Raw genomic sequence first — 42612 nt, 5'->3', positions numbered from 1 at the left:
TAGTGCGTTGTGTGATCCTTGAGTAGGGCGGGGCACGTGAAACCCTGTCTGAACATGGGGGGACCATCCTCCAAGCCTAAATACTCCTTGGCGACCGATAGTGCACAAGTACCGTGAGGGAAAGGTGAAAAGCACCCCGACGAGGGGAGTGAAAGAGACCTGAAACCGAGCGCCTACAAGCAGTCGGAGCTCCCATTGTGGAGTGACGGCGTACCTTTTGTATAATGGGTCCGCGAGTTTCTGTTGGCAGCAAGCTTAAGCCGTGAGGTGTAGGCGAAGCGAAAGCGAGTCCGAATAGGGCGTTTAGTTGCCGGTAGAAGACCCGAAACCGAGTGATCTAGCCATGGCCAGGCTGAAGGTGGGGTAACACCCACTGGAGGGCCGAACCCACGCCTGTTGAAAAAGTCGGGGATGAGCTGTGGCTAGGGGTGAAAGGCCAATCAAACTCGGAAATAGCTGGTTCTCCGCGAAATCTATTGAGGTAGATCGTCGTGCGTTTACCACCGGAGGTAGAGCACCGGATGGGCTAGGGGGACCCAAAGTCCTACCAAACCCAACCGAACTCCGAATGCCGGTGAGTATAGCGCGGCAGACAGACAGTGGGTGCTAAGGTCCATTGTCGAGAGGGAAACAGCCCAGACCACCAGCTAAGGTCCCCAAATAGTGGCTAAGTGGGAAAGCATGTGAGACGGCCAAAACAACCAGGAGGTTGGCTTAGAAGCAGCCATCCTTTAAAGAAAGCGTAATAGCTCACTGGTCTAATAGCTGTTTTGCGGCGAAAATGTAACGGGGCTCAAGCCACTTACCGAAGCTGTGGGTGTGCAGAAATGCATGCGGTAGCGGAGCGTTCCCTAAGCCGTTGAAGGTGTATCGTGAGGTATGCTGGAGGTATGGGAAGTGCGAATGCGGACATGAGTAGCGACAAGGAGAGTGAGAAACTCTCCCGCCGGAAGTCCAAGGGTTCCTGCGCAAGGCTAATCCGCGCAGGGTGAGCCGGCCCCTAAGGCGAGGGCGACAGCCGTAGTCGATGGGAATCAGGTGAATATTCCTGAGCCTGCCAGATGTGACGACCGTGAAGGTTCGTATCTCCTTATTGGATTGGAGGTGCTGCTGGATTGGTCCGGGAAATAGCACTGGCATTTGACCGTACCCTAAACCGACACAGGTGGACTGGTAGAGCATACCAAGGCGCTTGAGAGAACCATGCTGAAGGAACTAGGCAAATTGCTCGCGTAACTTCGGGATAAGCGAGACCCATGCTTGCGCAAGCAGGTGTGGGTGGCACAGAGCAGGGGGTAGCGACTGTTTAGTAAAAACACAGGGCTCTGCGAAATCGAGAGATGACGTATAGGGTCTGACGCCTGCCCGGTGCCGGAAGGTTAAGGGGAGATGTGCAAGCATCGAACCGAAGCCCCGGTAAACGGCGGCCGTAACTATAACGGTCCTAAGGTAGCGAAATTCCTTGTCGGGTAAGTTCCGACCTGCACGAATGGCGTAACGACTTCCCCACTGTCTCCAGCATGGGCTCAGCGAAATTGAATTCCCCGTGAAGATGCGGGGTACCCGTGGTCAGACGGAAAGACCCTATGAACCTTTACTGCAACTTCGCAGTGGCGCCAGGAAAGGGCTGTGTAGGATAGGTGGGAGGCTTTGAAGCCGGGGCGCTAGCTTTGGTGGAGCCATCCTTGAAATACCACCCTGCGCTTTTCTGGCGTCTAACCGAGCCCAGTTATCCTGGGTCGGGACCCTGCGTGGTGGGCAGTTTGACTGGGGCGGTCGCCTCCTAAATCGTAACGGAGGCGCGCGATGGTGGGCTCAGACCGGTCGGACATCGGTTGTTGAGTGCAATGGCACAAGCCCGCCTGACTGTGAGCGCGACAGCGCGAACAGAGACGAAAGTCGGCCATAGTGATCCGGTGGTCCCGCATGGAAGGGCCATCGCTCAACGGATAAAAGGTACTCTAGGGATAACAGGCTGATCTCCCCCAAGAGTCCACATCGACGGGGAGGTTTGGCACCTCGATGTCGGCTCATCGCATCCCGGGGCTGGAGCAGGTCCCAAGGGTTCGGCTGTTCGCCGATTAAAGCGGTACGTGAGCTGGGTTTAGAACGTCGTGAGACAGTTCGGTCCCTATCTGCCATGGGTGTAGGAGGCTTGCGAGGATCTGTCCCTAGTACGAGAGGACCGGGATGGACGTACCTCTGGTGAACCGGTTGTCACGCCAGTGGCATGGCCGGGTAGCTAAGTACGGACGGGATAACCGCTGAAGGCATCTAAGCGGGAAACCCCCCTCTAGACTATGCTTCCCCAAGGGCCGTGGAAGACCACCACGTTGATAGGCCGCATGTGTACGTGCAGTAATGCACTCAGCTAAGCGGTCCTAATCGCCCGACAGACTCACACTTCTTTCGTCATCGCAGTGGTCGCAAGACCACGCCGCACGCAGCACCAAACCGACACTCTCCAATCTCACCAGATGTTTGCAAGGTTCCGGCTCGGTGACCTGGTGGTTATCGCGAGGCTGCTACACCCGATCCCATCCCGAACTCGGCCGTGAAACGCCTTTGCGCCTATGATACTGTGCCTCAAGGCACGGGAAAGTCGGTCGCCGCCAGGTCACCACGCCGGATCTTTGCAGATACCTCTCCCATACCATCACAAATCACCCTGGCGCGGGGTGGAGCAGCCCGGTAGCTCGTCAGGCTCATAACCTGAAGGTCACAGGTTCAAATCCTGTCCCCGCATCACCCTTGATTTGCACCCAGAACGCCCCGGCAACACAGCCGGGGCGTTCTGCGTTTGTGGCCCCCTCCGCCAAGGCCAGGATTGCACCCAACTCACCGCGAACCTCAATGCGCAGCACGCCAGCCTCAGGGACGAGGCGGATCTGGTCGACCAACCCGCGGATCAGTTCGCGTGCCTCGGCCGCGTCGTCCTGCGCCAGAAGCCGGGTCAATTGGACGCCTCCACAAACCTCTCGCTTTCGATCTGACGGGCTGATTCACTTTCCTGGTTACGGCTCGGATGGGGCGGATGGTGGATCAGCCAGGGTTCTTCGATATGTCGGACCGGCTGCGAGATCTGTCTGCCAAGGGTGATGACCTGGAAAGGCTCGCGGCGCTGGTGGACTTCGCGCAATTTCGGCCGGAGTTGGAGCGTTCGGTGCCGCGCTCGGATGGCAGCAGGGGTGGCCGCCCCGCCTTCGATCATGTGCTGATGTTCAAGGTTCTGCTGCTGGCCGCCATGCATGGCCTGTCCGACGAACGCTGCGAGTACCTGATCAAGGACCGGCTGTCGTTCATGCGTTGTCTCGGCCTCGGGCTCTCCGAGCCGGTGCCGGACGTGAACACGTTCTGGACCTTTCGCGAGGCGCTGAAACGAGCGGGGGGGGGATGCCTTGTTCCGCCGGTTTGACGCCACGCTGAAGGCGGCGGGGTATCTCGCCATGGGCGGGCAGATCGTCGATGCGACGATCTGCCCGCCCAAGCAGCGCAACACCGAGGCCGAGATAGCCACGATCAGGGCCGGAGGCATCCCCGAAGGCTGGACAGAAAAGCCTGCCAAACTGCGCCAGAAGGATCGCGACGCGCGTTGGACGGTCAAGTTCAGCAAAGCCAAACCGCGTGAGGACGGGGCGCCGCAGGCCGATCTCGCGGTGCCGGCCTTGGGCTACAAGAAAGCGACCCAGATCGCTCGAAACGCACACCAAATGCACTGAGCTGACCTCTCCCTTTCCAAGGGAGTGCTCTACCTTATCCGGTTAAGGAACTTCTTCAGCAGCCTGCTAAAGCAAAGCCCCTTCGCGCTAGGCTCAGGATCCATCAATTTGCTTGCATCGGGTCGGGCGATTGTGATTCTGGGGGTGGCGGAGGCGCCGCCATGGCTGATGTCTTCCTGCTGTCCCCGACCCAGATGCGGCGTGTCAAACCCTTCTTCCCGCTCTCGCATGGCGTGCCGCGCGTGGACGACCGAAAGGTCATCAGCGGCATCGTCTTCGTGATCCGCAACGGCCTGCGCTGGCGCGACGCGCCGCCCGCTTAAGGCCCGCACAAGACCTTCTACAATCGCTTCATTCGATGGAGCCGCCTGGGCGTCTTCGACCGCATCTTCGCAGTGCTTGCCGGCCAGGGCGCTGCATCACGCCATGCCTTCGCAAGATCGGGAGGATGACAAGCCGGCCTAGCTAAATCCCCAGCACGACCAGCACCGCGACCGCGACGACCCCCATCGCTGCCTCGATCAGATAGCGCCGCGCCGGGACGAGCGGGGCCGGAGCCGTCGCCTCCCAGATGGTGACTTCAGCCGGGAAGGCGGGAACGGGGAAGGTAGCGATGTGGCGGAAGCGGTCCTGCGCGGCCAGCGCGTCGAACTGCCCCTGCTGTCGGTCCCCTGCCAGGCCGATGGACGGGTTTTCCACGCGCGGGCTGGCCGCCACGGCAATGATTCGCATGGCGGGCGTCGTCGCCAGCCAGGTCGCTGTCGTCGCCTGCACCGCCGCGCGCGAGGGATCGAGGAAGGTGAAGGGCTGTCCCACAGGGACGAGGCAGCGGCAGGCCTCCCGCACCGTCCAATCGAAAAAATCATTTTTGCCCAGGGAGGAGACAAAGCCGACCGCGACACCGGGGGTGACATGGGGCGCATAGGCTTCGGACAGCAGCAGGTCGCTCGGGCCTGCGGCACGACGGATTGCCACCTGCAAGGCCATCGGCGACGCGGGCGCGGCCAACAGCGCTGCCAGCAGCCCCACGGCAGCCAGCCCCGCCGCCCAGTGCCAGCGCTGCCACAGGACCGCCGCCCCGGCCCCTGCGAGGGCCCAGAGCGCGAACAGCCAGGTCGCCTGGAAGCGCCATTGCTGCTGCGGATGCAGCACCACCGCCGCCGCGCAGAGCACGAGGAACACCACCACCGCCCGCGCGCCGGGCTGCGGCCAACCGCGTGCCAGCCCCAGCCCCGCCAGCACCACCGCCACCAGCCCCGCCCAGCCGGCGACATGAAAGCCCCCGGCAAAACCTTCGGCCTGGAACAGCAGGTTGCGCCAGGGGTCGTAGCCCGCGGTAGTGGCGTAGTTGCCGCCCAGGAACCAGAGTAGGTGATGCGGCACGAAGGGTACCAGCAGCCAGATCGCCACAGGCATCGCATGCCAGCGCAGCAGCGCCAGCCCGGCCGGGCCGAGCGCGGGCGTCAGCCGCGCCCTATTGGCGCGCCACCAGAAAGCCAGTCGCAGAAGCAGCAGCCCATAGGCCAGGCTGAGCAGGTTTCCGGGGGGATGGAGGGAGAAGCGGCGCCCCATGGCCTCGATCTTGGTCGGGCCGCGCAGCGCTATGACGGCAACGGCCAGCAGCAGTGCCACGGACGCCAGCAGCAGCGGGTCGCGCAGCAGCCGGGAAAGCCGAAGGCCGCACAGGGCCTCCTTTGCCAGTGCCCGCCAGCGGCCATGCCAATCGGGTGCGGCGGCCAGCAGCAACGCCAGGGTCAGCAGGGTCCAGTAATTGTACTTCTCCAAGAACAGCAGCGTGAGCAGCAGCCCCAGCAGCCGCCACCGGCGGACCCTGTCCGGTGCCTCGCAGCAGCGCATCCAGGCCAGCAGCGCGGCGGCACTTAGCGCGGCACCCAGCCCCTCCAGCATCACATCCGACCCAAGCAGCCGGAAAGCGGGGCTCAGCATCGCGAAACCGGCGGCGACGCCAGCCGCCACCAGCCCCGTGGCTGGATCGCCGCCGGCCAACCGCCGCGCGATCAGCCCGCAAAGCACCACTGTTGAGCACCAGCCGCCAAGACTTGGCAGGATGGCCAGGCGATGGCCTTCGCCGCTGACCAGCAGCACGAGAGACAGCACCACCCCATGCAACGGCGGCCAGACCGTGGCGCTGGCCAGCCGCTCCAGCCATCCCAGGCCATCCCCCGCCCGCATCCGCAGCGCGAGGTCGAAGCCGAAGGCAAGGTGGGAATTCCGGTCGTGCTGCACGTCGCGCCACAGGGCCGCGGGATCGGCCAGGTAATCCCGCAGCATCATCCCGGCGACGAGAAGGGCGATGGACAGCAACAACGGCGCGACGATCGCAGGCAACCCGATCCGCCGCACGCCATTCTTCCCTTGCCCCGTTCCGCTACTCCTGTGACACGGGGCGGCGAGGATTGAAAAGCTGTATCCTGACCACATCCCCACAGCCCGATCTGTCGAGCCGCCTGGGAAGCCGCGGCGGCTGGTTCTCGACATCTCCTCCTTGGTGCGATGGAGCGGCCCGCCGGTCGGCATTGCTCGGGTCGAGGCGGCGCTGGCCACCGCTGTCCTGGCGCGGCCAGACGCGGTTCTGGCCGTCTTCGATCGGGAGGCGGCGGGCTTCCGCCTTCTGAACCCCACCTGGCAGCACGCCCTGATCGGCTGGTCCGCCCATATGGAGGAGCAGGATGATGACCCCGCCCGCCGTGGTTGGAGGGCCTGGGTGCCATCGCGCAAACCCGTGGTCGCGCGGCTGGAACGCTGGCGCCTGACCTGGCCCGCCCCCTTCGCCGCCCTGGCCGATGCAGCGCAACGCGCGCTGCTGGGGATGCGCAGCCATTCCACGCCTGTCTTCGATGGCGCCGGTCAGCGCGTCGCGCGACTGGCGCCCGATCTGGCGCTGGCCGATGTGCTGCCGCTTGGTGCCGGGGACGTGCTCTTCTCCGCGGGTTCGGGCTGGTCGCATGGCGATGCCGCGGCACTGGCACGGATGAAGGCGCGGGACGGCTTTGGCTACGCGATGCTCTGTTATGACCTGATCCCGATCACCCATCCGCGCTACTGGTTCCCCGAGGCGGTGCGACGCGTGCGGGCGCATTGGATCGCGAATGTGCCGCTGGCCGATCTGGTGGTGGTCAACGCCCGGTGCATCGCCGAAGACCTGGGTCGCTTCGCCGCCGACAATGGCCTGGCGACCCCAGAAACGGCGCGCTTGCCGCTCGGCTATGATCCACCGCCGGCCGAGGTGACGGCGCCCTTGCCGGAGGGGGTGGCGGCTGGCCGCTACGCCCTGTTCGTCAGCACGATTGAGCCCCGCAAAGGCCATATGACCCTACTGCGCGCCTGGCGCGCCCTGCTGGCGCGCGGCATTCCGCAACGCCACGACTTCCGCCTGGTCTTCGTGGGGCGCGTGGGCTGGATGGTGGAGGAGGTGCTGGAGGCCCTGGCCGAGGACGATTGGCAGGGGAGCCTGCTGCATCTGCAGGGTATCGGCGGCCCGACTCTTGATGCGCTCTACGCGGGCGCCGCCTTCTGCCTCTATCCCTCGACCTATGAGGGCTTCGGCCTGCCGATCATCGAGGCCTTCGCGCGCGGCAAGGCGGTGCTTGCCTCGACCGGCGGCGCGGTGCCGGAGACGGTGGGCGGGCTTTCCCCCTGCCTGCCGCCGGACGACCCGGCGGCCTGGGAAGCCGCGCTGGAGGTGTGGATTGTCGATCCCGCCGCACGTAGGCCCTGGGAGGCACGGATCGCCGAAGGCTTCGCCTATCCCGACTGGCCGACCGCGGCAGCCGCGATCCTGGATGCCGTGGCGGGGCTCAGCCCAATGCGGCCTGCAACCGCAGCAGCCACAGATGGAGCCGCGTCCGGGGCCGCAAACCCGGCTGGCGCAGAGCCACCGCGATGAAGCCCCGCGCCGCCGCCCGCTGCCTGGCCGCCAGCGCATCCTTTGCCGAGCCCAGCGCCCGGCCGAGTATTCCGGCGTCGATCGCTACCTCCGTCAGACCCAGTTCGCGCAGCAAGGCGCGGTCCGCCGGGGCCGGGCCATCCGCCCCATCCGGTGCGCCGCCCCGTCGGCGTTCCGCGGCGGCCAGGGCGGCCATTTCCGACATTGCGCGCTGCGCGACCTGCCGCCAGGCGGCCTGGCCTGGGTGTTCGCGGTAATCCAGCAAGGGTTCGGCCAGGTTGATGAGGGCGTGTCGCTCCGACAGGCGCAGCCAGAGGTCGAAATCCTCGGCCAGAAGGAAGGCGGGGCGATAGCTGCCGGCCTCGGTGACCGCCATCGCGCGCAACATCACGCTGGGATGCGCGATCGGGTTGGCGCGGGTCAGCGCCGCGGCCACCGATTCCGCGTCCAGCGGCGGCATGACCATGCGCTTGATGCCGCCATCCACTCCGATCACCCGCCAGGCGCTGCCGACCAGCGCCACACCGGGCGATGCCTCCAGCACCGCCAGTTGCTGCGCCAGCCGTGCCGGATGCGCCAGGTCATCGGCATCCATGCGTGCAATGTGGCGCCCCCGTGCCTCCGCCAGGCCCCAGTTAAGCGCCGCGACCAACCCCCGCGCCGGACCCGCCAGCACGCGCATCCGTGCATCGCTGGCGGCCTGCCGCGCCAGGATGGCGGGGGTCGCGTCGCGCGACCCATCATCCACCACCAGCAATTCGAAATCGCCAAAACTCTGGCCCAAAATGCTTTCCACCGCAGCCGCCAGATGCGCCGCGCCGTCCCGCACGGGCATCAGCACAGTGACGGCGGGGTTCGGGGTTCCAGGCATGCCGCGCCAGTGTAGCCTGACCGGGCCTTGGGGCCAGGAGAGGGGTGGATGACACAGAGCGGACTGCCGGGCGTAAGCATTATGACCGTGGCGGCCGACGGGCTCTTCTTCGTCCGGCTGCTGGTCGAACAGGTGCGCGCCACCATCGGCGCCAGGCCCTATGAGGTCATCGTGGTGGACCGCGGCTCACGCGACGGCTTGCGCGAATGGGCGCGGGCGCAGCCGGATGTGCGGTTGCTGACCCATCGCGTCTGGCCCTGGCAGCGCGGGCACCGCCATGGCGAGGCCGCCGAATATGGCGCCCGCCACGCGCGCCACGACCGCATCGTGCTGCTCGATTCCGACGCGCATCCGATGGAGGCCGACTGGCTGCACCGCAGCGCCGACCTTCTGGACGCCAAGACCCGCCTGGCCGGGGCAATCTTCCGCAGCCCACACATTGGCAATCCGCACGGCTGGTACGTGCATCCGCATTTCATGGCCTTCCTGAAGTCGGATCTCGGCGGGCTGGTGGTGCTGCGCAAGATCCGGGGCGAGGACACCGACACCGGTGAGGAAGCGACGATCCGCGTGCTGGAAGCCGGGCTCGGCATCGTGGGCCATGAGATCGCCTTCTGCCCCGCCTTCGATGTCGGCCATCCGCGCGTGCCCACCATGGCGGGTGGCGTTTTCCATGCCTGGTACGTCTCGCGGTTGACGCATAACGAGGCTGAGGTGATCCGCGAGACGGAGGGGCAGGTCAGCCGGACGCGCTACCTCGACCCGCTGCTGGCACGGCTGCGGGCGGCCTATGGCGGGTGAGCCGCTGCCTCCTGCAGCACCGCCTCCACCGCCCGCAGATTCTCCGCGATGTCATGCCCGGCCGAGGCCAGTAGCGCCGCAGCCCCGATCTGCGCCCGGGTGTCGGCATCCATCAATCGCCGCAGCCGCTCGGTCAGACCGCCGACATCCTCCGGGTCAGGCAGCACGAAGCCGGTGACCCCATCAACGATCAGTTCGGAGGCGCCGTTCATCGCGGTCGTGATGACGGGCAAGGCTGCGGAGGCGGCCTCGATGGTGGAGAGGCTGCAGGCGTCCCAGCGGGTCGGGTGCACATAGGCATCGGCGGCGGCGAAGAGCGGCCGCATATCGTCAACCTGCCCCAGGAAATGCAGCCGCCCGTCCAGGCCGAGGGCGCTGCCAAGGCCCGTGAAAAATCCATCCGGCGTGCCGCCCGCGATGGCCAGATGCGCCCCCGGGCCAAGCTGCGCCACCGCGCGCATGGCATTGTCCATGCCTTTCAGCCGCAGATTATGCGCCGCACCCAGGAAGAGCACGGCCGAGTCCACCCCCAGCGCCTGCCGCATCGACTCTCGCCCACCCGCGATCCGCGCGGGCGCAAAACGCTGCGTGTCGACGCCATTGGGGATCACAGCGATCCGTGCGTGCGGCAGCCCGTGCCGGGCCGCGAGATCGTCGCGGATGCGGTGGGAGACGGCGATGATACGCCGCGCCTGGCGCGCTTGCAGCGATTCCAACCGCGCCATGCGCCATCGCCGCAGGTTGGTGCGCGGAGATATCCCCGCCTTGATCCGCCGCAGCAGCGTGTGGGAGGCGATTTCCCGATCCAGGGCGCCGAGGTGGGACCCCGTCTGCGGGTGGAACACATCCCCGGACCAGCCGCTGCCCGTGTCATGCACCACATCCGCACCGATCCCCGCGATGCAGGCCGCGATGCGCCGGCCGCGCGCCAGCGCCGACCGGTGGTAGGGCAGGGCATGTACCGTGACGGGCAGGTCGTGGCTCGCCGCGGCGAAGGTGACAACGTGCACCTCATGCCCCGCCCCCAGCAGATGAGCGGCAAGCTGCACCGTCCACCGCTCCAGTCCGCCGGCCAGCGGATCGAAGCGATCGACGACCAGCGCGACCCTCATGCGTCCAACGCCGCTATATCGGCCGCCGAGAGCCGCAGCACGCCGGCGCGCAGATTTTCCTCCAGATGGTCGTGCCGCAGGGTGCCGGGGATGGCGATCAAATGGGGCGCGCGGTGGAGGATCCAGGCCAAGGCGATTTGCGCTGGGCTGCTGCCCAGCCGGCGGGCCATGGCCAGCAGCGCTGCCTGACGCACAGGCCCGCCCTGCCGCAACACTGATAGCGGCCCATGGGCGATGAAGGCGATGCCTTGCGCGGCACAAAGCGCCAGCAGCGCGGCCTGGTTATCGGTGCCGAGGCCGAAGGCGCATTGCACCGAGGCGATCGGCGTGATGAGCGTGGCCTGCGCCAGTTCCACCGCATCGATGTTGCACAGGCCGAGGTGGCGTACCTTGCCTTCCGCCATCAGGTCGGCCAGCGCGCCGATCTGGTCGGCGAAGGGCACGCCCGGATCGCGCCAATGCAGTTGGTAAAGGTCGATCGACTCGAGCTTCAGCCGCCGCAAGCTGGCCTCGCAGGCGGCGCGCAGCCGGGCGGGGTCACCGCTCAGCCGTGTCTCATCCCTGCCGCTGCGCAGCACGCCCCCTTTGGTCGCGATCAGCAGTCCGGGCGGATAGGGACGTAGGGCGGCGGCGATGACCTCCTCCGACAGGCCTGGGCCATAGCTGTCGGCGGTGTCGAGTAAGGTGACGCCCAACTCGATCGCGCGCCGCAGCAGGCTTTGCACGGTGCGGAGGTCGGAGAGCGCGTCCGGCGTACCGGGCCGCCCGGCGACCCGCAGCGCGGCGCCGTAGCCGATACGCGCAATCTGCTTGCCGGCAAGAAGGAAGGTGTCGCCACCCCGTCTGGCGAGTTGCTCCTTTTGCAATGCAACGCGTTGGATCGCGCAGGTTTCCGCCATGTAACCATAAGAAGTCGGCGAGGTATGGGAGTCCAGGCTCGAAACCGTTTGGGTGAGCCAAAAAATGAGAGGTGCCGAGAGAGTGATCGAAGATGTGGGCCGATGGCGGGTCGTGCAGGACGCCTGCCCGAGCCACGACGATGCCGCGCAGGTTGATGGCATGCACCGCGTCGAAGGCCTCTGCCGTCTCGTCGGTCAGATCGCCGACGGGAGGCTGGTCGGAGGGCGTTGTGGAAAGTCGCGGCGGCTGCGGTGCTGTGGGTGGTCCATCACGATTGCTTCTCCTGAATGGGGGTCTGGTGCGGCCGGGCCGCCCATCACCCGGGCGAGGGGCCGCCGATTTGACTGAGCCGTCAGGCGGCCTGCTTGACCGCGAACCATCCTGGAGTGGCCTCGATCACCGCCCAAAGGTTCCGCGGGATGCTGAGCTGCGGAGCGTCGGGAGCGGCGATGGCAGTCTCGATCTCGGCTGACCGCTCACTCCGCGCCAGTTCGACCCATTCGGGGTTCATCACGAGGCCCTGCCCGACGGCGACGAAATCCGCGCCGGCGTGAAGTACGGCCTGGGCCTGCCCCAGCGTCCTGACTTGTCCGGCGACCACCAGGGGCACCCGCCCGGCGAGGCGCTCGCGCAGGATCCGCGTGATGGTCGGCCCGTCGTCATGACCGACCGGTCGCGCCTGGGCCGCATCGGACAGTGAAGCGTGCAGGTAGTCGATCCCGGCTTCCGTCAGGCGGTCGATGAGCGCGAGGGAGTCCGCGATGCGGAGGCCGCCTTCGTTCGGTTCCTCCGGCGATATCCGATAGCCGAGCACGAAGGGCCGACTGGCATGCGCCGCGATCGCCTTGCGCGCCGCCTCGACCACCGCCAGCGGGAAGCGCATGCGGTTCGCGAGGGAGCCGCCCCACGCGTCGTCGCGCCGGTTGAAGTGAGGCGAGAAGAAGTTCTGGATCAGGAAGTCGTGTGCGCCGTGCAGTTCCACACCGTCAAAGCCCGCCTCGATGGCGCGCCGGGTCGTCTCGCCGAAGGCGCGGACGATGCTCAGGATCTCCTCCTCCCCCATAGCCCTGGGAGTGATGGGGGGACTGAAGGGGCCAGCGGCCGTGGTCACTGCGCTGGCGCTGACGATGTCGCCACCCGGGACGAGCGCCGGCACGGCCTTATTCCCGGCGTGGAAGATCTGGAGGATCGCGGGTGCCCCGCCGCTTCTGGCCGCGGTCGCTAGCCGTGTCAGGCTGGGGATGAAGCGGTCGTCGTAGGCGGCGAACTCGCCGGTGAAGCCGATGCCGTTAGGTGTGACGTGGGTGCAGCCCGTGACCACCAGGCCGACGCCATTCACGCGACGCCGGTAAATCGGGCGTGGGCGTGCTGGACAAGGCCATGGCGATCCTCGCCTGCTTTGAGCACGGCCCGACCACGCGCTTGCCGCAGGACGTTTCGGCCGAACTCGGCCTGCCATTACCCACGGTCTACCGGCTGATGCAGGCCATGTCGGACCACGGTCTGCTGGCGCTGGAGGGCCGGCAGTTCCGCCTCGGCTTTCGCCTCGCGAGCCTTGGGCACCGCGCGCTGGAGGGCCTCGATATCCGTGCGGTCGCCCGTCCCCACCTGGCGGCTCTGGGCGAAAGGACCGGTGAAACCGCGCATCTCAGTATCCGCCAGGGTGCCGTCCGCGTGTTGATCGAACAGGTGTCCAGCAACCGCAACGTTCGCCCCTTCGCCTTGATTGGTGAGCCATTGCCCCTTGGTGTCGGCGCCGCTGGGCTGGTGCTGTTGGCCTGGATGCCGATTGAGGAGGCCATCGGATTGATGCGCCAGAGTTTGACCGTGCTCGGGCTGCGGACCGAACACACACCAGAGCGCCTGGCGCCGCGCCTTGAATTACTGCGCAAGCAGGGCTTCGCCGTCAGCCGCGGAGAACGACAGGCGGACGTTACGGCCCTTGCCGCGCCTGTTTGGGACGCGACCGGTGCCGTGGTCGCCGTGGTGTCGCTGGTGGTGCCGACAGTGCGCATGGATCCGGCTCGTGTCGACGAGACGACGCGATACGTCGTCCAGGCGGCGATCGCGATTTCCAAGGAGTTGGGCTTCGTGGCGCCGCCATGAGGCCGACAGACGGATAGGGAGACATAACTATGGCTTGGACAACAAGTCCGACCAGACGTCGTGCTTTGCTGGGCACCGGCGGTGCCATAGCATTGGCCAGGCCGGCGGTGGCGCAGCAGGCCTGGCCATCGCGCCCCGTCGAGGTTGTGGTTGGGTTCGCGCCCGGCGGCAGCACCGATGTGCTGGCTCGCATCCTGTCGCCGTTCCTTGAAGCCGAAATTCCGGGGCTTCGCATGACCATCCTCAATCGGCCCGGTGCCGGCGGAGAGACAGCTTATGTCGCGCTGCAATCCGCGCGCCCGGATGGATACACACTCGGCTTCGTCAACACGCCGGGCTTCCTGTCCCTGCCGGTCGAACGCCGCGTGCGCTACGATCCAGACCAAATCCGCCCGATCGCCCGCCTGGTGGACGATCCCGCCATCTTTGCAGTTGGTCGCGACAGCCCGTTCCGCGGCTTGGCCGACGTCGTGGCACAGGCCAGGCGCGACCCCGAATCCATCTCGGTCGGAACGCCCGGGATCGGGACGGGCGCACATCTCGGCGTCACGTTGTTCGAGGCTGCGGCCGGGATCAAGCTAATCCATGTGCCCTATGCCGGGGCCGGCCCAGCGAAGACCGCGTTGCTCGCCCAGCATGTCCAGATTGCTTGTATGGGGCTCAGCGAACTCAGCATCGGCGGTGACCGCGGGATGCTGCGCACGCTTGCCAGCATGTCCGACGCCAGCTCCGAGATGGCACCAGGAGTCGCCACGTTTCGCGAGCAGGGCTTCGACGTGCTGATGACCCATGGTCGTGGCCTGGCAGTACCTCGGGGCGTCCCGGACGACATCGTGTCGCGCTTGTCCGACGCCTTGCGGCGCGTGATGTCCAACCCTGCCTGGCTTGAGAAGGCGCGCCAGATCGAGTTGCCGCTGTCTTACGAAACCGGCGAGGCCTGGCATACAGAGATGCGGATCCAGGAGGTGCGCCTGCGGCGCATCTGGGACACGACGCCCTGGCGCTGACGTTGCTTGCAGAAGGAGGAACGAACAAGATGACATTGTCGCGGATGAGCCGGCGAGGCCTTCTTACGGGTGCCGCCGCCACCATGCTTTCTCGCCCGTCACTTGCACAGGCGCCGTGGCCAGCGGGCCGGCCCATCGAAGTCATCGTCGGATTCGCCGCCGGTGGCGGTGTCGATATCACGGCGCGGGTCGTCAGTTTGCATATGGCGCAGCAGATGCCAGGTGCGAACTTTGTCGTGCTGAACCGTGCTGAACCGTGCTGGCGCTGCTGGCGAGACTGCCTACAACGCATTGCAGACCGCACGTCCGGATGGGTACACGATCGGCTGGCTGGCCACCCCGGGGTATGTCGCCATGGGAGTCGAGCGTCCCGTGAGGTTTGACCGCGCGAAGATCCGTCCGATCGCCCGCTTGATCGACGACCCCGCTGCGCTGATGGTGCGCGCCGATAGCCCGTTCCGAACGCTGCGCGACCTGGTGGATGCGGCGAAGCGCAATCCTGAATCGATTAGCATTGGCAGTTCTAGCATCGGCACGGTTTCGCATCTCGGTCTGACCCTGTTGCAGGCGGCTTCCGGTGCGCGGTTCATCCACGCGCCCTTCGCCGGCACGGGTCCGGTGAAAAATGCATTGCTCGGTGGTCATATCGACGTTGGCGGGTTGGTCGTCGGCGAGTTGGGAACCATGGGTCAGGATCGCGCAAGCCTACGTGTGTTGACGGTGATGGCACGGCAGCGCGTCGAACTGATCCCTAGCGTGCCGACGGCTTTGGAAGACGGCTACGACGTGGTCATTAGCGGCGAACGCGGCATCGCGGCGCCCATCGGTATCTCGGACGATGTGGCATTGAAGCTCCAGGCCAGTGTCGAAGCGTTGCTTGTCACACCGAACTTTCTCGACCGTGCGCGAAGCTTGGAACTGCCGCTGGCCTACTTGTCCGGTGCTGCCTGGAGTCAGCGCATGGCAGAGCAAGAGGCATTGTACCGCCGAGTCTGGGCGAGCACGCCTTGGATGTAATTCGATGGTCAGCGACCTGCAACGACGCCTTTGCAAGTGATCACGCCACTCCGCGCCGTTTAAGCTCGCAGGAATTCGTCTGAAACGTCTAGGCTTGCCGTCGGTGTCAGGGCTTTCGGGGTGGGCCTGCCTCGCCCCTCTGCGCGCACGGTTCGGGGAGGCTGGTATGTTCACGCGAAGAGCGGCAGCACTCGTCTCGGTGTCCGGGGTCGTCGGCCTGTCCTCACCGCATGCGGCCGGCACGCAGACTGCCGGAAGGCCGCCGAGCGTCGGCGTGATACATCCCAACGCCCCGAGCGAAGCCGGCTACGCCGCCTTCCGCGAGGGGCTGGCCCAACTCGGCTACATCGAAGGGCAAACCATTCTCATCGAGCCTCGCTTTGCCGAGGGCCGGCTCGACCTGCTGCGCGCCTTCGCGGCGGAACTTGTAGCGCTCCGCGTTGATGTGATCGCCGTGTTTGGCCCGGCCGCCGTGCGAGCAGTGCGCTGGGCAACGAGCGCCGTCCCCGTGGTCTTCGCGGTCATCCAGGACCCGGTCGCGGACGGGCTGATGACCGACGCAGGGCGGCCCGGCGGCAATGTCACCGGGCTGACGAACTTTGACCCTGCGCAGCCCAGGGCGCAGATGCGCCTGCTGAAAGAAATGCTGCCGGGGCTCGCCCGTGTGGCGATCTTCGGCGATGCGGGCGTACCCGATCTCCTAGACCGCACCAGCATCGTGGCGGCGGAAGCCGAGGGCCTGCATCCCCTCTCGACCCGTTTGAAGGGCGCCAGTGAGGACGTCGAGGGTCTCTTTGCCGCGGCCCAGGAGGCACGTGCGGGCGCGGTGCTGTGTCTCGAGGCACCAATCACCGACCTGCACTCCACCCGGATCGCCATGATGGCGATAGATTGGCGGATGCCGACGATGTTCCCCGGGGGCTGGCTCAGCTACGGCGCGTTGCTCGCCTATGGCAGCAACCGGATCGAGACGGCGCGTCGGCTGGCAGGTTTAGCGGACCGAATCCTCAAGGGATCCAGGCCTGGTGACGTGGCAATCGAGGCTAACACGCGCCACCATTTGGGCATCAATCTCACGGTCGCGCGCGACATCGGCGTGACGATCCCCCCCGGAGTGCTCGCGCGCGCGGACCAGGTTATTGAGTGAGCCCCGACAGGCGGTGGGGCGGCATGAGCTGACGCGACGCTCTTATCGCAACGCGTCCGCGCATGGTGGGGCTTGTGGCGGCGCGAATCACCGGATCGCCGGCTCAGGAAATTCCTCTCGCCAAGCATGCCGCCCTTCGTACCGGTGGGCCTGGGAGGGGTGAGGTTGTGATCACCGGGGCGCGGGTCTGTCGTGGCTGGTCGGGGAGGCGGCAACCAGGATTGAACTGGATGTCGCCAGCGTCGGCCCCGTCGACTTGCTTCTCGAATAGCAGCCCGTCAAACAAACAAGCAACGAACGGAGGAACGCCCAATGAGAAAGCTGACGCGCCGGCTGGCCCTGACCGCCGTGGCCGGCACCGCGATCGCGACGCCGCGAGTGGCGCGCGCGGCCTGGCCCTCGGATCGGCCGATTGAGATCCTTGTGCCGTCCCCTCCGGGCGGCGGCATGGACATGATGGCACGCGCGACCGCGAACGCTTTACAGCCGCGGATGCCGGGCGCCCGGTTCGTCGTCGTGAATCGCCCCGGGGCTGCTGGGCAGATCGCCATTGAGGCGATGTTCGCCGCCGCGCCCGACGGCTACACCATCGGGGCGGTCCCCTCGCCGGTGTTCAACACCATCGCCATTGAGCGACGGGTCCGCTACCGCGTTGACGAGTTCACTTACATCGCCAATGTGGTGGACGATCCCGGCGGCTTCTGGGTCGCCGCCGCCTCGCCTTTGCAAACGCTGGCTGACCTCCAGGCGGCGGCGCGCCGCTCGCCGGGGGCGCTGGCGGTCGGCACATCTGGCGCGGGCTCCGACGACCACCTGCTGCTGATCGGCTTCCAGAATGCCGCCGGCGTCGAGTTGCTGCACGCGCCCTACAACGGCACGGCCCCAATCCTACAGGATCTGCTCGGTGGGCGGTTGGCGGTGGGTTCGCTGAACATGTCCGAGGGACTGACGCTGATGCGCCAAGGCGTGATACGCGCCCTGGCCCAGGGTGGGCCGCGGCGCTGGTCCCCGGCGGGCAACGTGCCGACCTTCGCTGAGGGCGGCTTCGCCGTCGAGGGCGGAAGTGCGCGGGGGATCGTAGCACCGCCGGGCCTACCATCTGACATCGCGGTCCGGCTGCGGGAGGCGTTCGCCGCTGCGTTGGAAGATCCCGCCTTCCAGGCTGAAGCGGACCGCCTGAACATGCCGCTGCGCCCGCTGGTCGGCGAGGACTACCGCGCCTTCATCCTGGCGAACGACGCGGCGCTGCGCGCGCTTTGGGCACGTCAGCCCTGGCGGGAGTAGAGGAGGGTGTGCGTCGTCGAATGCTTTGAGGTGTTGGAGACGGCTTCCTATCGGAGGCTCAAGCCCACCTGGTGATGCGGTTATGCGACGTGCTTGTGGTGGATCCAGCGGCGCTGCTGAATGGTCTGTCACTTGCCCCGCGCAAGTTGTTAGGGGTGTTCCAAGGGACGAGAATACCGATCGCCGAGGCCGTCTTGCAGCGCATCGCAGCTCTCTACGTCATCGAGCTCTCAGCGGGCGCCTTGAGGCAGCGCTCGGCGTTTGGCTCGGCGGCCAGCCTGAGCCGGTCGACCGTGACGTCGAGACGGATGGCAGTCAGGACATCAGCCAGCCGACGACGCGCCGGGTCGTGGAAGCGCACGTCATTGACCGCCAGAAGGCGGGCGCGGCCGCGCGCGGCAATGCCGGCCAAGGTGTCCAGCCAGGTTTGGTCACCACCGTCGAAGGGGCAGGATGCGGCGCAGAACAGCGGCATCGCCAGGCGCGCCCGCAAGGCCGTGGCGTCGTGCCCCAGGCGGCGGGCAAAGACCTCGTCAGGCAGCACCGGCGGTAGGGCCGCCAGGATGAGCCCCTGCGCGTGACCGAGGAGGTCGGCCGGAGATAGCTCGCATTCACCGCTCTAATCGCCCCTGGCAGCGGCACAAACGCAATGGTGCGGCCGGCGGAATTCGACTCAAAGCTACGCGGCGCGGCCACGGTCCAAATGCGTTCGCCATAAGCCGAACCCTGTCCCCGCATCAACACCAATCCTCACTGAACGCCCCGGCTACACAGCCGGGGCGTTCTGCGTTTGGGGTCCACCTCAGTGGCGGCGAACGCGGCAACGACGGCCGAACGAGGCCGTTCCGAGCATCCTCCACCTGGGGGAACGGTCTGCTACCTAGCGTTCCCCGCGCTCGGCGAGCTTTTTCTGGTATTGCGACCGCATGTGGGCCACACCGCCGGTCGTCAGCCCGCCGTCCGCCGCGACCTCGCTTCCCGTCATGAACGACGCGGCATCCGACGCCAGAAAAAGCACGATGGCGGCGATCTCTTCGGCCGTCGCCTCGCGACCTAGCGGGATCGCGTATCGGTTGGCCTCGAGGTGCCCGGCCGGGGCGGCATCGGTCAGCGGCGTGGCGATCGTGGCCGGATGGAGCGAATTGACCCGGATCCCCTCCGAAGCGAACTCCAGCGCCGCCGATTTCGTCAGGCCGCGCAACGCCCATTTGCTCGTCGTGTAGGATGGATCCCCATGAGCGATGAGACCGGCGGTCGAGGAGATGTTCACGATCGCCGAGGGCGCCGCTCGGCCAAGAAGCGCGCGGCAGTACTTCATGCCGAGGAAGGCACCGGTCACGTTCACCGCGAGGGCGCGATCCCACTCCGCCCGCGTCGTGCCCGCAAGCGACTTCCGGACGATAAGCCCGGCATTGTTCACCAGCACATCGAGCGCACCCGCCTGGTTCGCGAGACGATCGGCAAGCGACGTCCAGTCGCTCTCCTGAGCCACATCCAGATTATGGAAGGTGGCGCGAAGACCATCCGCCCGCAGCGCTCCGACGAGATCCTCGCCCTCCCGCTGCAGAATGTCGCAGACATGCACATGCGCCCCCTGGCGCGCGAAGCCGTGGACGATCGCCGCACCCAGCCCGCGGGCGCCGCCAGTGACGCAGACGTTGCGCCCACGCGCTTCCGTGCCGGGCATCACACGCTCATGCTTTCCAGTTCAGCCATCGGCAGAGCGATGCGCCCATCACCGCCGCCCTATCCGCGTCGCCGAGCCAGGGCAGGTGGTCAGTGAACATCGTGACTGCATCGCGATAGTCGCAGGGCAGGCGCGTCAGGTCAGACCCCCAGAACAGTCGCTCTGGCCCGAAGGCGTCGAACGCAGCCCTCAGGAACGGCTCGACGCTGGGATACGGATACTCATCCTCCGCCGCACAGGGCAGCGCGGAAGCCTTGACCGCCACATTGCCTAACCGGGCGAGGCGCAGCAGGCCGCCCAGATGCTCGAAGGCCGCTGCGCCGCGGTGCTCAACATGTGCGCCCATGTGGTCCAGCACGAGCCGAAGGCCTGGATGGCGCTCGGCAATCAGGCCGACCGCCTCAAAATCCTCGTTGACGAACAGCATCAGGGGCAGGCCGTCGGCCTCGGCCTGCCGGAAGACCCAATCGGCGCTGCCGTCGCGAAGCTGGCGAACAGCTGCACGGCGGAAGTTGAGCCGTGCCCCCAGCATGCCGGGCATGAACCTCCACTCGCTGAAGCGGTCCCGGCTGTCCGGTACGTCCAGCGGCAGTCGCCCCATGACGGCGAAGCGGTCGGGATGCCGCTGGGCCGCGGCGAGGCACAGCGCATTCCGGTATCCTTCCCAGGACGGTGGCACCAGCACGGCGCGATGCACGCCGGCGCGGTCCATTTCGGCCAGCAGGGCCTCTGGCGAGAGTGGCTCCGCGCGCTGAACCACAGCTGGCGACGGTTGCGGCCATGGATGGTCCGTCGGCTCCGCTGCCCAGACATGCACCTGAGAATCCGCGATCATCATCCGCCCCGGCACTGCCCCTATTCGGGCTGGTAGTTGACGCTGCGCAGCAATTCGCCGGCCCGCTGGATTTCGGCGGCGATGAAGCGGCGGCTGTCGTCGATGCTCTCGACGACCGGTTCGATGACCTGCGTGGCGAGCCGGGCGGCGATCTCCGGATCCTTCATCGTCTCCTGCACCAGGGCGTTCACACGCTGGGTGATCTCGGGCGGCATGCCCTTCGGCCCCCAGACGCCATACCACGCCTGGAACTCGAAGCCGGGGAGGCCGGCTTCCGCCATCGTAGGCACGTCCGAGGCCAGCGGGGACCGCTGCGGTGCCGCAATCCCCAGCGCGCGGATGCGGCCATCGGCACGGCTCGCGAGGAGCGCGAAACTCGGATCGATGAGAAGCTGGGCGCTCCCGCCCATCAAATCGGTCAGCGCGGGCTGCGTCCCGCGATAGGTGACGACGTTCAGGTCCAGGCCCGTTCGCCGCATGAAGTCGATCGTCGCCAGATGGCCAGCCGATCCCACCGCCGAGATTGCGATGTTCCAGTCATCCGGCTTCGCCTTCACCGCCGCGACGACCTCGGTAATCGTCCGTTCCGGCCGTGTGCCGCTGATCACCATGACCAGCGGCGCCTGCGCCGTCCGCCCCATCACCGTCAGGTCCGTCTGGGGGTCGAAGTTCGCGCCCTTCAGGACCAGCGGCATGACGGCCGTGTTGAAGGTCGATGCCAGCAGGGTGAAGCCATCCGGCGGTGCCTGCAGCACCACATTGGTTCCAAGCAATGCGGATGCGCCAGGCCGGTTCTCGACGATGGCGATGGCCCCAAGCCGTTCCTGTAGGCGCTGCGCCAGCAGACGCGCCAGCATGTCGTTCGCGGCCCCTGGCGGCGTGGGGCAGATCACCCGGATCGGCCGGCCGAGAGGCCAGGCGGATTGCGCCCGCACGGCAAAGGGTGCCGCAAGAACGCCGACGCCTGTCGCGATTCCGAATGTTCGTCTGCTGTGCATAGCGCCTTGGTCCTTCATTCAGGCTGGTAGTTGACGCTGCGCAGCAGCTCGGTCGCGCGGGTGATCTCCGCACCGATAAAGCGCCGCGTCGCCTCGATGCTCTCCGTCACCGGTTCGAGGACTTGGTTCTTCAGCCGATCGACGATCGCGGGGTCGCGCATCGTCTCCTGCATCAGCGCATTGACGCGCTGGTTGATCTCGGCCGGCGTGCCCTTCGGCGCCCAGACCCCGTACCAGGACTGGAAGCGATAGTCGGGCAGCCCTGCCTCGGCCATGGTCGGGACATCCGGTGCCAGGCTGGAGCGCTCCGCGGTCGCGATGCCAAGGGCACGGATCCGCCCATCCCCCGTCGCCGGCAGCAGCGCGAAGCTCGGGTCGATGAGAAGCTGCACGCTGCCGCCCATCAGATCCGTCAGCGCCGGCTGCGTGCCACGATAGGTCACCATGTCGATCTCGATACCGGTGCGGCGGTTGAACTCGATGGTGGCGAGATGCCCCGCCGAGCCGAGCGAGGAAATCGCGAAGCTCCAGTCGCGCGGCTTCTCTCGTGCGGCGGCGATCACCTCGGCCAGGGTTCTCTGCGGGCGCTGGCCGCTGATCACCATCACCAGCGGCGCCTGCGCCGTGCGCGCCATCACCTCCAGGTCGCGCTGCGGATCGAAGGTCGCGCCCTTCAGCACCAACGGCATGACCGCCGTGTTGAAGGCGGACGCCAGCAGGGTGAAGCCATCGGGTGCTGCCTGCAGCACGGCGGTGGTGCCGACCAGCCCGGCGCCGCCGGTGCGGTTTTCCACCACGGCGACGGCGCCCAGCTTCTCCTGCAGCCGCTGCGCCAGCAGCCGCGCCAGCGCGTCATTCGCAGCCCCCGGGGGCCAGGGGCAGATCACGCGGATGGGCCGGCCCATCGGCCAGGCGCCCTGGGCCTGGACGGCGGGTGCGGCAAGGCTGCCCAAGCCACCTGCCGCGGCAGCGGCCAGTATCTGACGTCGGTTCATTTTTTCGTTCCTCCCGGGTGGTGTGTTGAAGCGTCAGTCTTCGAGCAGCGCCTTCTCCTCTGCCGCGGAGAGCGGCAGGAGCGGCGGGCGCAGGCGCCGCCAGCCTTGTTCGCCGGTGCGCTCGGCGAGCAGCACTTTCAGCGAGGCCATCTGGGCAAAGCGCGACGCGCGGTTTCGCGCGGCGACGATGCGGGCCTGCGCCGCTTCCACCTCGGCCGCGCGATCGCCATCGGCGAAGTGCCGGAACACGAAGGCCAGCTCGGCGCCGACGAGGTTCGATGTCGCGGTGATGCAGCCGGCGCCGCCCTTGCGCAGCAGCGGCAGCATCAGCGGATCCGCCCCAGCCAGCACGGCAAGCCCTGGGAAGGCTTCGACCAGCGCTTCCATATGGGCGAGGTCGCCGGCGGAATCCTTGATGCCGGTGAAGACGCCCGGATAGGCCTCGCGTAGCCGCGCGATCACCGCGAAGGGGATCGGCACCGCCGACATCTGCGGGATGTGATAGAGCACGACACGCAAGCGGGGATCGGCGATGCGCTCCACCGCCTCGGCATAGGCGGCGAACAACCCGTCCTCGGTGACGCCCTTGTAGTAGAAGGGGGGCAGCATCACGACCGTGGTCACGCCAAGCGACAGCGCATGCCGCGTCAGTGCCACCGTCTCGGTCACCGCGGCGACACCCGTTCCCGGCAACAAGCGGTTTGGATCGATCCCCGCGGCGACGACGGCTTCGAGCAGCGCCTGACGCTCGGAGGAGGAGAAGGAATTCGCCTCCCCGGTCGTGCCGAGCATCGCGATGCCGTCGCAGCCGTCGTCGAGCAGCCGCCGGCAATGGGTGACGAACAGCGCGTGGTCGGGCGCGAGCGCCTCCGTGACCGGCGTCAGGGCGGCGCTGAACACGCCGCGCGGATGCAGCGCGGTCACGCGCCCTGTTCCTGCGCCCAATCCGCGGCGACGCGGACATATTTGATGGCCTGGCGCCAGTATGTGTAGGAGATGTGCACCAACCCATCCGGCGTCTGGCAGATCGACGGGTAGGAGAATTCCCGGTTCAGCCGGTCCTTCGAATTATTGGTCATGCAGTAGCCGTCGCCGACCTCCAGGTTCCGCCGCACCGGCCAGCTTCGCCCTTCGTCGGCGGAGATCGCGAGCGTCATCGGCGCACGCGGCGCGCCCCAGAATGCGCTGCGGCCGCTGGAAGGCGGCGCGGCAGGAGCGAGATCCTCGCCATCGCCGATATCGTCATAGAGCGAGAGCCTGCGATCCGTGGCGTCCGCCGCGCTCGCATGGTTGTAGACCATGGCGATGCGCCCATCCGAAAGGCGCGTGGCCATGATGGAGGAGTTGTTGTTCGGCAGTTCGGTGGGCACGGGCTCCGACCAGCTTCGACCGCCGTCCGTCGAGCGGCTGCGATAGATCGAATCCGCCCAGCGGCTGCGATAGAAGGCGACGAGCGCGCCGTTGCGCAGGTCGATGATGTCCATATGCACGCAACCCGTGCTCCCGGGCACCGCCTGCTCGACCCAGGTTGCGCCGGCATCGGTGGAGATCATGACGGAGCTGGTGTCGAGATCGCCGGTCCAGGCGCCGACCGGCGGCTTGGTGCAGCGCCAGATCGGCAGCAGCCAGGTCCCGTTGTCCAGCACGACGATCCCGCTGCGGATGAAGGTGCCGAAGCCCGGCTGCTCGCCGAACAGGGTCTCGATCGGACCCCAGCTTCGCCCCCCGTCGTCGGAGATGCGGCGGCGAATGATGGCGGTGTCCTGGTTGCCGGAAATCTGCGCCGTCCACAGCAGCCAGATGCGCCCATCGGGTGCGTTGAACAGCAGCGGGTTCTGCTCCGATCGCGTCGGGTCGTCGGACAAGCGCACCGCGGGCGACCACCGATCGCCGCCGGCCGGCAGGCGGGAGAAATGGACGGAGATATCCGGCACCCCTTCCTGCGTGCCGCCGAACCAGGCGCAGCCCATGTCGCCGCCCGGCAGCGGCATCAGGAAGGACGCGTGGTTCTGCACGCAGGGCGTGGGGATGAAGGCCTCGATACGTGCCGCATCGCCTGGCGCGGGGGCCAGGGTCTCGGGCCGTTCGATCACCTCGGTGGTGTTTCCCATGGACGTGTCCTCAAAGGGCGGCGTGATAGATCGCGAGGATCTGCTCGCGGCTCATCTCGCGCGGGTTGTTGTCGAGCAGCCGGCGGATGGCGTGCGCCTCCTCCGCCATGGTGGCGAGATCGCTTTCCGGCACGCGCAGGCCGGAGAGTTTCATCTCGATACCGAGTGCGGCGCAGTAGCCGTGGCTTGCCGCCAGCACGTCGCCGGCACCGCCGAGGCCCAGAGCCTCCAGGATCAACGCCGTCTTCTCCGGCACCGCCGGCGCGTTGAAGGCGAGGGTGTGCGGAAAGATCACCGCGCAGGCGAGCCCATGCGGGACGTGGTGCCGCGTGCCGAGCGGATAGGCGACGGCATGGCCCGCGGTGGTGTTCACCGGGCCCAGGCAGAAGCCGCCATAGAGCGAGGCGAGCGCCAGCCCCGCCCTGGCTTCGCGATCGCCGCCATCGGCGACGGCGCGGGCCAGGAAACGTCCGACCAGGCGGATGCCTTCCAGCGCGTAGAGGTCGATCACCGGATTCGCCTTGCGGCTGGTAAAGGCTTCCGCGCAATGGGCCAGCGCATCGACGCCGGTCGCCGCCGTCACGCCGCGCGGCACGGTCAGCGTCAGGTCGGGATCGATGACGGCAAGGTCGGCAATCATGTGCCGGCTCTGCACCGCGACCTTGTTCTGCGTGGCGGGATCGGTGACGAGGGCGCGCGAACCGGCCTCGCTGCCCGTGCCGGAGGTTGTCGCCACCTGCGCCAGCGCGACGCGACGCCCCAGCACCTTCTCGGGGCCCACGACCTCCAGCAGGGTCTGGCCGCTGCCCGGCAGCACGGCCACGAGCTTCGCCATATCCATCGCACTACCGCCGCCGAATCCCACGACGAGCTGCGGCTTCACGCGTTCGGCGAGCGCGAGCGCGCTGTCGAGATTGGGAATATCGGGTTCCGGCTTCACGTCGCCGAAGACCGTCACCTCCCCGGGCAGGCCGAGCAGGTCGACGCGCGCCGCGTTGAAGGCATCGGCGATCACGAGGCTGCGCGTGATCCCCTTCTCCGCCGCCCAGGTGCCGATCGTGCCGACCAGGCCGGGGCCGAAGGCGATGCGGGCCGGGCGGTCGATCTCGATGGGATGAAGCAGGTTCGTCATGGAACGGGCCTTCAGGCAGCAGTGGCGCGATGCGCGGCGAGCACCTCGGCGTATTCGATGGCCTCGATCAGGCTGCGCTCGCTGGCGATGCCGCGGCCGGCGATATCGAAGGCGGTGCCGTGGTCGACTGAGGTGCGGATGACGGGCAGGCCCAGCGTGATGTTCACGCCCGACAGCGCATCCCATGTCCCAGTCGCGGGATTCACCTGGAAGCCCAACAGCTTGACCGGGATATGCCCCTGGTCGTGATACATCGCGACCACCGCATCGAACTGCCCGGCGCGCAGCTTCACGAAGACGGTGTCGCCCGGCACTGGGCCGGTGACATGCATGCCATCCGCGACGGCCTGCGCGATGGTGGGTGCGACCACGTCGATATCCTGGCGGCCGAACAGCCCGCCTTCGCCGGCATGGGGGTTCAGCGCGGCGACCGCGATATGCGGCCGTTCGATGCCCAGGCCGTGCAGTGCCTTTTGCGTCAATTCCAGCACCAGCCGGATACGCTCCGGCGTCACGCGCTTCGGCACATCCTCAAGCGCGCAATGGGTGGTGACGTGGCTGACGCGCATATTGCCGTGCGCAAGCAGCATGACGCTGCCCTTCACACCCGTCAGCTCGGCCAGCATCTCGGTATGGCCGGCATAGTGGTAGCCGGCCTTGTTCAGCGCTTCCTTGTTCAGCGGCGCGGTGACGATAGCGCCGACCTTGCCCGCCTGCGCAAGGCGCACGCCGTGTTCGACCGCGAGGTAGGCGAAGCGGCCGCCATCGGCGGAGAGCACGCCCGGTTCGATCGGCGCGCCATCCGGCGCGGCCTGCAGGAAACACAGCGCCGGCCAGTCGCTGCCATCAGCGGTGACTTCCGGCACGGCAAGCCCAGGCGTCAGCGCCGCGCGGGCGCGTTCCAGCGCGGCGCCGCTGCCGATCACCAGCAGCCGCAGCGTGCCGGATGCGATGCGATCGCCCAGCGCCTGGCAGGCCTTGACGATGATCTCCGGGCCAATGCCCGCCGGATCGCCCATGGTGATCGCAAGGTGGCGCGGCGTCATGCTGGAAGGCTCCCGTTTGGCAGGCCGTTGTCGGCAAGTAGGTCGCGCCACAGCGTGTCACCGCCGAAGGCGCCGGATTTCGATACGATGGCGACGCCGTCCCAGGCGCCGCCGCGCATCACCGAACGCGGCACGCCGGGCGCGACGATGCCCGTCGCCTCCAGCCGGCGCGTGCCGAGCGCGTCGCAGATCGCCCGCAGGGTCTCGCCGCCGGCGGCGATCACCGTGCCGGGCGGGTCCAGGCGATGGATCAGCGCGGCCATCGCCGCGGCGATGCGACGCGCGGCCTCGGCGCGGGCGAGCCCCGCGGGCAGGGCGACATCCACCATCGCGACGCCGGCGCCATCCAGCATCGCCGCCACGCGCGCGCCATCCGCCGCGTCGCCCGAGGCGATCGGGACGTGGAAACCCGTGCAACAGGCAAGCTGCCGTGCCGTCGCCGACTGGTCCGATCCGAACAACCCCAGGACCGGGGCGCGCAGTACGGTGTCGGCGCGCGCCATCGACGCGCCGGCCAGCGCGCGCGCCAGCCCGCCGCTGCCGCACCACAGCACGGGGCCGGTCGCCGCGCGCCCGCAGGCGACGATGCGGGCCAGGTCATCCTCGCTCTCGGCATCGAAGGTCGACAGGCCGGGGGGCAGCGGCGCGCCGGGTTCGGCCTGGCGCGGTGTCAGCCCGCAGGTGGCCAGCACGGCCGGCAGGTCGGCCACGATGGCACCCCCATCCCGCAGCAGTACCTGACCGCCGCGCGTGATGCGCCCCTGCGCGGGAAAGGCCGGGGCCATGACGACATGCGCCCAGTCGCCGGCTTCCAGGCAGGCGGCAAGCTCCGCCGCGACATGGCCGCGCAGCAGGCTGTCGATCTTCTTGAAGGCGATGTCGGCGCCGCGCAGCGCCGGCGCCAGGCTACGCAGGCTGGCGACGGCGTCGTCGCGGCTCGCTTCCCGCGTGCCGGAATCCAGCGCCAGGCTGCCGGCCACATCATCGGCAACGCCCCAGCCCACCGGCACGGCGCCGCACAGGCTGGTCAGCTCCGCCGCGGTGTCGAGCGCACCCGTCAGATCATCCGCGATCAGACGCAGCACCGTCATCGCGCCACCCCGATGGCGCCGAGCGACAGGCTCAGCCCGGTGCCCAGCTCCTCGGCCAGCGCCCGCACGCGCGGGGCGGTTAGGGTGACGAATTCGGACAGCGCCAGCCGCCCGCCGCCCATGGTCAGGCTGACACCCGCCACCGGCACACCACGCCCATCGATCACCGGCGCGGCCACGGTGCGCAGCCCATAGGCGTTTTCGCCATCCGAGACGGCGTAGCCGCGGGCACGGACCTCCGCGAGCCGCACGAGCAGCGCATCGAGGTCGGTCAGCGTGCGGTCGGACAGCTTGAGCCGCGCGACGCAGCCCAATTGCGCGACCTGTTCGTCCCGCGGCAGCCAGGCAAGGATCGCGTGGCCAAGGGCGGTGGCATAGGCGCCGATCCGCGTGCCGGGGCGGCGCACCACGCCATGGCGTTCCAGCCCGGCCTCGACCCGCGCCAGGTAGATGACCTCGCCCTTCTCCAGCACGCCGAGGGAGCCGGCATCGGCGACATCCGGCACCAGTTCACGCAGCAGCGGCTGGGCATGGGTGGGAAGGTCGCTGGCCGAGAGGGCGGCGTAGCCGAGTTCGAGGCATTTCAGCGTCAGCCGGAAACGCCGCCCCTCCGGCGTGGGGCGGAGGTAGCCGAGGTCGACCAGCGTGTGGATCAGGCGGAAGGCGGTGCCGCGGTCATGGCCGCTACGCGCGGCGACCTCGGCCACGGTCAGTTCCGGCAGGTCCGGCCCGAAGGCCTTGAGCACGGCAAAAGCCTTGGCGACCGACTGGACGAGATTCTTCGGGTTCGTGGCGCGATCGCATCCGTCCATCGTCGCCTCCCCGGCTTTGTTTTTGATCGGAATGCGAACACTTGTTCGAAATCCTGCGAATTGGTATTCGCCACCTGCCCGGGCTGTCAAGCGCGTCGGGACAACAGGGAGAGATCGAATGATGTCCGAGACCCCCGCAGGCCATGCGATCGTCACGGGCGTCAGCTCGGGCATCGGCGCCGCGATCGCCGCGCGATTGCTCAAGGACGGCTGGCAGGTGACCGGGCTGAGCCGCAGCGACCCCGGCCTGGCCGACCCGCATTTCGCGCACCGCGCCGTGGATCTGCTGGACGAGGCGGCGCTGATCGCCGCCGTCGCGGATCTTCGGCCGACCGCGCTGGTTCATGCCGCCGGGCTGATGCGCGGCGGCGTGGTCGGGTCATTGGATGCGGAGGCGGGGCGCACGCTCTGGCGCCTGCATGTCGAGGCGGCGTCAATGCTGGCCAACTACCTGGTGCCGCGCATGGAGGATGGCGGGCGCATCGTGCTGGTGGGCAGCCGCACCGCAGCGGGCTCGGCCGGGCGCAGCCAGTATGCCGCCAGCAAGGCAGCGATGGTCGCCATGGCGCGGTCCTGGGCGATTGAGCTTGCCCCACGCGGGATCACCGCAAATGTTGTGGCGCCCGCCGCCACCGACACGCCCATGCTGCGTGACCCCAATCGCAGCGGCGTGTCGCCGAAGCTGCCGCCGATCGGGCGCTACATCCGCCCGGAGGAGGTCGCCGCGCTTACGGCCTTCCTGCTGGGGCCCGAGGCTGGCGCGATCACTGGCCAGCAGATACTGGTCTGCGGCGGTAGTTCGCTTTGACGATGTCGGGGTCGATTTCACGAAATCGAACGGGCGGGTTTTGGCCGGATCAAGTGTTTGCAGATGGCCCCCGACCATGGCGAGGGTCTCGGTCGTCAGGCTCCCGGTCGCGCTGATGGCTGAGCAGCGCGACATCGAACCGGTGACGTGCAGGCGCAGATCTGTTCGCGGCGCTGAACCTCGGTGAGACTCGTCTGCGATTCCACCCATAGGATGGCCTCGGCGAGAGTGGGGTTTTGGGGTTTGCGGCTCAGATCGTGTCCCATCGCGTGGTGTAGGAGCGATGATCCTCAGCGGGCTGGTCCGCCGCGTCAGGCTGGCACGGCGGACAGGCTGACGTTGGCAGTGTTGCTGACGGCGCCGATGGTTTCCAGGGTCATGTAGCGGGCGCGCTGCGTCGCCCATTCGTCGGACTGCTCGAGCAGGATGGCGCCGACGAGGCGGACCACCGCGGCCTCGTTGGGGAATATCCCGACCACATTGGTGCGGCGCTTGATTTCCCCGTTCACCCGTTCGATGGGGTTGGTCGAGTGCAGCTTGGCCCGATGCGCGGCGGGGAAGTGCATGTAGGCCAGCACGTCCTCCTCGGCGGTATCCATCAGAGTTGCCAGCTTGGGCACCTTGGGGCGGAGCTGGTCGGCGACGGTGCGCCACTGGGCATGCGCAGCCGCGGCGTCCCCTTCGGCATAGGCGGTGCCGATCCAAGCCGAGACGATGCGGCGCTGTGTCTTGCCGGCATGAGCGAGCGCGTTGCGGGCGAAGTGAACCCGGCACCTTTGCCATGTGGCGCGCAGCACCTTGGTAACGGCGGCCTTCAGCCCCTCATGGGCGTCGGAGATGACGAGCTTCACGCCGCCCAGGCCACGGCGCTTCAGGGTCCTCAGGAAATCGAGCCAGAAGGGTTCGGCCTCCGAACTGCCGAGCGCCATGCCGAGGACCTCGCGGCGCCCAACGACTGAAACGAGGAATGGCCCCGCCGGAAACGGCGGGGCCATTCGTCGTTTTGGGCCATCGTCAGGGCAAGGCCGCAGAGGGACTCTTGATCGCGACGGCTGTTGTTCGACCTCTGGCGGCGGGTATGCACGAGCGTGACGGTACTCGCCCCCACGCCTTTGCCGGCTACCCACCAGATGCGTGCCGAGAGATCTTCTTACAAGTGAGGACAATAAAAGGCAGGATCAAAGCCAAACTCTGCCGTCGGTCCGGTTTCGGAAAGCGGGATAATTCCACCTGACGACAGCCAACAGCGAAATTAAGCAGACCGCTTATTTTGTTTGTTTCGCCAACGTGGATCGCTGTATGAAAATATTGAGATGGCTGACCTGGCAGGTGAATCCTGCAGCATTGGGGGTGGCATCATGGACCATCAACAGACGCCCGTCGCCGGCTTTAGCGGCCGCTTCTCCGAAGCGGATGCGTTTTCCGCAACCTTGCTCGGCGGTCAGTTCGAGTATCTGCCTATGCCGGGCCAAGCCTTCGTTGCCCGTCTGGAGGTGCTTCAGCTTGGTCACCTGATCGTCCAGGTCTCGAACCAGGGGGCGCATACGGCGCGCGGCGCCATGGCCGCCGGCATATCGGCCCTGATCGTGCCGCTGCGATACGCCGAGGCACCGGCGCGGATGAACGGTTCCGAAGTCGCGCGATCGGGCGCCTTCCTGGCACCGGGCGACATGGAGTTCCACTGCCATTGCAACGCCGAGATCGGCTGGGCCGCGATCGCGCTGCCGCAGGCCCATCTGGCCGCCCTGGCCGAGCTGGCGCCGCCGCCCATCCGCGTGCCGGGCGCGGCCGGCGTTCTGGCGCTGCCCGATGGCCCCGAGCAGCGGCTTGCCGCCGCCATGGCTGCCGCCGCCGAGATGGCCGTCTGCCAACCGGAGGCACTGTACCGCCCGGGCTGCGCCACGGGGCTCGCCCTGTCGATGGCAGAGCTGGTGGCTGAAACCCTGACCGCCGGCAGTCGCTTGATGTCGACGCCCCGCGCGACGCGGGAAGCACATCGTGTCGTCCGTGCGGCGGAGGATTACCTCAACGCGCACCTCGACCAGCCGATCTACCGCGACCAACTCTGCCGGGTGCTCGGCGTGTCGCTGCGCAAGCTGCACGACGCCTTCATCGCGACGGTGGGGATGAGCCCGCAGGCCTATCTCAAAACCCGCCGGCTGATGCTGACGCGGCGTGCGCTACAGGCGGCGGGGACTGCCCCGGCCCTGGTCAAGTCGGTCGCCCTGGCGCACGGCTTCTGGCACCTCGGCCATTTCGCCCGGGATTATCGCGCCCAGTTCGGCGAATGCCCCTCGGCAACCCTTGGCACGGGCGGCAAGGCCCTGCCGCATCCGCCGCGGCGGGCGGCGTGACCGCGCGCTGATCGCCGTTTTTGCCCATTTTGGATAGCGAGAAGCCCTATCCCAGCACTATCGTCCGGCGCGACCTTCGACACCACAGCATCACACCGGGCGCTTGTCCGATGTGCCGGCATGCGGAGGGAAGCCATGACAATCTGGCATTGTTTGGCGCGCGGCGTTCTGCTGCATGGTCTTGCCCTGCTGGTGGCGACACCTCTGGCTTCGGCGCAGCAATTGCGGGGAACGCTGGGCGCGCCGAACGCTGTCGAGTTCCCCGACAGCCGCACCTTGCCGCTGCCGACGCCCCCCTTCACCGGCTCGATCCTGCCCAACGCCGTCGACAGCACCGCTGCCTGGGCGCCGCAGGTGGCCCCGCCGGAAGGTGCGCCCAACGTCCTGCTGATCCTGCTCGACGATGCGGGCTACGCATCGAACTCGGCCTTTGGGGGCGTGATCCCGACGCCGACGCTGGATCGCCTGGCGCAGAACGGCCTGCGGTACACGATGTTCCACACGACCGCGTTGTGCTCGCCCACACGGGCCGCCCTGTTGACCGGTCGCAACCACCACGCGGCGGGCTATGGCGTCGTGTCGGAAATGGCGACGGGCTTCGACGGCTACAACGCGACCATCCCGCCGGAAACCGCGCATGGTGCCGCCACCCTGCAACTGAACGGCTATGCCACCGCCTGGTTCGGCAAGAACCACAATATCCCGCCGGCGGAAGCCAGCCCCTTGGGGCCGTTCACCCATTGGCCTGTGCGCCAGGGCTACGACTACTTCTTCGGCTTCGCCGGTGGCGACACCAGCCAGTGGCAGCCGGGCAACCTCTACCGCAACACCACGCCGACCGAACCCTTCATCGGCAATCCCGGCTGGAACCTGATCACCGCCATGGCCGATGACGCCATCGGGCACATCCAAAGACTCCAGGCCGTCGCTCCGCAGCGGCGATGGTTCATCCATTACGCGCCGGGGGCGACGCATGCGCCGCACCACCCGACACCCGAATGGATCGCCCGCTTCCGCGGCCAGTTCGACGAAGGCTGGAACATCATCCGCGAGCGCATCTTCGAAAATCAGAAGCGGCTCGGCGTGGTCCCGGCGAATGCGCAACTGACACCCTGGCCCGACGAACTCCGCCGGTGGGACGCCCTGTCGGCTGACGAGAAGCGCCTCTTCGCGCGCCAGGCCGAGGTCTATGCCGCCTACATGGCCTATTCGGACCATGAGATCGGCCGCGTGATCCAGGCGATCGAGGACCTGGGCCAACTCGACAACACCCTCATCATCTTTGTCACCGGCGACAATGGCGCGAGTGCCGAGGGGCAGTTGAACGGGTCGCCAAACGAATCCACCTTCTTCAACAACGTGGAGATCCCAGTCGCGCGGCAACTTCCCTTGATGGATGTCTGGGGCAGCGACCGGACCTATCCGCACTTCGCCGTCGGCTGGGCCTGGGCCTTCGATACGCCGTTCCGCTGGACAAAGCAGATCGCGTCCCATTTCGGCGGCACGCGCAACGGCATGGTGATGCACTGGCCGCGGCGCATCACCGACCGTGGCGGTATCCGAACCCAGTTCCATCACGTGATCGACGTGATGCCGACGATCCTGGAAGCCGCTGGCATTCCCGCGGCGAACACGATCAACGGCATCACCCAGCGCCCGTTCGACGGGGTCAGCATGGCCTATACCTTCGACCGCGCGGGCGCGAACGCGCCAACCCGGCGCCGCACGCAGTATTTCGAGATGATGGGCAATCGCGGCATCTACCACGACGGCTGGTTCGCCAATACGACACCCGTGGCACCCCCCTGGAACGGCATGGCGCCGCGGCCGACCGACGTGCTCAACGGCTTCCAATGGGAACTCTACAACCTCGCGGATGATCCGACGCAGTTCGCCAGTGTCGCGGACCAGAACCCGGACCGGTTGCGCATGATGCAGGGGCTGTTCCTGGCGGAGGCGGCGTGGAACCGGGTGCTGCCGCTGGATGCATCGGCCCTCGACCGCTTCCTGACGCCAAGGCCCGGACCCGCGGCCGGACGACAGCAGTTCGTCTATACCTCGCCCGTCGCGTCGCTCCAGGACGCGACGGCGCCGAGCCTGATGAACCGCGCCTACCGCATCACCGCCGAGATCGACGTGCCGCAGGGCGGTGCGAACGGCATGCTCGTCACCCATGGCGGAAGGTTTGGCGGCTATGGCCTCTACCTCGTGCAGGGGCGGCCGACCTTCACCTACAACTTCCTCGATATCGCGCGCGGGCGGTGGCAGGGGCCGGTGCTCACGCCTGGGCGCCACACCATCGTGTTCGACTGGCAGCCATCCGCGGACGGCCGCTTTCCCCTGCCGTTCGGTCGTGGCGGCACCGGCACGCTGTCGGTGGATGGCCAGGCGGCGGTGACGCGGTCGATGCCGCGCACCATCCCCATCGCGTTGACGCTGGATGAGACCTTCGATGTCGGAATCGATACCGGCACTCCGGTCGATGACAATGACTACCAGGTGCCCTTCGCCTTTACCGGCAGGCTGGTGAAGCTGACGATCGACCCCGGCGCCAGCACGGTCACGCCGGAATCGCTGCGCGACCTGCAGCGCCTTCTCGCAGCGCGGCAACTTCCTTTGGTGGGCGGAATTATCGGCGACATGGAGGACTTCGTGCAGCGCATGCAGCAGGGCAGCGGGCCCTGAGCGATGGTGGCCTTCCGCGTCGCGGCGGCTGTCGAGGTGCTGACCGGGCTGGCCTTGCTGGTGACCCCGGATGGGGTGGCGCGGCTGCTGCTCGGGGTCGGGCTTGACGCAGGCGGCGCGGCGGTCGGGCGCCTTGGTGGCGTCGGGCTGATCTGCTTTGGGCTGGCCTGCTGGCCGGTTCTCGGCACATCGTCGCCCGCGGCGCGGCGCGCGATGCTGCTGTTTCAGCCGGCGATCGCGCTCATGTTGGCAGTTGTCGCGGTCAGCGCGGACCTTCGCGGGGTGATGTTATGGCCAGCAGTCCTTTACCACGCGGGTGCGACAGTATGGCTCACGCGGCATCACTGAGCGCGGCGGGGCGCATGTCGCGCGGAAAAACTGCGCTTGGGGCTTGGGCCAGTGCGGAGCCCGCGTCACTCGCGACACTTCCCAGGCGCGCCCACTGACGGCCGTCATTTTGCTATCGGGATAGGAAGGAGGGAACAATGACGACACGGCGTTTCCTGGCCATCACGGCCGCTGCGACGGCTGCCTTTGCAGCCCAACCTGGTCACGCCCAACCGGCAGACACCTCCTCCGGCAATGCCGACTTCCTGTTCGTGCAGACCGCCCGGCGCTTGCGCTTCGACCGCGCTGCCAGCCGGCTGATCCTGCAGGATGTCAGCCCGGTCACGCTGTTCTTCTCCGACCGCCCGGACCGTATCGCCGGCAACATGCGCACTGCGGCCTTCGTGCCGTTCTGGAGCGGCGGGCGCAACAGCTTCCTGTCCGATCCGCCGAACGCGGATGTTTCGCTCATCGAGGGTGACGCGCTGCGCCAGGTCGTGGTCGTGCTGCGCGATCCGGTGCTTGAGGGTGCCAACCTTGCTTATACGGTGCAGATCCTGGACGGCTCCATGCCCGACGCTGGTGACGAGGTGTCTGTCTTCATCGACATCATCGGCATGCCGCGCACACCCATCTCCTTCGCCGGCGCCGCGCGCCGCGGGTATCGCCGCGCGTGGTATCGGTAGCCGCCTTCGTTGTGGATGAGGTGAGGCGGGTCTTGGCCTGATTCGGAGGGAAGGAAGTCGCGACATGATGTATCACATCAGGCGGTCCAATGCCGTAGCCGTGGCCCTGGTCGTTGTCGGCCTGGCCAATGGCGCCGCGGCGCAGGATACCGGGCTTCGACCGGGCTGGAGTTTCGACGTCGCGCCCTACGTCTGGCTGCCGACCGTGGGCGCCAACCTGCGCTACCATTTGCCTGGCAATATCAGCGGCACGGCGGATGTCTCGGCCGACCCCGGCACCTACACGGATGAACTGAACTTCGCGTTGGCCTTCGCCGGTTCGGCACGATACGACCGTTTCACGCTTCTCACGGATTTCATGTACGTCAGCGCCTCGGCCAGCACGAGCAATGTGGAATCGGCCAACATCATCGGTGTCGGGCGCAATCCGATCTCCAGCGTGGATAACATCGGCACCGACTCGACGCTCAAGACCACGCTTTGGACGCTCGCTGGCGGCTATACGCTCGCCTCGGGTCCTTGGGGGCATGTCGATGCGATTGGCGGCTTCCGCTACCTCGGCATCGATGCCTCCACCAACTACAATCTCTCCCTCCAGCTTATGGGGCCACGCGGCAATGCCGGGCCAACATTCGGCGGCAGCGGGCGCCTCTCCGGCAGCGACAACATCTGGAACGGCATTGTCGGCTTACGTGGGCGGCTGCGCCTGGGTGAGGGCGGCTTCTTCCTGCCCTACTACGTCGATGTCGGCACCGGTGATTCGAACCTGACCTGGCAGGCCTTCGGTGGCATCGGCTACCAGACGGGCCCGGTCGGCGTGTCGCTCGGCTGGCGTTACCTGTCCTTCGACCAGGGCGGCAATTCGCTGGTGCGGGACATGACGATGAGCGGCGCCTACCTGGCGGTGAACTTCAGCTTCTAAGGCAATCCAATCACACCAAAACCGGTGTGACCCCATGACCTCCGTGACGCAGCCCGGTGAGGATGTCGCGTGATGCCTGACCGGACAGCATCGGGACCATGTGCAGTCCACGGTCGGGCAGCGCGCGCGATAGCCGGGCTGTGCCTTGCGGCCTGCATCGCCGCGCCTTTTTTGCTGACCGCGCTGCTGGTCGGCACAGAACCAATCGCGGCCGGCGAAAGGGCACGCGCGGGTTTCGTCGGCACCACGACTTGCGCCACCTGCCACGCCGCCGAAGCAGCGGCCTGGCGGGGCAGCGACCACGCCCGCGCCATGGCCGCCGCCACGCCGGACAATGTGCTTGGCAATTTCTCCGGCGCCACCATCACCGATGGCCGCCACACGGCGACCTTTCTGCGTGACGGCGACCGCTTCGTCATCCGCACCGCCGGCCCTGGTGCCACGGTCGCGGATTTCGCGGTCAGCGAGACCTTCGGCGTCGCCCCGCTGCAGCAGTACCTGGTGCTCTTCCCCGATGGCCGCCGGCAGGTGCTGCCCTGGGCCTGGGACAGCCGTCCAGCCGACCTTGGCGGCCAGCGCTGGTACCACCTGTTGGCCAACGAGGTCCTGGCCGTCACCGATCCGCTGCACTGGACCGGGCGCGACCAGACCTGGAATTTCATGTGCGCGTCATGCCATTCGACGGGTGTTGTGCGGGGCTATGACGCGACCAGCGACCGCTACGACACGACCTGGACCGAGATCGCCGTCGGCTGCGAATCCTGCCATGGCCGGGGCGCGGCTCATGTCGCCTGGGCGCGTGCGACACCCCGCCCGCCGAACCCGGCGCTGGAGGTCGTGTTGCGCGACACCTCCGGTGGCGGTTGGCGCTTTGCCGAAGGCGATGCGCGCGGCATTACCCATTGGGGCGGCCCGCCCCGTCAGACCACGGCGCAGACCGAGATCTGCGCGCCCTGCCACGCCCGTGCCCGGCCGATCGTGGCCGATCCGCGCCCCGGGGCACGCTTCCTCGACACCCATGCCCCGGCCCTGCTGACGCCGGGTCTGTATCACGCCGATGGGCGGATCGATGGCGAGGTCTTCGAATGGGGCAGCTTTGCGCAATCACGCATGCAGCGTGCGGGCGTGACCTGTTCGGATTGCCACGACCCGCATAGTCAGCGCCTACGGGCGGAGGGCAATGCCGTCTGCGCGCAATGCCATCAGCCGGCGCGCTTTGACACCGCGGCGCATCATCACCACGCCCAGAACACCGAGGCCGCGCTATGCGTGTCCTGCCACATGCCCGCCGCCACCTACATGGGCGTGGACCGGCGGCGCGATCATGCCTTCCAGGTGCCGCGGCCGGATGTCGCGGCCGCGATCGGCACGCCGGATGTCTGTACCGGATGCCACACCGGGCAGACGCCGGGCTGGGCGGCCCGCCAGGTCGCCACCTGGTTCGGACCGACGCGACGCGACGATCCGCATCCGGCGCTGGCCATCGATGCCGGGCGATTGGGCGCGCGTGGCGCCGACATGGCGCTGGCAGCGGTCGCGACCGATCGCGCACGCCCCGCCATCCTGCGCGCCACGGCGATCGGGCTGCTCGCCACCCCGCCCAGCCAGGCCAGCGCCCAGGCCATCGGTGCGACCTTGCTCGACCCCGAGCCGCTGGTCCGTTCGGCGGCCCTGCGCGCGCTGGACGGGCTGCACCCGCGCAACCGCCTGCACGCCACGCGCTTCCTGGCCGACCCCAGGCTGCTGGTGCGGATCGAGGCCGCCCGCGCCCTGGCCCCGGTGCCGCTGGAAGCGATGCCCGAAGCCGCGAGGCCCGCCTTTGCCCGCGCCTGGGCCGAGTTACTGGCCAGCGAGCGGGTCGCCGCCGAAAGGCCGGAAGCGCATGTGAACATCGCGGGCCTGCTCGCCGCCCGGGGCGATATGGCCGGCGCCGAGGCCGCCTTCCGCGACGCTCTGGCGCGCGACCCGGTCTTCCTGTCGGCCCTGGTCAATATGGCGGATTTCGAAGCGCGACGCGGGCGGAACGACGCCGCCCTGGCGCTGCTGATCCGCGCCACCGAAGTCCATCCAGACAGTGCCGAGGCCCAGTTCGCGCTCGCCCTTGCGCAGGTGCGCGTCGGCCAGCCTATGGCGGCCTTGGCGCCGCTTGGCCGCGCCGTGGCGCTGGCGCCAGACCAGCCGCGCTATGCCTATGCGCGGGCGCTGGCGCTGCACGGCCTCGGCCGCACGGCAGAGGCCAGGGCGACCCTACGAGAGACGCTGGAACGCGCGCCCCGGAATCGCGACAGCCTGATCGCGCTGGCGACGATAGAGCGGGACTTGGCGAACGTCGCCGAAGCCGCACGTCTGGCCGCGGAGGCGGTGGCGCTGGACCCGCAGGATCGGGAGGCGGCCGCGCTGCTCGCGCAGCTGCGCGGCCTGCGCCCGCCGGGGCCACGCTGATGCGCCCCTGCCGCCGCGAAGGTCCGCACTGCCAGCACAGGGAGGAACAAAGCATTTCGCGCTCGCCGCGTCGACGCAGTCGCGCCGCGTTGTCAGAACCGGCCCCAGCAACCGACGATCCGCTTCGGCGCAGATGGCCTGGCCATCAACACCAATCACCCACAGAAAGGACGAACTCATGCACCGCCGTTTCCTAGCTATCGCCGCTCCGATGCTCGCCTCAGGCCTGCTGCTGGGCGGCTGCGTTTCCGAACAGCGCTACGACCAGCTGCAGCAGGCCTACACACAATTGCAGGCGCGCTATACGGCCGATGAAGCCACCATCCAGATGCTCCAGGGGCGACTGAAGGTCACCATGACCGACCGCGTGCTGTTCGCCTCCGGCGGATACCGGATCGATGCGCGCGCCCGCGAGACGCTGCTGAAGATGGTGCCGACCTTGCAAGGGCTGACCAATACCCGCGTCATCATCGAAGGCTACACCGACACGACGCCGGTCGGGCCGGAACTGCGGCTGGAGGGTATTTCCTCTAACCTCGACCTGTCCTCCCGCCGGGCGGATACCGTGGCCGATGTGCTGATCGCCGGTGGCGTGCCGCGCAACATCGTCTCGGCCGATGGTCGTGGTGAGGCGAATCCGGTCGCGCCGAACGACACGCCGGCCGGCCGGGCGCAGAACCGCCGCATCGAGGTGACGCTGGTCGGCGCGGGTAACTGAGCGCCAGGCCCACGCGGGGCCATTCGTGACTGGGCCGTGCCGTCGGCGCGGCCCCGCGCCAAGACCGGTAGCGCCGCCGCGGGCGCCTGAAGAACGATGCCTTGCCATAACCATTCAACACGCAGCGCGCGCTGCTGCCTTGCTTCTTCTGGCCTCGGCGCCGGCCTTTGCCCAGACTCCGTCGGCAATGCCCGGGGCCGCCACCCAGAGCACCAGCCCGGCCCCGGGGCTGATCCTTCGAGTTCACGCCGTATGCCTGGCTGGCCGGTGTCAGCGGCACCGCGACCTACTCGGACCCGCGGCGTGGCCGCGGCGACCTCACCGCCATATCGCCCGATGCCCTGAGGGTCGGCAGCATGACGACCGCGACCAGCATCACAGTCCGCGTGCCGCTGGCCACGGCCATCACGCTCTTGGCGTCACGCCCAGGCGGATTTTTGCACATGCATGAGGCGAAGCGCCTTTCTCTGCGGCGCTGGCGTGCTCGCGTCCCCGAAGAGGTGTGAATCGTTCCGCAAATCTGATCAACAAACTGGTTGACCATTTTATCAACCAAAATAGGCTGACGCCATGAGCAACCTCCTCTCGCCCCCAGAAGACCCCCCAGGGACACCAGACGCCCCGGACCGCCGCTCGGTCGCCGAGGTCGTGGCGATCCTGCGCCAGCGCATCGTCACCCGAATCCTCGCCCCGGGGGCCAGAATCCGGGAACGCGACATCGCCACGGAGCTAGGGGCATCCCGCGCCGTCATCCGCGACGCGCTCGCCACACTGGCGCAGCGTCACCTCGTGAAGCGCTACCCTAATCGGGGGGCGGAGGTCGCCCGCCTGGGCCGCGCCGAAATCCTCTCCCTCTACGAGGTGCGGGAAGGCGTCGAGGGCCTTTGCGCCCGGCTTGCCACCGAACGCGCCCCGCCTGGGCATTGGGCCGACCTCGTCGCGCTGTTCGGCGCACCGGCCGAGGCGGCGATCGAACGCCACGCCTTCGATATCTACGTCGGCTACATCGTCCAGTTGGACAACCGCATGATCGCGGCGGCCGCCAATCCGGACCTGGAAGAACTGCTTGGCGCCCTGGCCGATCGCAGCGCGGTGCTGGCGCGGCGCTCGGTCTTCCTGCCCGGGCGCGCGGCGCAGGGGCTTGTCCTGCACCGCGCCACCCTGGACGCCATGCACCGCAGGGACGCCGTGGCCGCCGAGCAGATCAAGCGCGAGAACCTGCGCCTCGCCCGCGACTACCTGATCCGTTTCGAGGAGTATGTGGTCTGAGCCCTTCCACATCGCTGCCGCGCGGCGGCTGGGTCGTCGGCATCGACGTCGGTGGCACATTCACCGATATCGTCGCGGTCCATGCCGGCAGCGGCGAACGCCATGTGGCCAAGATCCCCTCGACCCCCGGCCGCCCGGCGAGCGCGATGGTGGAGGGGTTGCACCATCTGCTGGCGCTGGCCGGCATCCCGGCGGAAACCGTCGGCCGCATCGCGCATGGCACCACCGTCGCGACGAACGCGCTGATCCAGGGCAGCGGCGCGCGGCTCGCGCTGGTGACCACGGAGGGGTTCCGCGACGTGCTGGAAATCGGCCGCCAGGTGCGGCCGCATATGTTCGACCTGTATATCGACCCGCCGCCCCCGCTGGTGCCGCGTGAGCGGCGGCTGGAACTGGGTGAACGGATCACCGCCGATGGCTCCGTCCGCCGCGCGCCGGACCCGGCGGCTATCGCGGCGGTCGTAGAGGCGGTGCGCCAGGCGGATGTGGAGGCTTGCGCCGTCTGCTTCCTCTTCGCCTTCCGCAATCCGGCCCATGAAGCCGCCCTGCGCGATGCGCTGCACGCTGCCCTGCCCGATCTGCCAATCAGCCTGTCGTCCGAGGTTCACCCCGAGTTCCGCGAATACGAAAGGTTTTCGACCACCGTCATCAACGCCTATGTCCAGCCGGTGATGGCCGGCTACCTGCGGGACCTCGCGGCGGGCATGGCACAGACCGCACCGGGCGCCGCCATCGGCATCAACCAGTCAAGCGGCGGCCTGATGTCGCTGGACCGGGCGATCCAATTGCCGGTGCGCACGGCCCTGTCCGGCCCCGCCGCTGGCGTTGTCGGCGCCATCCGTGCGGTCGGCGCGCGGCACCCCGATCTCATCACCCTCGACATGGGCGGTACCAGCGCCGACGTGAGCCTGGTGCGCGACCGCACGCCCGGGCTGCACGCCAGCCGGGAGGTCGAGGGCTATCCCGTGCGCCTGCCGGCGCTGGACATCACCGCGGTCGGCGCGGGGGGCGGGTCCATCGCCTGGATCGACCGCGACGGGCTGCTTAAGGTCGGGCCGCAGAGCGCGGGCGCGCGGCCCGGCCCCGCCTGCTACGGCCGCGGCGGCACGCTGCCGACGGTCAGCGATGCCAATCTGGTCCTGGGGCGGCTTTCACCATCACTCGCGGATGGCGGCGTGCGGCTGGATGTCGCGGCGGCGCAGCGGGTGATCGCGACCCTGGCGGCCAGGCTTGGCCTGACATCCGAAGCGACCGCGCTTGGCGTGATCCGCATCGTGAATTCCAACATGGTGCGCGCGATCCGACGTATCTCGGTGGAACGTGGCCATGATCCGCGCCAGTTCGACCTGGTGCCCTTCGGCGGCGCGGGCCCGCTGCATGCGGCGGAGGTGGCGCGCAGTCTGGGCATCCGGCGGATGGTGGTGCCGCATTCGCCCGGGCTGCTCTGCGCGGAGGGTCTTCTGGGGGCGGAGCAGCGCGAAGACTTCGTACAATCCGTCCTGCTGCCCCTGCGTGCCGAGTCGACCGTGGCACTGGCCGAAGGACTCGCCGCGCTGGCGCGCCGTACCGATGCCTGGTTTCTGGCCGAGGGGGTCGCGCCGGGCCGCCGGCGCCTGCAGGCCGGCTGCGACCTGCGCTACGTCGGGCAGAATTTTGAGCTGACCTTGCCGATCACGGACTGGCCGGCCAGGCCGCTCGATCAATTGGCGCTGCACCAGGCCTTTTGCGCAATGCATGAACGCAGCTACGGCTTCCAGGATCCCCTGGCGCCGGTCGAGGTGGTAAACTTGCGGTTTGATGCCGTGGCAACCAATGATCTGCCG

Annotated in this window: 33 protein-coding genes, 1 tRNA gene, 2 rRNA genes and 3 pseudogenes (2 of these 39 running past the window's edge); 22 read left to right on the top strand and 17 right to left on the bottom strand. The window is 67.8% G+C overall.

Annotation, left to right across the window (positions count from 1 at the left end):
- The 5 genes and pseudogenes from ACQW02_RS17360 to ACQW02_RS17340 all read left to right on the top strand — a co-directional run.
- Positions 1-2406: ribosomal RNA gene (locus tag ACQW02_RS17360) — 23S ribosomal RNA — on the top strand (it extends 332 nt beyond the left edge of the window).
- A 97-nt stretch (positions 2407-2503) separates the two neighbouring features.
- Positions 2504-2618 (top strand): 5S ribosomal RNA (gene rrf / locus ACQW02_RS17355).
- 54 nt (positions 2619-2672) lie between these two features.
- Positions 2673-2746, top strand: a tRNA-Met gene (locus ACQW02_RS17350).
- Between the two features lie 288 nt (positions 2747-3034).
- Positions 3035-3698, top strand: a pseudogene (locus ACQW02_RS17345) (transposase); the annotation flags it as partial.
- 182 nt (positions 3699-3880) lie between these two features.
- A pseudogene (locus tag ACQW02_RS17340) lies at positions 3881-4132 on the top strand (transposase); the annotation flags it as partial.
- Positions 4133-4184: 52 nt separating this feature from the next.
- On the opposite strand, the gene ACQW02_RS17335 reads toward ACQW02_RS17340, so the two are convergent.
- On the bottom strand, positions 4185-6083 hold the full coding sequence (locus ACQW02_RS17335) for a hypothetical protein (protein WP_431281166.1): 1899 nt from the start codon (positions 6081-6083) through the stop codon (positions 4185-4187).
- 145 nt (positions 6084-6228) lie between these two features.
- Between ACQW02_RS17335 and ACQW02_RS17330 the strand changes: the two genes are divergently transcribed.
- On the top strand, positions 6229-7626 hold the full coding sequence (locus ACQW02_RS17330) for a glycosyltransferase family 4 protein (RefSeq protein ID WP_431285921.1): 1398 nt from the start codon (positions 6229-6231) through the stop codon (positions 7624-7626).
- Here ACQW02_RS17330 and ACQW02_RS17325 read toward each other — a convergent pair.
- The gene (locus ACQW02_RS17325; protein ID WP_431281165.1) at positions 7538-8497 is read right to left on the bottom strand and encodes a glycosyltransferase family 2 protein; all 960 of its coding nucleotides are present in this window, start codon (positions 8495-8497) and stop codon (positions 7538-7540) included. The two genes, ACQW02_RS17330 and ACQW02_RS17325, sit on opposite strands and share 89 nt — an antisense overlap.
- Positions 8498-8545: 48 nt before the next feature.
- On the opposite strand from ACQW02_RS17325, the gene ACQW02_RS17320 reads away from it, so the two are divergent.
- Positions 8546-9298 carry a glycosyltransferase gene (locus tag ACQW02_RS17320; protein WP_431281164.1) on the top strand — a complete coding sequence of 251 codons (753 nt, stop codon included), beginning with the start codon at positions 8546-8548 and terminating at the stop codon, positions 9296-9298.
- Here ACQW02_RS17320 and ACQW02_RS17315 read toward each other — a convergent pair.
- The 3 genes from ACQW02_RS17315 to ACQW02_RS17305 all read right to left on the bottom strand — a co-directional run bounded on the left by ACQW02_RS17315 (position 9286) and on the right by ACQW02_RS17305 (position 12649).
- Positions 9286-10410, bottom strand: a complete 1125-nt coding sequence (locus tag ACQW02_RS17315; RefSeq protein ID WP_431281163.1) for a glycosyltransferase family 4 protein — start codon at positions 10408-10410, stop codon at positions 9286-9288. The two genes, ACQW02_RS17320 and ACQW02_RS17315, sit on opposite strands and share 13 nt — an antisense overlap.
- The gene (locus tag ACQW02_RS17310) at positions 10407-11309 is read right to left on the bottom strand and encodes an aldo/keto reductase (RefSeq protein ID WP_431281162.1); all 903 of its coding nucleotides are present in this window, start codon (positions 11307-11309) and stop codon (positions 10407-10409) included. Before ACQW02_RS17310 ends, ACQW02_RS17315 begins: the two co-directional genes overlap by 4 nt.
- Positions 11310-11662: 353 nt before the next feature.
- Positions 11663-12649 carry an NADH-dependent flavin oxidoreductase gene (locus tag ACQW02_RS17305; protein WP_431281161.1) on the bottom strand — a complete coding sequence of 329 codons (987 nt, stop codon included), beginning with the start codon at positions 12647-12649 and terminating at the stop codon, positions 11663-11665.
- 41 nt (positions 12650-12690) lie between these two features.
- On the opposite strand from ACQW02_RS17305, the gene ACQW02_RS17300 reads away from it, so the two are divergent.
- The 5 genes from ACQW02_RS17300 (at position 12691) to ACQW02_RS17280 (ending at position 17871) form a co-directional block, all read left to right on the top strand.
- The gene (locus ACQW02_RS17300; protein WP_431281160.1) at positions 12691-13416 is read left to right on the top strand and encodes an IclR family transcriptional regulator; all 726 of its coding nucleotides are present in this window, start codon (positions 12691-12693) and stop codon (positions 13414-13416) included.
- A 65-nt stretch (positions 13417-13481) separates the two neighbouring features.
- On the top strand, positions 13482-14423 hold the full coding sequence (locus ACQW02_RS17295) for a tripartite tricarboxylate transporter substrate binding protein (RefSeq protein ID WP_431281159.1): 942 nt from the start codon (positions 13482-13484) through the stop codon (positions 14421-14423).
- A 246-nt stretch (positions 14424-14669) separates the two neighbouring features.
- Positions 14670-15440, top strand: coding sequence for a tripartite tricarboxylate transporter substrate binding protein (locus ACQW02_RS17290; protein WP_431281158.1), 771 nt, complete (start codon positions 14670-14672; stop codon positions 15438-15440).
- Between the two features lie 166 nt (positions 15441-15606).
- Positions 15607-16587, top strand: a complete 981-nt coding sequence (locus ACQW02_RS17285) for an ABC transporter substrate-binding protein (RefSeq protein ID WP_431281157.1) — start codon at positions 15607-15609, stop codon at positions 16585-16587.
- A 312-nt stretch (positions 16588-16899) separates the two neighbouring features.
- Positions 16900-17871 (top strand): Bug family tripartite tricarboxylate transporter substrate binding protein, encoded by a 972-nt coding sequence (locus ACQW02_RS17280; RefSeq protein WP_431281156.1) that lies wholly within the window; start codon positions 16900-16902, stop codon positions 17869-17871.
- A 214-nt stretch (positions 17872-18085) separates the two neighbouring features.
- Here the strand turns inward: ACQW02_RS17280 and ACQW02_RS17275 are convergent, their stop codons facing one another.
- From ACQW02_RS17275 to ACQW02_RS17225, 11 genes are all read right to left on the bottom strand, one after another.
- Positions 18086-18415, bottom strand: coding sequence for a hypothetical protein (locus tag ACQW02_RS17275; protein ID WP_431281155.1), 330 nt, complete (start codon positions 18413-18415; stop codon positions 18086-18088).
- Positions 18416-18751: 336 nt separating this feature from the next.
- Complete coding sequence (locus tag ACQW02_RS17270) at positions 18752-19558, bottom strand: SDR family NAD(P)-dependent oxidoreductase (RefSeq protein WP_431281154.1); 807 nt, start codon at positions 19556-19558, stop codon at positions 18752-18754.
- 7 nt (positions 19559-19565) lie between these two features.
- On the bottom strand, positions 19566-20396 hold the full coding sequence (locus ACQW02_RS17265) for an amidohydrolase family protein (RefSeq protein WP_431281153.1): 831 nt from the start codon (positions 20394-20396) through the stop codon (positions 19566-19568).
- Between the two features lie 17 nt (positions 20397-20413).
- The gene (locus ACQW02_RS17260; protein ID WP_431281152.1) at positions 20414-21391 is read right to left on the bottom strand and encodes a Bug family tripartite tricarboxylate transporter substrate binding protein; all 978 of its coding nucleotides are present in this window, start codon (positions 21389-21391) and stop codon (positions 20414-20416) included.
- 14 nt (positions 21392-21405) lie between these two features.
- Positions 21406-22386 carry a Bug family tripartite tricarboxylate transporter substrate binding protein gene (locus tag ACQW02_RS17255; RefSeq protein ID WP_431281151.1) on the bottom strand — a complete coding sequence of 327 codons (981 nt, stop codon included), beginning with the start codon at positions 22384-22386 and terminating at the stop codon, positions 21406-21408.
- Between the two features lie 33 nt (positions 22387-22419).
- On the bottom strand, positions 22420-23310 hold the full coding sequence (locus tag ACQW02_RS17250; protein ID WP_431281150.1) for a dihydrodipicolinate synthase family protein: 891 nt from the start codon (positions 23308-23310) through the stop codon (positions 22420-22422).
- On the bottom strand, positions 23307-24497 hold the full coding sequence (locus tag ACQW02_RS17245) for a sialidase family protein (protein ID WP_431281149.1): 1191 nt from the start codon (positions 24495-24497) through the stop codon (positions 23307-23309). Before ACQW02_RS17245 ends, ACQW02_RS17250 begins: the two co-directional genes overlap by 4 nt.
- Positions 24498-24507: 10 nt before the next feature.
- Positions 24508-25629 carry an iron-containing alcohol dehydrogenase gene (locus ACQW02_RS17240; RefSeq protein WP_431281148.1) on the bottom strand — a complete coding sequence of 374 codons (1122 nt, stop codon included), beginning with the start codon at positions 25627-25629 and terminating at the stop codon, positions 24508-24510.
- An 11-nt stretch (positions 25630-25640) separates the two neighbouring features.
- Entirely contained in the window at positions 25641-26675 is a 1035-nt protein-coding gene (gene pdxA / locus ACQW02_RS17235; RefSeq protein ID WP_431281147.1) for a 4-hydroxythreonine-4-phosphate dehydrogenase PdxA, read from the bottom strand.
- Entirely contained in the window at positions 26672-27766 is a 1095-nt protein-coding gene (locus tag ACQW02_RS17230; protein WP_431281146.1) for a four-carbon acid sugar kinase family protein, read from the bottom strand. The genes pdxA and ACQW02_RS17230 overlap by 4 nt, the downstream gene beginning before the upstream one ends.
- A complete protein-coding gene (locus ACQW02_RS17225; RefSeq protein WP_431281145.1) occupies positions 27763-28578 on the bottom strand; it encodes an IclR family transcriptional regulator in 816 nt (271 codons plus the stop codon). Before ACQW02_RS17225 ends, ACQW02_RS17230 begins: the two co-directional genes overlap by 4 nt.
- A gap of 121 nt (positions 28579-28699) precedes the next feature.
- Here ACQW02_RS17225 and ACQW02_RS17220 point away from each other — a divergent pair, with 121 nt between their 5' ends.
- On the top strand, positions 28700-29386 hold the full coding sequence (locus ACQW02_RS17220; protein WP_431281144.1) for an SDR family NAD(P)-dependent oxidoreductase: 687 nt from the start codon (positions 28700-28702) through the stop codon (positions 29384-29386).
- A 311-nt stretch (positions 29387-29697) separates the two neighbouring features.
- Here ACQW02_RS17220 and ACQW02_RS17215 read toward each other — a convergent pair.
- Positions 29698-30348 (bottom strand): annotated as a pseudogene (locus tag ACQW02_RS17215) (IS256 family transposase); the annotation flags it as partial.
- 396 nt (positions 30349-30744) lie between these two features.
- Between ACQW02_RS17215 and ACQW02_RS17210 the strand changes: the two are divergent.
- The 9 genes from ACQW02_RS17210 to ACQW02_RS17170 all read left to right on the top strand — a co-directional run.
- Positions 30745-31740 (top strand): helix-turn-helix domain-containing protein, encoded by a 996-nt coding sequence (locus ACQW02_RS17210; RefSeq protein ID WP_431281143.1) that lies wholly within the window; start codon positions 30745-30747, stop codon positions 31738-31740.
- Between the two features lie 135 nt (positions 31741-31875).
- On the top strand, positions 31876-34425 hold the full coding sequence (locus ACQW02_RS17205; RefSeq protein ID WP_431281142.1) for an arylsulfatase: 2550 nt from the start codon (positions 31876-31878) through the stop codon (positions 34423-34425).
- A 3-nt stretch (positions 34426-34428) separates the two neighbouring features.
- Positions 34429-34773, top strand: a complete 345-nt coding sequence (locus ACQW02_RS17200; RefSeq protein ID WP_431281141.1) for a hypothetical protein — start codon at positions 34429-34431, stop codon at positions 34771-34773.
- 137 nt (positions 34774-34910) lie between these two features.
- On the top strand, positions 34911-35438 hold the full coding sequence (locus ACQW02_RS17195) for a hypothetical protein (RefSeq protein WP_431281140.1): 528 nt from the start codon (positions 34911-34913) through the stop codon (positions 35436-35438).
- Positions 35439-35502: 64 nt separating this feature from the next.
- On the top strand, positions 35503-36360 hold the full coding sequence (locus tag ACQW02_RS17190) for a hypothetical protein (RefSeq protein ID WP_431281139.1): 858 nt from the start codon (positions 35503-35505) through the stop codon (positions 36358-36360).
- A 171-nt stretch (positions 36361-36531) separates the two neighbouring features.
- Positions 36532-38802 (top strand): cytochrome c3 family protein, encoded by a 2271-nt coding sequence (locus ACQW02_RS17185; protein ID WP_431281138.1) that lies wholly within the window; start codon positions 36532-36534, stop codon positions 38800-38802.
- A 211-nt stretch (positions 38803-39013) separates the two neighbouring features.
- The gene (locus ACQW02_RS17180; protein ID WP_431281137.1) at positions 39014-39520 is read left to right on the top strand and encodes an OmpA/MotB family protein; all 507 of its coding nucleotides are present in this window, start codon (positions 39014-39016) and stop codon (positions 39518-39520) included.
- Positions 39521-40090: 570 nt separating this feature from the next.
- Positions 40091-40789: a GntR family transcriptional regulator gene (locus ACQW02_RS17175; RefSeq protein ID WP_431281136.1), complete on the top strand. Its 699-nt coding sequence runs from the start codon at positions 40091-40093 to the stop codon at positions 40787-40789.
- A protein-coding gene (locus tag ACQW02_RS17170; protein ID WP_431285920.1) for a hydantoinase/oxoprolinase family protein crosses the window boundary here: on the top strand, positions 40786-42612 show its 5' portion. Its footprint extends 240 nt past the window's final position; 1827 of the gene's 2067 nt are visible here — the first part of the coding sequence; it begins with the start codon at positions 40786-40788; its stop codon lies off the right edge, out of view. Before ACQW02_RS17175 ends, ACQW02_RS17170 begins: the two co-directional genes overlap by 4 nt.

The sequence above is a fragment of the Humitalea sp. 24SJ18S-53 genome, assembly GCF_050632385.1.
Taxonomy (GTDB): Bacteria; Pseudomonadota; Alphaproteobacteria; order Acetobacterales; family Acetobacteraceae; genus Humitalea.
Note: the sequence above shows the minus strand (reverse complement) of the source record. Positions and strands in the feature narration are given on the sequence as shown.

Bases quoted from the DNA above. Each gene is read 5' to 3' on its own strand.
- ACQW02_RS17260 (WP_431281152.1), bottom strand. From the start codon at position 21,391: ATGCACAGCAGACGAACATTCGGAATCGCGACAGGCGTCGGCGTTCTT.
- ACQW02_RS17315 (WP_431281163.1), bottom strand. From the start codon at position 10,410: ATGAGGGTCGCGCTGGTCGTCGATCGCTTCGATCCGCTGGCCGGCGGA.
- ACQW02_RS17285 (WP_431281157.1), top strand. From the start codon at position 15,607: ATGTTCACGCGAAGAGCGGCAGCACTCGTCTCGGTGTCCGGGGTCGTC.
- ACQW02_RS17310 (WP_431281162.1), bottom strand. From the start codon at position 11,309: ATGGCGGAAACCTGCGCGATCCAACGCGTTGCATTGCAAAAGGAGCAA.
- ACQW02_RS17200 (WP_431281141.1), top strand. From the start codon at position 34,429: ATGGTGGCCTTCCGCGTCGCGGCGGCTGTCGAGGTGCTGACCGGGCTG.
- ACQW02_RS17280 (WP_431281156.1), top strand. From the start codon at position 16,900: ATGAGAAAGCTGACGCGCCGGCTGGCCCTGACCGCCGTGGCCGGCACC.
- ACQW02_RS17240 (WP_431281148.1), bottom strand. From the start codon at position 25,629: ATGACGAACCTGCTTCATCCCATCGAGATCGACCGCCCGGCCCGCATC.
- ACQW02_RS17210 (WP_431281143.1), top strand. From the start codon at position 30,745: ATGGACCATCAACAGACGCCCGTCGCCGGCTTTAGCGGCCGCTTCTCC.
- ACQW02_RS17180 (WP_431281137.1), top strand. From the start codon at position 39,014: ATGCTCGCCTCAGGCCTGCTGCTGGGCGGCTGCGTTTCCGAACAGCGC.
- ACQW02_RS17230 (WP_431281146.1), bottom strand. From the start codon at position 27,766: ATGACGGTGCTGCGTCTGATCGCGGATGATCTGACGGGTGCGCTCGAC.
- ACQW02_RS17220 (WP_431281144.1), top strand. From the start codon at position 28,700: ATGTCCGAGACCCCCGCAGGCCATGCGATCGTCACGGGCGTCAGCTCG.
- ACQW02_RS17205 (WP_431281142.1), top strand. From the start codon at position 31,876: ATGACAATCTGGCATTGTTTGGCGCGCGGCGTTCTGCTGCATGGTCTT.
- ACQW02_RS17175 (WP_431281136.1), top strand. From the start codon at position 40,091: ATGAGCAACCTCCTCTCGCCCCCAGAAGACCCCCCAGGGACACCAGAC.
- ACQW02_RS17300 (WP_431281160.1), top strand. From the start codon at position 12,691: ATGGCGATCCTCGCCTGCTTTGAGCACGGCCCGACCACGCGCTTGCCG.
- ACQW02_RS17270 (WP_431281154.1), bottom strand. From the start codon at position 19,558: ATGCCCGGCACGGAAGCGCGTGGGCGCAACGTCTGCGTCACTGGCGGC.
- ACQW02_RS17225 (WP_431281145.1), bottom strand. From the start codon at position 28,578: ATGGACGGATGCGATCGCGCCACGAACCCGAAGAATCTCGTCCAGTCG.
- ACQW02_RS17320 (WP_431281164.1), top strand. From the start codon at position 8,546: ATGACACAGAGCGGACTGCCGGGCGTAAGCATTATGACCGTGGCGGCC.
- ACQW02_RS17255 (WP_431281151.1), bottom strand. From the start codon at position 22,386: ATGAACCGACGTCAGATACTGGCCGCTGCCGCGGCAGGTGGCTTGGGC.
- ACQW02_RS17195 (WP_431281140.1), top strand. From the start codon at position 34,911: ATGACGACACGGCGTTTCCTGGCCATCACGGCCGCTGCGACGGCTGCC.
- ACQW02_RS17245 (WP_431281149.1), bottom strand. From the start codon at position 24,497: ATGGGAAACACCACCGAGGTGATCGAACGGCCCGAGACCCTGGCCCCC.
- ACQW02_RS17325 (WP_431281165.1), bottom strand. From the start codon at position 8,497: ATGCCTGGAACCCCGAACCCCGCCGTCACTGTGCTGATGCCCGTGCGG.
- pdxA (WP_431281147.1), bottom strand. From the start codon at position 26,675: ATGACGCCGCGCCACCTTGCGATCACCATGGGCGATCCGGCGGGCATT.
- ACQW02_RS17190 (WP_431281139.1), top strand. From the start codon at position 35,503: ATGATGTATCACATCAGGCGGTCCAATGCCGTAGCCGTGGCCCTGGTC.
- ACQW02_RS17265 (WP_431281153.1), bottom strand. From the start codon at position 20,396: ATGATGATCGCGGATTCTCAGGTGCATGTCTGGGCAGCGGAGCCGACG.